Origin of the sequence: Lacinutrix sp. 5H-3-7-4, assembly GCF_000211855.2 — a bacterium.
Lineage (GTDB): Bacteria > Bacteroidota > Bacteroidia > Flavobacteriales > Flavobacteriaceae > Lacinutrix.
Window position 1 is genome coordinate 2125687 of sequence record NC_015638.1, and the last position, 56488, is coordinate 2182174.

The 56488-nt window shown below is 30.2% G+C and carries 63 protein-coding genes and 1 tRNA gene (2 of these 64 running past the window's edge); 26 read left to right on the plus strand and 38 right to left on the minus strand.

Features of this window, described 5'->3' with window-relative positions; genetic code table 11:
• The 5 genes from dapB to LACAL_RS09475 all read right to left on the minus strand — a co-directional run.
• On the minus strand, positions 1 to 299 hold the 5' end (the start) of the coding sequence (dapB, locus tag LACAL_RS09455) for a 4-hydroxy-tetrahydrodipicolinate reductase (RefSeq protein ID WP_013870501.1). It extends 406 nt beyond the left edge of the window; 299 of the gene's 705 nt are visible here — the first part of the coding sequence; the start codon lies at positions 297 to 299; the stop codon falls past the left edge of the window.
• Positions 300 to 403: 104 nt separating this feature from the next.
• Positions 404 to 1003 (minus strand): DUF5683 domain-containing protein, encoded by a 600-nt coding sequence (locus LACAL_RS09460; RefSeq protein ID WP_013870502.1) that lies wholly within the window; start codon positions 1001 to 1003, stop codon positions 404 to 406.
• Positions 993 to 1901: a ParB/RepB/Spo0J family partition protein gene (locus LACAL_RS09465; RefSeq protein WP_013870503.1), complete on the minus strand. Its 909-nt coding sequence runs from the start codon at positions 1899 to 1901 to the stop codon at positions 993 to 995. Before LACAL_RS09465 ends, LACAL_RS09460 begins: the two co-directional genes overlap by 11 nt.
• Positions 1902 to 1903: 2 nt before the next feature.
• On the minus strand, positions 1904 to 2668 hold the full coding sequence (locus LACAL_RS09470) for a ParA family protein (protein WP_013870504.1): 765 nt from the start codon (positions 2666 to 2668) through the stop codon (positions 1904 to 1906).
• Positions 2669 to 2824: 156 nt separating this feature from the next.
• The gene (locus LACAL_RS09475) at positions 2825 to 5674 is read right to left on the minus strand and encodes a pitrilysin family protein (protein ID WP_013870505.1); all 2850 of its coding nucleotides are present in this window, start codon (positions 5672 to 5674) and stop codon (positions 2825 to 2827) included.
• Between the two features lie 210 nt (positions 5675 to 5884).
• Between LACAL_RS09475 and LACAL_RS09480 the strand changes: the two genes are divergently transcribed.
• The gene (locus LACAL_RS09480; protein WP_013870506.1) at positions 5885 to 7336 is read left to right on the plus strand and encodes a CotH kinase family protein; all 1452 of its coding nucleotides are present in this window, start codon (positions 5885 to 5887) and stop codon (positions 7334 to 7336) included.
• Here LACAL_RS09480 and LACAL_RS09485 read toward each other — a convergent pair whose 3' ends face one another.
• Genes LACAL_RS09485 through LACAL_RS09525 form a run of 9 tightly spaced genes read right to left on the minus strand, consistent with a single transcriptional unit; the run spans position 7337 to position 15900 of the window.
• Positions 7337 to 8542, minus strand: a complete 1206-nt coding sequence (locus tag LACAL_RS09485; protein ID WP_013870507.1) for a metallophosphoesterase — start codon at positions 8540 to 8542, stop codon at positions 7337 to 7339.
• 48 nt (positions 8543 to 8590) lie between these two features.
• Complete coding sequence (locus LACAL_RS09490; protein ID WP_013870508.1) at positions 8591 to 9229, minus strand: hypothetical protein; 639 nt, start codon at positions 9227 to 9229, stop codon at positions 8591 to 8593.
• A gap of 12 nt (positions 9230 to 9241) precedes the next feature.
• On the minus strand, positions 9242 to 11362 hold the full coding sequence (gene scpA, locus LACAL_RS09495) for a methylmalonyl-CoA mutase (RefSeq protein WP_013870509.1): 2121 nt from the start codon (positions 11360 to 11362) through the stop codon (positions 9242 to 9244).
• Positions 11362 to 12060, minus strand: a complete 699-nt coding sequence (locus tag LACAL_RS09500) for a hypothetical protein (protein ID WP_013870510.1) — start codon at positions 12058 to 12060, stop codon at positions 11362 to 11364. The genes scpA and LACAL_RS09500 overlap by 1 nt, the downstream gene beginning before the upstream one ends.
• 11 nt (positions 12061 to 12071) lie before the next feature.
• Positions 12072 to 13415: a methylmalonyl-CoA mutase subunit beta gene (locus LACAL_RS09505; protein ID WP_013870511.1), complete on the minus strand. Its 1344-nt coding sequence runs from the start codon at positions 13413 to 13415 to the stop codon at positions 12072 to 12074.
• Between the two features lies 1 nt (position 13416).
• Positions 13417 to 13713 carry a septum formation initiator family protein gene (locus LACAL_RS09510; RefSeq protein ID WP_013870512.1) on the minus strand — a complete coding sequence of 99 codons (297 nt, stop codon included), beginning with the start codon at positions 13711 to 13713 and terminating at the stop codon, positions 13417 to 13419.
• The gene (gene udk, locus LACAL_RS09515) at positions 13713 to 14321 is read right to left on the minus strand and encodes a uridine kinase (RefSeq protein ID WP_013870513.1); all 609 of its coding nucleotides are present in this window, start codon (positions 14319 to 14321) and stop codon (positions 13713 to 13715) included. The genes LACAL_RS09510 and udk overlap by 1 nt, the downstream gene beginning before the upstream one ends.
• 53 nt (positions 14322 to 14374) lie before the next feature.
• Entirely contained in the window at positions 14375 to 14794 is a 420-nt protein-coding gene (locus LACAL_RS09520; protein WP_237700984.1) for a cytochrome c, read from the minus strand.
• A 2-nt stretch (positions 14795 to 14796) separates the two neighbouring features.
• Positions 14797 to 15900, minus strand: coding sequence for a PQQ-dependent sugar dehydrogenase (locus LACAL_RS09525; protein WP_013870515.1), 1104 nt, complete (start codon positions 15898 to 15900; stop codon positions 14797 to 14799).
• 116 nt (positions 15901 to 16016) lie between these two features.
• Between LACAL_RS09525 and LACAL_RS09530 the strand changes: the two genes are divergently transcribed.
• Positions 16017 to 16091 (plus strand) — tRNA-Pro (locus tag LACAL_RS09530).
• A 56-nt stretch (positions 16092 to 16147) separates the two neighbouring features.
• Here LACAL_RS09530 and LACAL_RS15440 read toward each other — a convergent pair.
• Positions 16148 to 16300 (minus strand): hypothetical protein, encoded by a 153-nt coding sequence (locus tag LACAL_RS15440; RefSeq protein WP_013870516.1) that lies wholly within the window; start codon positions 16298 to 16300, stop codon positions 16148 to 16150.
• 21 nt (positions 16301 to 16321) lie between these two features.
• Positions 16322 to 17686 carry an NAD-dependent succinate-semialdehyde dehydrogenase gene (locus tag LACAL_RS09535; protein ID WP_013870517.1) on the minus strand — a complete coding sequence of 455 codons (1365 nt, stop codon included), beginning with the start codon at positions 17684 to 17686 and terminating at the stop codon, positions 16322 to 16324.
• A 198-nt stretch (positions 17687 to 17884) separates the two neighbouring features.
• Between LACAL_RS09535 and LACAL_RS09540 the strand changes: the two genes are divergently transcribed.
• From LACAL_RS09540 to LACAL_RS09565, 6 genes are all read left to right on the plus strand, one after another.
• Positions 17885 to 18235 (plus strand): YtxH domain-containing protein, encoded by a 351-nt coding sequence (locus tag LACAL_RS09540; RefSeq protein WP_013870518.1) that lies wholly within the window; start codon positions 17885 to 17887, stop codon positions 18233 to 18235.
• Between the two features lie 3 nt (positions 18236 to 18238).
• The gene (locus LACAL_RS09545; protein WP_013870519.1) at positions 18239 to 18601 is read left to right on the plus strand and encodes a hypothetical protein; all 363 of its coding nucleotides are present in this window, start codon (positions 18239 to 18241) and stop codon (positions 18599 to 18601) included.
• Positions 18585 to 18791, plus strand: a complete 207-nt coding sequence (locus LACAL_RS09550) for a hypothetical protein (RefSeq protein ID WP_013870520.1) — start codon at positions 18585 to 18587, stop codon at positions 18789 to 18791. The genes LACAL_RS09545 and LACAL_RS09550 overlap by 17 nt, the downstream gene beginning before the upstream one ends.
• A gap of 141 nt (positions 18792 to 18932) precedes the next feature.
• Positions 18933 to 19367: a hemerythrin domain-containing protein gene (locus LACAL_RS09555; RefSeq protein WP_013870521.1), complete on the plus strand. Its 435-nt coding sequence runs from the start codon at positions 18933 to 18935 to the stop codon at positions 19365 to 19367.
• Between the two features lie 6 nt (positions 19368 to 19373).
• Positions 19374 to 20477 (plus strand): DNA topoisomerase IB, encoded by a 1104-nt coding sequence (locus tag LACAL_RS09560; protein ID WP_013870522.1) that lies wholly within the window; start codon positions 19374 to 19376, stop codon positions 20475 to 20477.
• A 154-nt stretch (positions 20478 to 20631) separates the two neighbouring features.
• Positions 20632 to 21084, plus strand: a complete 453-nt coding sequence (locus tag LACAL_RS09565) for a PA2169 family four-helix-bundle protein (RefSeq protein ID WP_041301450.1) — start codon at positions 20632 to 20634, stop codon at positions 21082 to 21084.
• An 82-nt stretch (positions 21085 to 21166) separates the two neighbouring features.
• On the opposite strand, the gene LACAL_RS09570 is transcribed toward LACAL_RS09565, so the two are convergent.
• The 3 genes from LACAL_RS09570 to LACAL_RS09580 all read right to left on the minus strand — a co-directional run bounded on the left by LACAL_RS09570 (position 21167) and on the right by LACAL_RS09580 (position 23943).
• Positions 21167 to 22195, minus strand: coding sequence for an AraC family transcriptional regulator (locus LACAL_RS09570; protein ID WP_013870524.1), 1029 nt, complete (start codon positions 22193 to 22195; stop codon positions 21167 to 21169).
• A 187-nt stretch (positions 22196 to 22382) separates the two neighbouring features.
• Positions 22383 to 23414 (minus strand): helix-turn-helix transcriptional regulator, encoded by a 1032-nt coding sequence (locus LACAL_RS09575; protein ID WP_013870525.1) that lies wholly within the window; start codon positions 23412 to 23414, stop codon positions 22383 to 22385.
• A 118-nt stretch (positions 23415 to 23532) separates the two neighbouring features.
• The gene (locus tag LACAL_RS09580) at positions 23533 to 23943 is read right to left on the minus strand and encodes an arsenate reductase family protein (RefSeq protein WP_013870526.1); all 411 of its coding nucleotides are present in this window, start codon (positions 23941 to 23943) and stop codon (positions 23533 to 23535) included.
• A 195-nt stretch (positions 23944 to 24138) separates the two neighbouring features.
• Between LACAL_RS09580 and trxB the strand changes: the two genes are divergently transcribed.
• On the plus strand, positions 24139 to 25122 hold the full coding sequence (trxB, locus tag LACAL_RS09585) for a thioredoxin-disulfide reductase (RefSeq protein WP_013870527.1): 984 nt from the start codon (positions 24139 to 24141) through the stop codon (positions 25120 to 25122).
• Positions 25123 to 25190: 68 nt separating this feature from the next.
• Here the strand turns inward: trxB and LACAL_RS09590 are convergent, their stop codons facing one another.
• The 4 genes from LACAL_RS09590 to LACAL_RS09605 all read right to left on the minus strand — a co-directional run bounded on the left by LACAL_RS09590 (position 25191) and on the right by LACAL_RS09605 (position 28972).
• A complete protein-coding gene (locus LACAL_RS09590) occupies positions 25191 to 26021 on the minus strand; it encodes a GIN domain-containing protein (RefSeq protein ID WP_013870528.1) in 831 nt (276 codons plus the stop codon).
• Positions 26022 to 26252: 231 nt separating this feature from the next.
• A complete protein-coding gene (locus tag LACAL_RS09595) occupies positions 26253 to 28109 on the minus strand; it encodes a PspC domain-containing protein (RefSeq protein ID WP_013870529.1) in 1857 nt (618 codons plus the stop codon).
• Positions 28102 to 28446: a PadR family transcriptional regulator gene (locus LACAL_RS09600; RefSeq protein ID WP_013870530.1), complete on the minus strand. Its 345-nt coding sequence runs from the start codon at positions 28444 to 28446 to the stop codon at positions 28102 to 28104. Before LACAL_RS09600 ends, LACAL_RS09595 begins: the two co-directional genes overlap by 8 nt.
• A 79-nt stretch (positions 28447 to 28525) precedes the next feature.
• Positions 28526 to 28972 carry a DUF4870 domain-containing protein gene (locus LACAL_RS09605; protein WP_013870531.1) on the minus strand — a complete coding sequence of 149 codons (447 nt, stop codon included), beginning with the start codon at positions 28970 to 28972 and terminating at the stop codon, positions 28526 to 28528.
• A gap of 144 nt (positions 28973 to 29116) precedes the next feature.
• Here LACAL_RS09605 and LACAL_RS09610 point away from each other — a divergent pair, with 144 nt between their 5' ends.
• The 7 genes from LACAL_RS09610 to LACAL_RS09640 all read left to right on the plus strand — a co-directional run bounded on the left by LACAL_RS09610 (position 29117) and on the right by LACAL_RS09640 (position 34192).
• A complete protein-coding gene (locus tag LACAL_RS09610) occupies positions 29117 to 29572 on the plus strand; it encodes a DUF4442 domain-containing protein (RefSeq protein WP_013870532.1) in 456 nt (151 codons plus the stop codon).
• Between the two features lie 62 nt (positions 29573 to 29634).
• On the plus strand, positions 29635 to 30432 hold the full coding sequence (locus LACAL_RS09615) for a TIGR00266 family protein (RefSeq protein ID WP_013870533.1): 798 nt from the start codon (positions 29635 to 29637) through the stop codon (positions 30430 to 30432).
• Positions 30433 to 30575: 143 nt separating this feature from the next.
• Entirely contained in the window at positions 30576 to 30773 is a 198-nt protein-coding gene (locus tag LACAL_RS09620) for a hypothetical protein (protein WP_013870534.1), read from the plus strand.
• Positions 30774 to 30856: 83 nt separating this feature from the next.
• Positions 30857 to 31243 carry a hypothetical protein gene (locus tag LACAL_RS15315; RefSeq protein ID WP_013870535.1) on the plus strand — a complete coding sequence of 129 codons (387 nt, stop codon included), beginning with the start codon at positions 30857 to 30859 and terminating at the stop codon, positions 31241 to 31243.
• A gap of 69 nt (positions 31244 to 31312) precedes the next feature.
• Positions 31313 to 32116 carry an MbnP family protein gene (locus tag LACAL_RS09630; protein ID WP_013870536.1) on the plus strand — a complete coding sequence of 268 codons (804 nt, stop codon included), beginning with the start codon at positions 31313 to 31315 and terminating at the stop codon, positions 32114 to 32116.
• Positions 32117 to 32175: 59 nt separating this feature from the next.
• Entirely contained in the window at positions 32176 to 33222 is a 1047-nt protein-coding gene (locus LACAL_RS09635) for a cytochrome-c peroxidase (RefSeq protein WP_013870537.1), read from the plus strand.
• Positions 33223 to 33238: 16 nt separating this feature from the next.
• A complete protein-coding gene (locus LACAL_RS09640; RefSeq protein ID WP_013870538.1) occupies positions 33239 to 34192 on the plus strand; it encodes a hypothetical protein in 954 nt (317 codons plus the stop codon).
• Here LACAL_RS09640 and LACAL_RS09645 read toward each other — a convergent pair whose 3' ends face one another.
• Positions 34193 to 35131, minus strand: a complete 939-nt coding sequence (locus tag LACAL_RS09645; protein WP_013870539.1) for a hydrogen peroxide-inducible genes activator — start codon at positions 35129 to 35131, stop codon at positions 34193 to 34195. It abuts the gene before it with no gap.
• A gap of 104 nt (positions 35132 to 35235) precedes the next feature.
• Here LACAL_RS09645 and LACAL_RS09650 point away from each other — a divergent pair, with 104 nt between their 5' ends.
• Positions 35236 to 35715 (plus strand): Dps family protein, encoded by a 480-nt coding sequence (locus LACAL_RS09650; RefSeq protein WP_013870540.1) that lies wholly within the window; start codon positions 35236 to 35238, stop codon positions 35713 to 35715.
• Positions 35716 to 35788: 73 nt separating this feature from the next.
• Here the strand turns inward: LACAL_RS09650 and LACAL_RS09655 are convergent, their stop codons facing one another.
• The 8 genes from LACAL_RS09655 to LACAL_RS09690 all read right to left on the minus strand — a co-directional run bounded on the left by LACAL_RS09655 (position 35789) and on the right by LACAL_RS09690 (position 43975).
• Positions 35789 to 36241, minus strand: coding sequence for a DUF2141 domain-containing protein (locus LACAL_RS09655; RefSeq protein WP_013870541.1), 453 nt, complete (start codon positions 36239 to 36241; stop codon positions 35789 to 35791).
• A 100-nt stretch (positions 36242 to 36341) separates the two neighbouring features.
• On the minus strand, positions 36342 to 37670 hold the full coding sequence (locus LACAL_RS09660; RefSeq protein ID WP_013870542.1) for an OmpA family protein: 1329 nt from the start codon (positions 37668 to 37670) through the stop codon (positions 36342 to 36344).
• Positions 37671 to 37784: 114 nt separating this feature from the next.
• Complete coding sequence (locus LACAL_RS09665) at positions 37785 to 39116, minus strand: DUF58 domain-containing protein (RefSeq protein WP_013870543.1); 1332 nt, start codon at positions 39114 to 39116, stop codon at positions 37785 to 37787.
• Between the two features lie 47 nt (positions 39117 to 39163).
• A complete protein-coding gene (locus tag LACAL_RS09670) occupies positions 39164 to 40147 on the minus strand; it encodes a MoxR family ATPase (protein ID WP_013870544.1) in 984 nt (327 codons plus the stop codon).
• Positions 40129 to 41358, minus strand: a complete 1230-nt coding sequence (locus tag LACAL_RS09675; RefSeq protein WP_013870545.1) for a DUF4350 domain-containing protein — start codon at positions 41356 to 41358, stop codon at positions 40129 to 40131. The genes LACAL_RS09670 and LACAL_RS09675 overlap by 19 nt, the downstream gene beginning before the upstream one ends.
• Positions 41359 to 41364: 6 nt before the next feature.
• Positions 41365 to 42096, minus strand: coding sequence for a hypothetical protein (locus LACAL_RS09680; RefSeq protein WP_049791494.1), 732 nt, complete (start codon positions 42094 to 42096; stop codon positions 41365 to 41367).
• A gap of 1 nt (position 42097) precedes the next feature.
• Entirely contained in the window at positions 42098 to 42976 is an 879-nt protein-coding gene (locus LACAL_RS09685) for a hypothetical protein (protein WP_013870547.1), read from the minus strand.
• Positions 42977 to 43975, minus strand: coding sequence for a stage II sporulation protein M (locus LACAL_RS09690; protein WP_013870548.1), 999 nt, complete (start codon positions 43973 to 43975; stop codon positions 42977 to 42979).
• A 34-nt stretch (positions 43976 to 44009) separates the two neighbouring features.
• Between LACAL_RS09690 and LACAL_RS09695 the strand changes: the two genes are divergently transcribed.
• From LACAL_RS09695 to LACAL_RS09705, 3 genes are read left to right on the plus strand one after another with little or no spacing between them, the layout of a single operon-like run.
• Positions 44010 to 44726 (plus strand): RDD family protein, encoded by a 717-nt coding sequence (locus LACAL_RS09695; RefSeq protein ID WP_013870549.1) that lies wholly within the window; start codon positions 44010 to 44012, stop codon positions 44724 to 44726.
• A gap of 57 nt (positions 44727 to 44783) precedes the next feature.
• Positions 44784 to 45386 carry a trimeric intracellular cation channel family protein gene (locus tag LACAL_RS09700; protein ID WP_013870550.1) on the plus strand — a complete coding sequence of 201 codons (603 nt, stop codon included), beginning with the start codon at positions 44784 to 44786 and terminating at the stop codon, positions 45384 to 45386.
• Positions 45387 to 45439: 53 nt separating this feature from the next.
• On the plus strand, positions 45440 to 45775 hold the full coding sequence (locus LACAL_RS09705; protein WP_013870551.1) for a tRNA-binding protein: 336 nt from the start codon (positions 45440 to 45442) through the stop codon (positions 45773 to 45775).
• Positions 45776 to 45851: 76 nt separating this feature from the next.
• Here LACAL_RS09705 and LACAL_RS09710 read toward each other — a convergent pair whose 3' ends face one another.
• Positions 45852 to 46262, minus strand: a complete 411-nt coding sequence (locus LACAL_RS09710) for a PUR family DNA/RNA-binding protein (protein ID WP_041301456.1) — start codon at positions 46260 to 46262, stop codon at positions 45852 to 45854.
• 98 nt (positions 46263 to 46360) lie between these two features.
• Entirely contained in the window at positions 46361 to 48118 is a 1758-nt protein-coding gene (locus LACAL_RS09715) for an ABC transporter ATP-binding protein (protein WP_013870553.1), read from the minus strand.
• Positions 48119 to 48261: 143 nt separating this feature from the next.
• On the opposite strand from LACAL_RS09715, the gene LACAL_RS09720 reads away from it, so the two are divergent.
• The 4 genes from LACAL_RS09720 (at position 48262) to yajC (ending at position 51225) form a co-directional block, all read left to right on the plus strand.
• Positions 48262 to 49368 carry a Glu/Leu/Phe/Val dehydrogenase gene (locus LACAL_RS09720; RefSeq protein ID WP_013870554.1) on the plus strand — a complete coding sequence of 369 codons (1107 nt, stop codon included), beginning with the start codon at positions 48262 to 48264 and terminating at the stop codon, positions 49366 to 49368.
• Between the two features lie 112 nt (positions 49369 to 49480).
• Positions 49481 to 50392, plus strand: coding sequence for a transcription antitermination factor NusB (nusB, locus tag LACAL_RS09725; protein ID WP_013870555.1), 912 nt, complete (start codon positions 49481 to 49483; stop codon positions 50390 to 50392).
• A 54-nt stretch (positions 50393 to 50446) separates the two neighbouring features.
• The gene (locus LACAL_RS09730) at positions 50447 to 50938 is read left to right on the plus strand and encodes a DUF1573 domain-containing protein (RefSeq protein ID WP_013870556.1); all 492 of its coding nucleotides are present in this window, start codon (positions 50447 to 50449) and stop codon (positions 50936 to 50938) included.
• A complete protein-coding gene (yajC, locus tag LACAL_RS09735) occupies positions 50938 to 51225 on the plus strand; it encodes a preprotein translocase subunit YajC (protein WP_013870557.1) in 288 nt (95 codons plus the stop codon). Before LACAL_RS09730 ends, yajC begins: the two co-directional genes overlap by 1 nt.
• A 62-nt stretch (positions 51226 to 51287) precedes the next feature.
• Here the strand turns inward: yajC and LACAL_RS09740 are convergent, their stop codons facing one another.
• The 4 genes from LACAL_RS09740 to LACAL_RS09755 all read right to left on the minus strand — a co-directional run bounded on the left by LACAL_RS09740 (position 51288) and on the right by LACAL_RS09755 (position 55212).
• Positions 51288 to 51890: a YdeI family protein gene (locus tag LACAL_RS09740; protein ID WP_013870558.1), complete on the minus strand. Its 603-nt coding sequence runs from the start codon at positions 51888 to 51890 to the stop codon at positions 51288 to 51290.
• 14 nt (positions 51891 to 51904) lie between these two features.
• Positions 51905 to 52270: a DUF2200 domain-containing protein gene (locus LACAL_RS09745; protein ID WP_013870559.1), complete on the minus strand. Its 366-nt coding sequence runs from the start codon at positions 52268 to 52270 to the stop codon at positions 51905 to 51907.
• A 15-nt stretch (positions 52271 to 52285) separates the two neighbouring features.
• On the minus strand, positions 52286 to 54430 hold the full coding sequence (locus tag LACAL_RS09750) for a M3 family metallopeptidase (RefSeq protein WP_013870560.1): 2145 nt from the start codon (positions 54428 to 54430) through the stop codon (positions 52286 to 52288).
• A gap of 68 nt (positions 54431 to 54498) precedes the next feature.
• Entirely contained in the window at positions 54499 to 55212 is a 714-nt protein-coding gene (locus LACAL_RS09755) for a peptidylprolyl isomerase (protein WP_013870561.1), read from the minus strand.
• Positions 55213 to 55214: 2 nt separating this feature from the next.
• Here LACAL_RS09755 and LACAL_RS09760 point away from each other — a divergent pair, with 2 nt between their 5' ends.
• Both LACAL_RS09760 and LACAL_RS09765 read left to right on the plus strand, forming a co-directional pair.
• On the plus strand, positions 55215 to 55856 hold the full coding sequence (locus LACAL_RS09760) for a CoA pyrophosphatase (RefSeq protein ID WP_013870562.1): 642 nt from the start codon (positions 55215 to 55217) through the stop codon (positions 55854 to 55856).
• A 44-nt stretch (positions 55857 to 55900) separates the two neighbouring features.
• Positions 55901 to 56488, plus strand: partial view of a 1-acyl-sn-glycerol-3-phosphate acyltransferase gene (locus LACAL_RS09765; RefSeq protein ID WP_013870563.1) — the 5' portion only. The gene runs 219 nt beyond the window's last position; 588 of the gene's 807 nt are visible here — the first part of the coding sequence; the start codon lies at positions 55901 to 55903; its stop codon lies beyond the right edge, outside the window.

Here is a 56488-nt window from a genome sequence, read left to right on the forward strand (position 1 = left end):
AAACTAAAATTTGAAGCGTAAATAAATGCGCCATTTTTTTCATGGCAAAGTGTTTTAATGGTATTAAAATTGTCTAACCAACCCGTAGTTCCAGAAATTACTGGAATGTTATTATTTATTGCTAGAGAAATATTATTTACTGCTGCAGATGGAATACTAAAATCTATAGCCACATCTGCTTTTTTTAATTCTTGACTAGGTGATGAGGACGTTTTTAAAACAATTTCGTGACCTCGATTTATTGCAATGGTTTCAATTGTTTTTCCCATTTTACCATAGCCAAGTAAAGCAATTTTCATGTGTAGAATTTTTTATTTCTGTATTAAATATACTATTAATGATACAGAATTTCTTATTACTTTAGTTTAATTAAAATTAAATTAAACTAAAGTTGTATTAAGTTTTAATTTATTTTAAAATTTAGCGTTAAGCCAAAGTTTCCTGTTTTGTCTATTTCGTTTATTTCATAATGCGGTTTTAATGATAAATCTTCATCTACATTAAATTGAAGCAAGTGTGCATCTACGTTCGCATCTATAATATTTAAGGCATATAAACCTACTGTAATTAATAAAGATAATTCTTTATTTCTTCTAAAAGTTTTTTGTCTTTCTAAAAGGCCATCATCTGTTAATCTACCTTGAAACTCATCATCTGTAAAACCTGCTAAACGACGTTTGTAAGCGTCTCTGGTTCTATTGTAATTTTTATTATTTGTGGTATAAAAATATATTCCTGCACCAAGAGCTCCATAAACAATTGGTATTTTCCAGTATTTTTTATTGTAAGCTTGTCCTAATCCTGGTAATACGGCAGAATAGAAGGCTGCTTTTGCAGGAGAAAGCGGGTTTATAGGCTTGCGTAACTGCGTGCTATCAATTTCGGTTTTTAAATCACCAAGCTTCTCGGTGTCTTGTTTTGTTTCAGGTTGGTTTTCTTGAGCCAAAGCAGGAAAACTTAAGGCTGAAACAAAGCAGAAAAATAATATGAATTTATTTAGCACGTTGCACTAACTTTTTTATACGGTTAAAATCTTCTTCAGAATGAAAAGGAATTGTAATTTTTCCTTTACCATTGTTAGAGATTTTAACGTCTATTTTATGTCCAAAGTATTCTGAAAAATCTTTTATACCTTTTTTAACAAACTTTGGTATATCTGCTTCAACAGGTTTTTTAGGTATTTCTACTTCACTTGTTGCATTAAAGTTTTTTACTAAAGCTTCTGTTTCTCTAACTGATAGTTTATTAGATAATATTTTTTCGTAAATATCTAATTGTATTGTTTGGTCTTCAATATTAATTATTGCTCTACCATGACCCATAGATAAAAAGCCATCTCTCATACCTGTTTGTATGATTGGGTCTAATTTTAATAGACGTAAATAGTTTGCAATTGTTGAACGTTTTTTACCAACACGCTCACTCATTTGCTCTTGAGTTAAATTAATCTCGTCTATTAAGCGTTGGTATGATAATGCAATTTCTATAGGGTCTAAATCTTGACGTTGTATATTTTCTACAAGTGCCATTTCTAGACTTTCCTGGTCGTTTGCAATACGTATGTATGCTGGAATTGTTTCTAAGCCAATAAGCGTAGAGGCGCGAAAACGACGTTCTCCAGATACTAATTGGTATTTATCATAGCCTAATTTTCTTACTGTAATTGGTTGTATAACTCCAAGCTCTTTAATAGAAGAGGCTAACTCGCGTAGAGATTCTTCGTTAAAGTTTGTTCTTGGTTGAAATGGATTCATTTCTATAGCAGATAATTCTAATTCTATAATATTACCTACTACTTTGTCTGCATTTTTATCTTCTGCAGATTGTATATCGTTACTTGGGTCTTTTAATAAAGCCGAAAGTCCTCTACCTAAAGCCTGTTTCTTTGTTGCCTTCGCCATGTTTAGGAGTTTTTATTTATTATTTCTTTTGCTAAACTTAAATAGTTTGCTGCACCTTTACTTGATGCATCATAATTTATAATGTTTTCACCGTAACTTGGTGCTTCACTTAATTTAACGTTACGTTGTATTATGGTTTCAAAAACCATATCGTTAAAATGTTTTTGAACTTCTTCAACAACTTGATTAGATAAACGCAATCTAGAATCATACATAGTTAAAAGTAAACCTTCAATATCTAATGCCGAATTGTGTATTTTTTGAACACTTTTTATAGTGTTTAATAATTTCCCTAAACCTTCAAGTGCAAAATATTCGCATTGAATAGGAATAATAACAGCATCTGCTGCTGTTAAAGCATTTAAAGTTAGCAAGCCTAAAGATGGAGCGCAATCTATTAAGATGTAATCATAGTCATCTTTTATAGCTTCTAAAGCCCTTTTCATCATGTATTCACGTTGATCCTTATCTACTAATTCTATTTCAATAGCAACTAAGTCTATGTGAGCCGGAATGATATCTAAATTAGGAGTATTAGTACTTATAATAGCATCTTTTGCGCTATTAGTATGTTCTAAAAGTTGATAGGTACCAATTTCTACAGCTTCAACATCCAGGCCTAAACCAGATGTAGAATTTGCTTGTGGATCTGCATCTATAAGTAATACTTTTTTTTCAAGAACACCTAAAGAAGCTGCTAAGTTTACAGATGTAGTTGTTTTTCCAACTCCTCCTTTTTGATTGGCAATGGCGATTATTTTACCCATTAAATGATTTGGTTTTATTAGGGAATTTAATATTTAAAGTCCAGCGTAAAAATACAATTATTTATGGGTTTTAAAAATGGAAGTTGTTAACAGTTGGTAAAATAAATAAAGCAGCTATTTCTAGCTGCTTTGTTAACGTATTAATTATAAAGCTTTTTATGCTTTTTCAGGATTATGAATACCTAAAATATAACCATTGGTTAAGTATTTTTTAGCTATAGTTTGTAAAAATTCTTTAGTTAAGTTATTTACATCATCTTCAAACGTAAAAATTCTTTTAGCATCTTTATCTTGGTAGTCTGCATTTTTAATTAAGTTAATCCAAAAACGGTTTTGTTTTAACTGTTCTTTTCTTTCTAAAAGTTGTGCTTCTTTTACCTTTGCGAGGTCTTTTTCTGTTGGGCCGTTTTTTATTAGCTTGTCTACTTCTGCTAAAGCAGCATTTTTAAGTTTTTCAACATTTTCTGGACCGCATGGAAAGCTTATGTTAAAATTAAACCAACCATAAGGCATTTTACTAATACTTCCTCTTGCTCCAGCACCATAAACGCCACCTTCTTCTTCTCTTAATTTTTCAACTAATTTTATGGTTAAAATTTCTCCTAAACTTGTAAGTGCATGAGCTTCTTTAGCATTGTAAGTTGTTGGACCGTGATAGGTTATTCTAACCGAACTTTTTTCGTCGGTTCCTTTTTCTACAATTTTTGTGTGTTGTCCTGTAAGTGGTCTAAAATCTGTAACTTTATATTTTTCGTTACTATTATTTGTTGGTAAACTGGCTAAGTATTTTTCTGAAAATGCTTTAATTTTAGCTTCGTCTATATTACCTACAAAGTAAAATTTAAAATCTCCAGCATCTGCAAAACGTTCTTTGTATTTTTTATATGCCAAGTCGTAATCTGCTGCGTCAAACGCTTCTGGTGTTGGAAACCCCATATATCTTGGACTTTTTCCATACATAAATTTACCCATTTCTATAGAGAAGAATGTTTGCGGATTTGATAACATATTACCAATAAATGCTTTTTGTTTATTGATATATGAGTTGTATGCTTTCTCGTCTTTATTTAATGCTGTAAAATATAAATGCGTTAACTGAAATAATTCTTCAAGATCTTTTGGTGTAGATGAACCTCTAAAATTCTCGCTATAAGTACCAATGCTTGGTCTAACATTTACAATTTTACCAGATAACATTTTACTTAATTGCGTTTTGTCGAAACCGTTTACTCCAGCTTCAGCTAAACCTCCATTAGCAAAATTTGTGGCTTTATAGTCTGCATCTGTGTATAATGAATTACCGCCAAAGCTAAAGGCTTCAAACATAATTTCATCATTTTTAAAATCTGTTTTCTTGTAAGTTACTGTTGCTCCATTACTAAGTGTAAGAGTAGTAGTACCTAATTTTTCATCTTTTACAGTATTTGTAATGCTACCTTTTGGAGGAAGTTTAGAAATTAAAGAAGAAGCGACAGCTTCGTCTTCGTAAGGTTTTATATCTGCATCTTTTAATCCGTTTAATAATGTTTTTACTTGTGCTTCTGTAACCTTTTCTAAATCTTCTTTTTCTGGACCTGTAATTACAATAACTCTATTATCGTCTCTTAAATAGTTTTTAATTAAACCATTAACTTCTTCTAAGGTAATGTTTGGTAGTTCGTTTTTATACATATTGTATTCCCAGGTAATACCTGGCATTACTTCTCCTTCAAGAAAATGTCTTACGTACTCTCCAATAATTCTGTTAGATTCCATTTTGTCTTTATCTTTAAAAGACTTTTCCATACTGGCTAACATTCTTTTTTTAGCTCTTTCAAATTCGCCTTGTTGAAATCCATAACGTTTAACACGTTCGTTTTCTTCTAAAAGCGCTTTCAATGCTTTTAATTGGTCTGTTTCACTCGTCATTGCAAATGATTGGTATGCATTTTTTGTTCGTGCCCAAGTACCGCCATAAAAGCTAGAGCCAAATACAAACGGAGGATTTTCGCTATTTCTTAATTCTCCTAATCTTGTATTAATCATTTGTGAAAACAAGCTTTTTGCCATAGATTTTCTATAATCTTCTACCGTTTCTTCAACTTTAGCATTGTTTGAGTCTTTAAACATGACTTGTACTTGAGAGAAAGAGGCTTCTTTGTCAGACTCTATAGCAACAAATGTTTCATCATGATTTGGTACATAAAAAACATCTCTTTTTCTTGGGCTTTTAGCAGGAGCAATACGTCCAAAATGTGTTTTTATTTTTTCTTCTAATGTGGCAACATCAACATCTCCTACAGCCATAACAGACATTAAATCTGGTCTGTACCAATCTTTATAAAAGCGTCTTAAACTTTCGTAAGTAAAATTTTCTATACTTTCTTGTGTTCCAATAGGTAATCTTTTTGCGTACTGCGACCCATACATTAGTTTAGGTAAGTAGCGTTGCATCATGCGTTCGTTTGCGCCTTTACCTAGCCTTAATTCTTCTAAAACAACACCTCGTTCGTTATCAATTTCTTCTTCGGTTAATAGTGCATTATGTGCCCAATCTTCTAAAATTTGAAATCCTTTTTCTAGTTTTTCAGGATCTTCACTAGGTATTGGTAAAATGTATACAGTTTCGTCAAAACTTGTGTAGGCATTTAAATGCGCACCAAATTTTACACCTATGCTTTGTAGATAATCTACTAATTCATTTTTTTTAAAATTCTTGGTTCCGTTAAAATTCATGTGCTCCATAAAGTGAGCTAAACCTAGTTGGTCTTCATCTTCTAAAATAGAACCGGCATTAATAACTAAGCGCAGTTCTACTTTGTTTTCTGGCTTGCCATTATTTTTTATGTAGTATGTAAGTCCATTGCTTAAAACACCTGTTTTTACTTCTGGGTTAAAAGGGACTTTTTGTGAAGTTTGTAAAGTTTTGGTTGGCTTTTCCTGAGCTTTTGATACTGTAGAAAATAGCATAATGGATGTGGTAATTAGTGTTGTAAACACTAACTTCCTGAATTTTGATACATTCATGAATTGTTTGTTTTGTTTGATTAATAGTTTATGAAGTTAATAATTTAAGCAGATTATGTTTTTGTTTTGATAAAATTTTAACATTTTATATAAAAAGTTTTAAATTTTAAGTTAATTTCTGCCTTAGGCATAACAATTGCTAAAAAATGAGTGTAGTAGAGTTAAAAATAATTTGTTACTTTAACATATATGCAAAATATAAACAGAACAATGAAGCAACTTAAGCAAGTTTTAATATTGGTTATTATTTTTTTTAGTGTAAACCTCATATTTGCTCAAGAAATTATAGCTGAAGCAGGTAGTTACGGTATCGATAATAAAAATAAAATTATTGTTTGGCATATTAAGGATTTAGATTCTATTAATGCTGAAAATAAAAGTATTAGCCAGGTTAAGTTTAATACTGTTTTAAAGTTTGAAAACGTGGTAAAAACATTGTCTTATGCTGAAGCATATAGTGTTAACAATGGGCGTGATTATACACTTTATATTACAAAACTGCCTGTAGTACAAGTTACTATAGTCGACTCTAAAATAAACCGAAACAATAAAATTCCAGGTTATTTTTGTTATTATAATGCTGGTGAACATATTAAAAGCACAATGGGTGTGAGACATCGTGGGAATTTGTCGCTAACATTTGCGAAAAAGTCTTTTGATATAGAGTTTTGGAAAGATAGTATTACTAAACAGAAAAAAGATTTAAAATTTAAAGGACTAAGATCTGATGATGACTGGATTCTTGATGGTATGTTTAATGAGCCTTTACGTTTACGATCTCATATTTCGGCTAAATTATGGACTAAAGTTCATGAGCCTTATTACTCTAAGCTAGAACCAAAAGCTAAAAGCGGAATTGATATTGCTTATGTAGAGTTATTTAAAAATGATGAGTATTATGGTTTGTATCAATTTTCAGAATCTATAGACAGAAAGCAATTACAATTAAAAGAGAACGAAGGTAAAAATATACACGGAGAATTATTTAAAGCCAACTCGTATAAAGGTGGACCAGACTTTACAAAATCTCCAAAATATAATAACCTATTTCCACATTGGAATGGTTGGAGGATTGAGTATCCTTTTATAGATTATAAAGCCGAATGGAAAGATTTAGCTAAGTTTCAAGATTTAGTGGTTAATGGTAGTGAAGATTTGTTTAAAAATACAATTGAAAATAATGTGCATATTGAAAATGTAATTGATTACTATATTTTTATAAATGTAGTTAGAGCAACAGATAACCTTGGGAAAAATTACTATTTAGCTAAATATAATAGTGGTGAGCCTTACTTTTTTGTAGCCTGGGATTTAGACGGAGTAATGGGAATTATACAAGATGGTAAGCAGGAAAAATATAGAAAAGATATTTTAGGAAATGGGCTGTTTAATAGGTTATTGGAACTAAACCCTAATGACTATAAAACCAAAGTAAAATCACGATGGAATGCTTTAAAAACAAATGAATATAGTTATAAAACTTTATTAGCAAAAGTAGATAAGCTTTATAATAAATTTACTAAAAATAAAATTTATGAGCGTGAACAATTAGTTTGGCAAAATAAGTTAAACGAAGTCTCTAATAAAGAGCATTATGAGTATTTAAAGCAATGGTTGGAGGATAGACTTAATATACTAGACGACTATTTTAATAGCCTATAATTATTGCTTTAATAATGTTTTATTTGCTTTATCGTCAATAATATATTCTATACCATTTTCAATAAGTAAGCCTTTTGTGTCTCCAGAGAATTTTTGGTAACCGTGATGCACATCGGTTCTAATAATTTTTCCACTAAAATCAGTAGAAATTTCATTTACAGGAGTATGACCAATAACTATTTTTTTAACATCGTAATATCTTAAAATAGCATCAAGCTCTTCTTTTTTAATTCTGTCGTATTGAAACCTTGTTTTTACTAAACCACGATACCAAAAAGGACCTTTTGGGCTATATAAAAAATTAAGTGTTTTGTTTTTGGGTTTTTTAATGGTATCAAACCTTAAACGAATAAGATTGTTTATATCACTTAAACTTAATTCGTAATCTAGTGTTTCTGGACTAAGTCCTGCATGAACAAATAAATAATCTCCAATTTTTTCAATAACATTTTTTGTAGCTAACCATTTACCTAATTCCGATTCTTGAGAGTAAAGGTATTTTAAAGCTTCTTTTTTATCATCTATGTGACTTATTTCTTGAGCTGCTTTTATATACTTTCCACGATTGTATCTATAATCTCCATGAAAATTAAGTATTTCGTGGTTGCCTAAAATAAAATGAACCATTCCGTTTTGCAATTTGGCTTGGTGTTCTAGCTTGTAAATTAGCCAAAGTACTTGTGTTACGTTTTTTCCTCTATCTACAAAATCGCCACCTAAAACTAAATGTCCTTTACCAAAAATCCAATTATGGTCTTTATCAATTATTTTGTTCGCGAATAAAAAACTAGAGAAAGCATCATATTTGCCCTCAATATCTGAAATTACTACTATTTTTTCTGGTAATTCGTAATTAGTTTCGGGTATTGTATAATTAGATTTTAATGAAAAATAGAACTCATTAAAATCGTTATTATCTGTTTTTACGTGTATAGAATCTTTTTGAGAAATAAGAGAAACAATAAGCTTATTGTTTTTTGTAACTCTATATAATGTATCTTTTATAATGTATGGACCATCGATGCCGTTAAAAAGTATAGGCTTATTTGTTTTTTCTTTTTTATCAGAATTATGATTTTTTACAGCATTTCTTATTGCAATAGAATCTTGTATTGTTGGTTGTTGTGCAAAACCAAAAAACGAAATTAAACATACACAAAAACAGCTTACTAAATTAAAGTTGTATTTATGCTTTCTGCTTTTCATAGATTATTAAATTGTAGTAATCTTAATGCAATTGTTGTTCCAATAATGTTATTTTTTTTTATTTAACTCTTCAAGGTATTCAATAACTTGTTGTTTCCCATATTCACCATAATTAGAAATATAGTTGCCTTGATTGTCAATGACAGAAAAACTTCCATATAAAAAATCGTAAGGAAACAATAAATCTCTAAAATAATGATCTTTATCTTCAATCCAATTAACTAAGTCATCTCTATAATACCTTAAGTTTTTTTGTAAAGGATTATTTATCCAAAAGACAGATACATTTAGTTCTTTTTTTATTTTTTTTAGGTATTTTTTATGGAATATATTCCACTTCGTTTTATTTATAGAGTCTTTTATTTTTGGGTTTTTTGAAAGGTAATTTATAATTATTGTTGAATTTAAATCTATTTTTTTATTTGATAAAACTTCTAATTTTTTCTTTAAATTATTAAACTCATCCTTAGTAAAACTAGCTTTTCTTTTTATTTTAAAAATAGCATTTATATAAGTTGAGTCATTTTCGTATTTTAAGGTGAGATTTTCATCTTTATCTAATAAAGAGTAAAAGGAATCTTTACTAATCTCTTTAAATTCATACGAATAATATTGATTTTTTTTGATTTTTTGGGCATAGCTTAAGCTTATAAAAAAAATAAAAAAAACAGTAATTATTTTATTCATATATTAAATATCTTAATCAATTAAAATTTCTAAAAGAGTAATTGCAGCTTCGCTAATTTTAGTACCAGGTCCAAATACAGCTACAGCACCAGCATCAAATAGATATTGGTAATCTTGTTTTGGTATTACACCACCAACAATTACCATAATATCTTCTCGGCCATATTGTTTTAATTCTTCTATTACTTGTGGTACTAATGTTTTGTGACCGGCAGCAAGAGAAGAAACTCCTAAAACATGCACATCGTTTTCTACGGCTTGTTTTGCAGCTTCTTTTGGTGTTTGAAATAATGGTCCAATATCTACATCAAAGCCAACATCTGCATAACCTGTTGCTACAACTTTTGCGCCACGATCATGACCGTCTTGTCCCATTTTTGCAATCATAATACGAGGCCTTCTACCATCTTGTTCTGCAAATTGGTCTGCTAGTTCTTTTGCTTTTGCAAAAGACGAATCGTCTTTAATTTCTTTACTATACACGCCAGAAAATGATTTTATTTGTGCTCTATATCTGCCAAATACAGTTTCTAAAGCATCACTAATTTCTCCTAAAGTTGCACGTTCTCGTGCAGCTTCTACGGCTAAAGCTAATAAATTTTCTTTACCAGATTGAGCAGCTTGAGTTAAATTATTTAATGCTTGTTCAACTTTTTGAGTATTTCTTTCGGCTTTAATTTTATTTAAGCTTTCAATTTGTTGACGTCTTACAGTTTGATTGTCTACTTCTAAAATATGCAAAGGATCTTCTTCTTTTAAAACATATTTATTAACACCAACAATTACGTCTTGTCCAGAATCTATTCGTGCTTGTTTTCTTGCAGCGGCTTCTTCAATTCTAAGTTTAGGAATACCAGCTTCAATTGCTTTTGTCATGCCTCCCAGTTCTTCAACTTCTTCAATTAAAGACCATGCTTTTTGTGCAATATCATGTGTTAGTTTTTCAACATAATAACTTCCAGCCCAAGGATCTACTGTTTTTGTAATATTGGTTTCTTCTTGTAGAAATATTTGAGTGTTTCTTGCAATTCTGGCAGAGAAATCTGTTGGTAAGGCAATAGCTTCGTCTAACGCATTAGTATGTAAACTTTGTGTACCGCCAAATGCAGCTGCAGCAGCTTCAATAGTTGTACGTGCTACATTATTAAAAGGATCTTGCTCTGTTAAACTCCATCCGCTTGTTTGGCAATGCGTTCTTAAAGCAAGTGATTTTGCGTTTTTTGGATTAAATTGTTTTACTAGTTTAGCCCATAACATTCTAGCAGCTCGCATTTTTGCGATTTCCATAAAATGATTCATTCCAATAGCCCAAAAGAAAGAAAGTCTAGGAGCAAAGGTATCTATATCCATTCCTGCTGCTAAGCCTTTTCTAATATATTCTAAACCATCTGCTAAGGTGTAAGCTAACTCAATATCACAAGTAGCACCAGCTTCTTGCATATGGTAACCAGAAATACTAATGCTATTAAATTTAGGCATGTTCTTGCTCGTGTATTCAAAAATATCCGAAATGATTTTCATAGAAGGTGTTGGTGGATAAATGTATGTATTACGCACCATAAATTCCTTTAAAATATCATTTTGAATGGTTCCTGCTAATGCTTCGGGTTTTACACCTTGTTCTTCGGCAGCAACAATATAAAAAGCTAATATTGGTAAAACGGCACCATTCATTGTCATGGAAACCGACATTTTATCTAACGGTATTTGGTTAAATAAAACTTTCATGTCTTCTACACTATCAATAGCCACACCTGCTTTTCCTACATCTCCAACCACGCGTTCATGATCACTATCGTAACCACGGTGTGTAGCTAAATCGAAAGCTACAGATAGTCCTTTTTGTCCTGCTTCAAGGTTTCTACGGTAAAAGGCATTGCTTTCTTCGGCAGTAGAAAATCCTGCATATTGCCTAATAGTCCATGGTCTACGAACGTACATGGTAGAATATGGACCTCGTAAATTAGGTGCAATTCCTGCTACAAAATCTAAATGTTCTAAACTATCTAAATCTTTTTTAGAGTATATAGATTTAATAGTTATATCTTCTGCAGTCTTTGTAGTTTTTACACTTGTACTGCTTTGATTATTACTAGATTTTATGCTTATATGTTGAAAGTCTTTTCTGCTCATTAATCGTGATTATGTCCTGCGTGAGAATCCTTTTTATCTGTTACTCTTGGGTTCTGTATTTTTGCAGGAGTTTTATTAAAATTAACTTTTGGTTGTTTTGGTGCTTCTAGTTTTTTTACATTCTCAGGATTTAAATTCCAAATGTTTGGGTAGTAGTACTCGAAAGCTAAAAAAGCAATTAAACTTCCATCTGTTTGGATAGATCTAGTGATGCCTTGTAATGGTGGTAAAATTAAATTTTTACGCATACTATTTGTAGTTAGTAAAGCATTAAAAGTTTCTTTAATATATTGGGTTTTTATATTGTTTGATATACAATCTACTATTGGGTGTGAGTAATTTAAAGTTGTAGTTGCGTTTTTAGTAGACCATAAGTTAGATTCTTTTTGCAATTGTTTTGCTATATCAAGACTGTGTTTACTAGCGATAACATCAAAACGTATTCTACCATTATTTAAGTTATTTATAAAACCCGAGTAAGTTTTAAACTTATTGTTTGTTGCATTTTTATCGTAAAAAGCAACTATATCATTTTCGAAAGAATGAATTGCTTCGTTATATAATTCACTATTACTCATTTCGCAAGCCAAAACTTTTGGGCTGGAAGCAAATTTGTATTCAATTTGGTTTTTAGAATTGTCACAGCTTGAAAAGTTTACTAAAATAGCTAAAATTAAAAGTTTAGAAATTGTCTTCATTTTTTAAATATTTATTCTGTTTTTAATCTGTTTTGTTCTAAGGTTTCTGCTAAACGTTTCTCTAAAATAGGTTCAATTAACGTTTTTCTGGCATTCATTTTTAAAAAAGGATAAAGCTCTAACTCTTCTTTCATTCTATCGCTTTTATTAGGGTGTTTATTTGTGCCTAACAATGTGAGTTCGCCATTATCAAAAAGGTTTTGTTCGCTTGTAGCGCTTTCTTTAATTTTTTTCTGGATAAGACCTTCTTTTAATTGATTTAAAAAACCGCCATTGGCTTCAATGTTTTTAAAAAGATCTAATGCTTTTTCTGCCAGTTGAATGGTTAGGCTTTCTATGTAGTAAGAACCATCTGAAGCATTTTCAACACTATCAAAATAGCTTTCATGCTTTAAAACCAATAATTGGTTTCTAGCAATACGTTCACCAAATTCGTTGTCTTTATGGTATAAAGCATCATATGGTAAATTGCAAATTGTATTTGCTCCACCAAGAATTGCACTCATACACTCTGTAGTAGTACGAAGCATATTTGTGTTGTAATCGTAAAGTGTTTTGTTGCGTTTTGTTGGTATTGCAATAATGTTACAATCTCCAGGTAGGTTATATTCTAATGCTAAGGTTTTATAAAGCACTCTTAGCGCTCGTAATTTTGCAATTTCGAAAAAGTAATTGGTGCCAACCGAAACATTAAATGTAATTTGAGATTTTAAACTAGTTTGAAAATGGTTTAAATACTCATTAGCATGCGCTAAACTATAAGCTAATTGTTGTACTATAGTTGCACCAGCATTTTGATATAAGCTTAAATCTACACTTAATGTATTTGTTGAATTGGATGCAATTTTATTAAGTTGTTCGTGGTCACTATTTAAATTAGAATACCAATTTCCAGATCTTGCTAAATTTCCAATAATATCGGTTTGAATATGTGCGTTTTGAAATGCTTTTGTTATTGTATTTGCATATTCTGAATCTAAAAATTGTAATTGAAAATAGAGCGGAGTAGTAGTAGGAATATTTTGTAATAAAGTTGGTATTGAAACCTCTTTATTAGGTATAATAAATTTAATGCTTTCTGCACCACGATTTAAAGCATCTATAGCTTTTGTATTAGATTTTTCTACATCAAACACGAAAATACTTTGGCAAATATGCCATGAGTTTGATGGAGTTTCTAAAATTGGTTTCTCATCAAAATCTGTTTTATGATAAAACGGTTTAACGTTAATATCTTCTGGTGTAGACCAAATTAAAGCATCATTATAATCTGCACCTTTTAAATCGGCTTGAATTTTTTGTTTCCATGCTTTAGCAGAAACACCTTCAAAATCTTTAAATAATGGTTTATTCATTTTAATTTTCTGCTTTAGTACTGTCTTGATATTCTATTATATAAATGTCTTCGTTATCGCGCTTCATGTAATATTCTTCTCTTGCAAACTTCTCGAGACCTTCTTCTTTTTTAAGTTCCTTTATAGCTTTATTGTCTTTAACTATTTCTTTTCTGTAATATTCTTTTTCGTTTTCTATAGCTTTAATTTCGTTATTAAGTTCGTTGTGTATTAATAACGAGTTACTATCAAAAAACAACATCCACACGGCAAAAGCTGTGAATATTAATAAAAAGATATTTTTGAAATATTTAAGCACTAATCTAATTTATCGTTAATAATAGTTCTAACTATATCTACTGCAACTGTATTGTATTTGTTGTTTGGTATTATTAAATCTGCATACTCTTTCATAGGTTCTATAAATTGTTGATGCATTGGTTTTAAAGTGGTTTGGTAACGTGTTAAAACCTCGTCTATATCTCTTCCGCGTTCAGCTATATCTCTTTTTAAGCGTCTAATTAAACGCTCGTCACTATCTGCATGCACAAAAATTTTAATATCAAACATATTACGAATTTTTGGTTTACTAAGTATTAAAATACCTTCTACAATCATTACGCGTTTTGGTAATGTAGTAATTGTTTCTTTTGTTCTGTTATGGTCTACAAAAGAATATACAGGTTGTTCTATACTATTTCCGGCTTTTAAGGTTGTTAAATGTTGTCTTAAAAGTTTGAAATCTATTGACTTAGGGTGGTCAAAATTAATATTTACACGCTCTTCGTAGGTTAATCCAGTTGTATCTTTATAGTAAGAGTCTTGAGATATTATACCAACTTCACCGTCTGGCAATTCATTCATTATTTGCTCTACTACTGTAGTTTTTCCGCAACCAGTACCGCCAGCAATTCCTATTATTAACATGTTTTTTATTTATTAAATTTAACCGAGCAAATTTAGGAATTTAGAACAAACTTTTAGCGTTGAATCTTTGAAACTTCTTCTTCAGTTATTAACGATGTGTTTTTGTTACCCCAACTATTTGTAATGTAGTTCATTACATCGGCAATTTCTTTGTTGCTTAAACCTTGCGGTGCCATATTACTATTATATACTTTACCATTTACAGTAATGCTTCCAGATAACCCATATTTTATAGCTTTAATGCTTGCTTCTCTTTTATTTTTAAGATAATCTGATTTTGCCAAAGGCGGAAATGCTCTTGGTACACCTTTACCGTTAGCCATGTGACATTGCATGCAAAAATCTTCATAAACTTGTTTGCCTTCAGAAAAATCCTGTTTTTCAAATTCACTTTTTTGAACCAATTTTTTATTAGATGAATTACAACTACTTAATAAAAATAGCATGCAAAAACCGAAGCTTAATAATTTCATATTTATTCTCTAATTAATTTTACAATTCCTAAATTTTCTACACCAACATAAATAAAACCATCTGGGCCTTGCTCAATAGATCTTACTCTTCCAATACCATCTAAAAGTCTTTCTTCTTTAACTACTTTTCCGTTTTTAATTTCACAGCGATCTAGGTAAGTGAATTTTAAAGAGCCAACTAGTAAGCTACCATTCCAATCACCGTATTTTTTTGAGTTTATAAAAGCCATACCGCTTGGAGCTATAGATGGCGTCCAATAATGCAATGGTTGCTCCATGCCTTTTTGCTTTGTTTTATCTGTAATACTAGTTCCAGAATAGTTTTTGCCGTAAGTAATTACAGGCCAACCATAATTTTTACCTTTTTGTATAATATTTATTTCATCACCACCTTTTGGTCCATGTTCATGTGTCCAGATTTCTTTTGTATCTGGATTTAGTTCCATGCCTTGCGGATTGCGATGCCCGTAAGACCATATTGCTTTTTTTGCGCCTTTGGTATTAATAAACGGGTTGTCTTTTGGCACACTGCCATCATCATTTAACCTATATACTTTACCACCATCTCTAGATAAGTCTTGTGGGTTAACATCGCGTGCGCCACGTTCTCCAATGGTAAAAAATAAATATCCGTTTTTATCAAAAACAATTCTAGATCCAAAATGTTGCCCTTTTGTAGTGTTGGGCTCTGCTTTATATAATAATTGTTTATTAATTAATGTGTTGTTTTTTATTTTTGCTCTCATAATTGCTGTATTTCCACCATTATTTTCTCCTTTTGGCGAAGCATAAGAGAAATATATCCAACCATTATTCTTAAAATCTGGATGTAAAGCAATATCTAATAAACCTCCTTGACCGCGAACATAAATTTCTGGTAAGCCAGTTATTTCAATTTTTTTATTATTTGTATAGTGTATTATTTTTCCTTCTTTTTCATTTATTAATATAGAGCCATCTGGAAGAAAAACAAATCCCCAAGGATTATTTAGCTCTGGTACAATGATTTGGTGGGTGTTTTTTGTGTTTATAGGGTTTTTATCTTGGGCGCAACTCAAGGTTGAAATTAATACAAAAAGGTATAGCGATAGTGTTTTTATTTTCATGAGAAAAAAAAGTTTTTACAATTTACGATAAATTATACACTGTAATTTATAAAATAAGTTATATTTGCACCTCCTAAAACTAGAATAATATCTTTTTTAAGTTAGAATTCTAAATTCGGGGTGTAGCGTAGCCCGGTTATCGCGCCACGTTTGGGACGTGGAGGCCGCAGGTTCGAATCCTGCCACCCCGACAAAAAAATCCAATCTAAATTTAGATTGGATTTTTTTTATTTATAACTATAAGTGTTTAGAACCACTTAAATATTAGTCCTGAGGCTACAACGCCTACTACCAGAACTATTAATGCTATAATTACAAAAGTTGAAACACTTTTTGTTGTTTTATCTTTTTGTAAAATATAATCGTTTCTTTTTTCGTCTTCGTCTTTAATTAAGCTCATTATTTTTGTTTTTGTTAGTTATTACTTATTTATGTATACAGTTTTTATGTTTACAAACTCATGTATACCTTCGTTTGATAATTCTCTACCATAACCAGAGGCTTTTGTGCCTCCAAACGGCAGTCTTGGATCAGATTTTACTAATTCGTTTATAAAAAAAGCGCCATCTTCAATATGTATAATTTTTTTTCTTGCGGTTTCAATGTCTTTTGTAAAGAGCATAGTACCAAGTCCAAATTTACTGTTTGATGCTTTTTCTATAGCATCATCTAAATCTTTAGCTTTAATAATTGGAGCTACTGGCCCAAATGTTTCCTCTTTAAATACTTCCATATCTTCTGTAATATCTGTTAGTATTGTTGGCGAGAAATAGGCTTTTTCTTTTTTGTTACCTAATATTACTTTAGCTCCTTTTTTTATAGAGGCTTCAATTTGTTGTTTTAAATCTTCGGCTAAATCTTCTCTTGCTTGAGTTCCTATTTTTGTGCTTTCTTTTAAAGGATCGTCAAACGTATAACTTTCAACTTTAGATTTAAATTTCTCTAAAAATTCATCATAAATGCCTTCTGTAACAATAAATCTTTTTGCTGCTATACAGCTTTGACCAGAGTTTTGAAATCTTGCATTAACCATTGTATCTAGATATTTATCTAAATCTGCATCATCTAAAACTATACAAGCGTTATTTCCGCCTAGCTCTAAAACAGATTTTTTAAGCACTTTGCTTGCTGTACTTGCAATGCTAACTCCTGCTTTTTCGCTACCTGTTAAGGATACAGCTTTAATTTTGCTATCTTGAATTAAGTTTTCTATAGTGTCATGATCTGTTACTAAGGTTTGAAAACATCCTATAGGATAGCCTGCTTGCTCAAAAATTTCTTGTATTGCTAAAGCGCAACCTGTAACATTTGATGCGTGTTTTAATAAGCCAGTATTTCCTGCAGTTAGTGTTGGTACGGCAAATCTAAATACTTGCCAAAAAGGATAATTCCATGGCATTACTGCTAGAATTACACCTAAGGGATCGTAGCTTACAAAACTCTCGTGTGCTTCGGTTTCAATTATTTGATCGGATAGAAATCTATCGGCATTTTTTTCATAAAAGTCACAAAGCAATATACATTTTTCAATTTCTGCTCGACTTTGAGAAATAGGTTTACCCATTTCTAAGGTGATGAGTTTACTATATTTTTCAATGTTTTCATTTAAAACATCTCCAAGTTTAATAAGTAAATTGGTTCGCTTTTTTATACTAGTTAATTTCCAGTCTAGAAAAGTGCTATGCGATGCGTTGAGTACAGATTGTGTTTTTTGTTTAGAAAACAGCTCGTAATCATCAAGTTTCTCACCATTATAAGGATTGTATGTTGTTAGTGTATTCTTCATATTTTTGTTGATTCATTGATAAAATTCTACAAAATTTCTTAAAAAACGTAGTTTTGGTGATGGATTAACAAACATTTAGCAGTTTCTTTAAGTTAATTTTAAGAGTAAGTTATAATGCATATTGTAACTTTGTTTAGAACGTTAGTAGCTTATTTACTAACAAGATAACAAACAATATTAACAACTAAAATTAAAAACATGAGTAATAGTAGTAATACAGCATTAGGTCTTTTATTAGGGTCTGCAATAGGAGCAACTTTAGGAATTTTATTTGCACCAGATAAAGGTGTTAATACCCGCAGAAAATTAACAGATGAAGCTATTTTGGCTAAAGATAAAGTTGCAGCTGGAGCTGTAGATTTAAAAGATCAAATACAGAGTACTGTTAGTTCTGGTAAAGCAACTTTAGAAACTCAATTAGAAAGTGTAGTATCTAACGCAAGTTATAAAGCAGATGATATTATAAACACTTTAGAGAAGAAACTAGAAGCTTTAAAAGAAAAAAATAAGCAGTTGCAAAAGGATACAGATTTAAAGAAAACAGTATAATAAATGTCTGTATTTGAATCATTAAATGACGCTTCAACAAAAGCAGTAGATAAGTCTGAGTTATATTTAAAAAAAACACACGATTTCTATAAGCTTAAAATTTTTGAACAACTAACAAAATCTGTTAGTATGTTGTTTAAAGTTTTAGCTATTGGTGGTGTTTTTTTAATAGGTATATTTTTTATGGCTATTTCACTGTCTTTATATATAGGAAAACTGTTAGATAGTTATACTGCAGGCTTTGTAATTGTAGGAATAATATTTACGTTAGTATCGTTAATATTATTTGCATCAAGAAATTTTATAAACACGTTTGTAATACAAAAAATATCTAAATCCTTTTTTAAAGATGAGAAAAGTATATAATAGTTTTGAAGATATAGAATTAGATCTTAAACGCTTAGACTTAGAACGACAAATAGCAAAAGAAGAGCTAAAAGCTGTTAAAGGAGAATTAAAAGAAAGTTTACAGCCATCTCAATGGATGCAAACTGGAATTAAGGTAGCAGGAAAATTAGGTTCTATGGTTTTACTAAAAAAGTTATTTAAGCGATAGGCATTATTTTAAAATACAATTTAAACCGGATTAATTCCGGTTTTTTTACGCAAAAACGTTTCTTTTTTGATTTATAGGATTATTAGTCAATTTTATATTTCATTAATTTTATAACAAACCAATAACCAAAAACAATACATTATGAATATTTTTGAAGCCTTAAGAAAAGACCACGAAATACAACGTGATTTACTAGATAAATTAGTAAAAACCTCTGGAGATACTAAAGAAAGAGATGCCCTTTTTAAAAAAGTAAAACAAGAATTAAAAATTCATGAAGATGGAGAAGAACGTTTTTTTTATATCCCATTAATAGATGACGATTTAACTCAAGACCAAGCCAGACATGCAATTGCAGAGCATCATGAAATTGATGAAATATTAGAAGAGCTTGAATCTATGGATTATGATTCTTCTGGTTGGTTAAAAGTAGCCAAAAAATTAAAAGAAGAAGTTGAGCACCATTTGGATGATGAGGAGCATACAATATTTCAAATGGCAGGAAAAGTACTGTCTAGTAAGCAAAAAACGTCATTATCACAAGAGTACCAAAACTATATAGATGCTCAACGATAGTTAACAATGGCAACTAAATTAAATAGCGATACTTTTTTAAAGCAATTATGGCATGAGCCAGAATTAGCTATAGAAAAATTAAACTTAGTTTATGCAAGCGAAAACGAACTTAAAATTAAAAGAAAAAGAAATAAAAAATCTTTTATTTACGAGTTTGAAGGAAAACCTATAAATGATAAAAAAGAATTAAATCGCATTAATAGCTTAGTAATACCGCCAGCTTGGGAAAAAGTTAATATATCGTATTTAGAGAATACACATTTGCAAGCAACAGGTAGAGATGCCAAGTATAGAAAACAATACCGTTATCATCCAACGTGGAATAAAATTAGAAACCAAACCAAATTTTATCGTATGCGTTTTTTTGCACAATCTCTACCCTTAATTAGAGAGCAAATAGATCTAGATTTAAACCAAAACGGTTGGCCTAAAACAAAAACTTTAGCGCTAGTTATTAGATTAATGGAAGAAACCCATATTAGAATTGGTAATTCTCAATATGCAAAAAGAAATAAAACCTATGGGTTGTCCACACTACGTACTAAGCATGTAAATGTAAATAAAGATGCAATAAGATTTGAGTTTATAGGGAAAAAAGGAAAAGAACATTCTATAAGTATTCGTAATAAAAAATTAATTTATTTAGTAAATAAATGTCAAGAATTACCGGGATGGGAACTCTTTAAGTATTTTGATGAAAATGGTGATAAGCATACTATATATAGTAGTATGGTAAACGAATATATTTATTCTTTATGTGAACAGCATTTTACAGCGAAAGACTTTAGAACTTGGGCAGCATCGGTAGTATTTTTAGATACTATATATGATTTGGGTTTAACTGAAGATGATAAAATTAAAGATAAAAACATTATTAAAGGTTTAGATGCTTCAGCAAAAGCATTAGGTAATACAAGAAATGTATGTAGAAAATACTATGTGCATCCCGTTTTAATTGAAAGCTATAAAAATAACTCTATTGCAAATGCTTTTAGTATTATAGAAACTAATACAAAGCCACAACCTAACAGAACAAAAACTGAAGAAGCTTTGCTTTTTTTACTCAAAAAATTTAAACCAGAATTTGTATATAATACTAATAGTCAATAGCTTTTTTAACGTTATATTTTGTTAAAAATATTAATAATTTTTTGAGTCATTATAACTTTTAAATACGTCAATGATTCACTTCTTTTAGTGTTAATTTTATAATATAAATAACAAACGTTATTTGAAATTAATATTAACTAAAAACAAAAATATTATGGCAACATACACAGAAGAAGTAGGAACAAAACTTAATGATTTATTAGAAAGAACGTACGATGCTGAAAAAGGATATAAAAAAGCAGCAGAAAACGTAGATCACACTGGACTTAAAAACTATTTTAGTAATAAAGCACAACAGCGTTACGAATTTGGTCACGAATTAAAAGAAGAGATTAAAGCTTTTGGTCAAGAAGTTGACAAAGGTGGAAGTGTAAAAGGATCTTTACATAGAGCTTGGATGGATACAAAGGCGCTTTTTTCTAATGAAAATGAAGAGAGTATGCTTGAAGAATCTATTAGAGGTGAAAAAGCAGCAGTAAGCGAATATAGCGATGTAATGGAAGACGTTAGTTTACCAATGTCTACCAAATCTATATTACAAGAACAAAAGTCTAAAATTGAAACTGGTTTAAATACCATTAAAGGACTTGAAGATATTGTTGACTAGTTATTTTGGTTGGTTAAATAACTAGTTAAACAAAAAGGATACCTATTTTAGGTATCCTTTTTTTTATACTATAAATATTACATTATGTAACAGGTTTACTTCGTATTATTTTTCTGTAACGTTTAGGACTACAGTTGTATTTGCTTTTAAAAATTTTACAAAAGTAACTTCTACTTGTAAGTCCTATGGAATATACAATTTCAGAAATGTTTAAATCTGTTTCGGCTAGAAGTTTTTCGGCTTTATCTATTCTTACATTTCTAACAAAATCGGCAACAGTTGTATCATGCATGCCTTTAAAACCTTCTTGTAATTTTGCTGGAGACATCGTGATTTTTGAACATAAACTACTTATAGAGTGTTGAACTTCTGGATTAGAAATAATATGTTCTGTAATTTGTCTTATTTTTTGTAATTCGAATTTAGATAATGTAGCAACACTGTGTTCATCAAACATTTCTGTATAGAACTGGTCTATGTGCAAAGCTAAAATATGTTGGTAATTACTTTCAATTTTTAAAACATTAGCAATAGAATTATCAATTTTAATAGTGTTGGCATGCCTTAAAAAATCGGCAATTTTTAAATTATAAGAACTTTTAAAAACTTTAGACTCTAGTGCTTCAAAAGCGCGAAGTAATTGATCTAGTTGTATTGTTTTTTCTATAGGATTTTTACAAAATTTATTAAAATAATTGTCTTTATCTATGGTAATCAAATTAAAAATAAATTTAATGTCCTTTTTAATGTTAATTTGATTTTTTTCATTTTTAAATGCACCAATTATACTTGGCCTAAGTTCTTCAATTTTAATATATTTTTCATTTTTTGGCGATTTAAAGTAAGTATTACCTTCGGTACAATAAGCAAAAAATAATAAGTTACTTTCGTTTTCTCCTATTTTATAAACAATATCCTCGTTTAAGGTTATATTAAAATCTAAAACTGTACTACCTTCATTTAAGCTATAATGTTTTACTATACCATTTCCTATGGTATTATTAAACTCTAATGTGTAGATACCGTAATCCTCGGTAATTATACCTCCAAATAAATCTTTTAACCTAAATATTTGTTTAGGAAAAGAATTAATACTCTTTATATTTTTCATAGCGTCGCAATCTTAATGTTAAATTAATGGTAGATTGGTTGGTGGTTTTGCTACAAAAAAACTTTTTTTTTGCTCTATCGATTAACATTATTGAAACGTAGAGTAACACTTTTGAGTGCTTTTAAATTTAAAAGGTATTTGTTTTAACTTATTTTGAAGTTTATATTATAAAAAATATAATTATTAATTATGCCGATTTGCTTTTGCGCTTACGACACTGCAATAAGTATTCTTTTGGTGTAACGCTATAGCGTTCTTTAAAAAGTTTTGAAAAATAACTTCTGGAATTTATACCAATTTTATATGTTATTTCGGTGATGTTTAAATCTGATTTTTCTAAGAGATTTTTTGCATATTCAATTTTTTGATCTCTAATATACTCGTTAACAGAGGTTGAAAATAATTGCTTAAAACCAGATTGTAATGTGTTTTGATTTAAGCCAACGCGCTTTGCTAACGCGTTAACACTAATTCGTACATCTAACTCTTTTTTTATAATTGCCACAGCTTTTTCAATTTTTATAATTGAAGATTGCCTTATTAATTTGTGGCTGTTTTTAGAGTTGTTTTTATCTACATAAAGTTGTAGATATCTCATAATAACCTCGTATGTTTTACCTTCTAAAAATACAGATTGCATAAAATCTGTAAGTTCACAAGTTTTAAACTCCTCAATTAACTCTGCTATATCAAGTGAAAAATAACCATTGTAATAAAACTTATTAATACCATTAAGGTCTCTAAGTAAGGTTTCTAAATCTTCACTCATATCACCAATAAACTGTTCTACTTTACTTTCAAACAGTTTTCTATTAATTTGAATATAGAAAAATGTAATAGGCTTGTTGCTATTAAAAACAAAGTTTTGGCACTCATTAGTGCTTGGACTAACCATAACACTCTCTAGCCTATTAAGTTTGGTGCTATGTTCTTGATCTATAAATTGAATTGGCGCATCAAGATTTAAAAATATTTTTAGAGGGTTTATTTTTTCTTTCTTAAAGGTAAGCGTCATTTTTTCGTTAATAAGAAAATCTGCCAAAATAATACCAACACCGAAATCAAACTCGATAGCTCTAAAATGACCATCACCTAATTTTTTAGGCAAATCGAAACAAAGTTCATTATTGTCTTCATCATGATCTGTACCTAAAACCTTTGAAAGTTCTAGAACAATATCTTTTATTGAGTCGTGATTTATAGTTGCCTTAATAGCCATATTTTAATAAAGTGTTTAATTATACTCACCAAACTTATTTGTAATACACAAAAAAAACACATTAGTAAATAATGATAAAGGTGTTTTAAAAAGTAGAATTTAAAATTAAAGAATGTGTTTAGTTAGGGTTTTGGGCATCAATATCTTTGCCTTTAACTTTTAAAAAAGAGAGAGCTTTAGATGGTGTTTCTATTAAGTTATACGAGTTTCCTGTAATTAAAATAGGACACTTTAAAGTTTCTGGATGTGCATTTAAAATTTTTATCCAGTCTTCTTGAGATAGGTTTGCTGGTGTTTTATAGTTTTTTACAAAATCTGGATGCTCACAATTTACTAATTCGCTTAAAGTTAAATTAAGTTTTTGAGCTAATGTAGCCCATTGTGTGCCAGTAATTTTTGTTAACGAAATATCTACCGTTCTAATTTTTCTTTCTGCAGCTTCAATATAAGGTAAGGTTTGTTTGCCTAAAGATGTTTTAGAATTGTAATATAATATAACTTCATTTTCGTTGGTTGCTATGCTGCTCATGGTAATTAGTTGTGTTATTATTTCATAAAGTTAAGTTTAACATTTAACACTATTGATACAATTAACATCTTTTTTTGACATTTTTAATAAAATTTTAAGTGATAATTTAAGCTTATAATTCAATAACATCTGTTGATAACTTAAGTGTAAGTTTTAGGTTAAAAAACCTACTTTTGTTATATAAAATTAAAGATTATGTCTAGCACAATAGAAAAAGTAAAATGTTTAATAATAGGATCTGGACCAGCAGGCTATACTGCAGCCATATATGCAGCCAGAGCAAATATGAAACCTGTTTTGTATCAAGGTACGCAACCAGGAGGACAATTAACAACTACTAATGAAGTTGAAAATTTCCCTGGTTATCCAACAGGTATTACAGGACCAGAAATGATGATGGAATTACAAAGCCAAGCAGAACGTTTTGAAACAGACGTTAGAAACGGCTGGATTACTAAAGTAGATTTTTCTGGTGACGTACATAAAGTATGGGTAAATGATGAAAAAGAAATACATTGTGACACTGTAATTATTTCTACTGGAGCCAGTGCAAAATATTTAGGTTTAGACTCTGAGCAAAAATATTTAAAACTTGGTGGTGGCGTTTCGGCATGTGCTGTATGTGATGGTTTCTTTTATAAAAACCAAGAAGTTGTTATTGTTGGAGCAGGAGATAGTGCTTGTGAAGAAGCGCATTATCTTTCTAAACTTTGTACTAAAGTAACAATGTTAGTGCGTCGTGATGAGTTTAGAGCTTCTAAAATTATGGCTGAAAGAGTACAGAAAACTGAAAATATTGAAATTTTATTTAATACAGAAACCGATGAGGTTCTTGGTGATGGACAAGTAGTTACTGGAGTTAGAGTTAAAAATAACCAAACTAACGAAACTAAAGAAATTCCAGCAACTGGATTTTTTGTAGCTATAGGACATAAACCAAATACAGATATTTTTAAAGGCTATTTAAATTTAGATGAGACAGGTTATATTATAAACGAAAAGCCAGGAACATCTAAAACTAATGTAGATGGTGTTTTTGTAAGTGGTGATGCAGCAGATCATGTTTATAGACAAGCTATTACTGCAGCAGGTACAGGTTGTATGGCAGCCTTAGATGCAGAGCGCTATTTAGCAGCAAAAGATGCAAGTTTTGAAGTGTCAACTTCTAACTATAACTAAATATAATACTTAATAAAAAAAGCCGAAAAACATTAATGTCTTTCGGCTTTTTTTATTTTTAATAGCGTCTACTTTTTTCTTAAAACAGCGCTATTTTCAAATTTATTTAATTCTATTTTAGGACTACCATAAATATAAGTTTGGGTGCTTCCAGAAGCTTCAAGAGTTAAAGCGTTGTTTACATCTATATAAACATCTGCTTTATCTTTAGTAATTAAACTACAATTTTTCGAGGTAAAGTTTTCGGCTTTTAAATTTGTACTATTATCTGTAGTAATACTCAAATCATTAGTGTCTCCTTCAATTTTAGCATAAGCATTTTTAAGCATAGATATATTTGTATTGGCAGTATTAATTAATGCTTTTAAGCTAGTACTTTCTTTAAGGTTTAAAGTTGCGGCATCTGCAGTAACATTTAATTCGGCTTTACTTTTATCATTATGAGTAAAATTAAAGTTTTTAGCTTTAAAGGTTAAATATGTTCTTGAATTAGCATGAGTTATTAAATTAAAATCTTGAAGCAGTAATGTGTTTCCAGAGGTTAACTGAGCATTTTCTTTTAGTTCTATAGCGTTTAAAGAGTCTTTTACAATTACGGTTATGTTAAACCTTTTGCTAGATGTAATACGCTGTAATTTGGTAAACTTTAAACTACCGTTTTGTACTTCGTAACTAATGGCGTTAAATAAGTTATCATCTGCTTCAATTTGTACAGATGGCGCTAAACCTTGTAAAATTTTAATTTCAAAATCATCACCAATTACCAACCTGTTAAATGGAGAAAGCTCTGTTATTTCTGTAACAACATTTCTGCTACCTTTAATTTTTTCAAGATCTTGTGCGAAGCTTAAAAAAATAGTTAGTAATGCAATAATAGTTAATTGTAGTTTTTTAATCATTTTTTATTTTAAATAGTTTGTTATCAAATACTTTAACTAAGTATGGCAAATATATAACAAAAACCATCCCAAACTCTTTTAAAGTTTGAAATGGTTTTACAATTGGTTGGTTTGTTATTAGTACTTAAACAAAAATTTCAAGTACTGTTTCGATTAAAAATTTAGCTATAGTTATCATTTTTTTGATTGGTTTTTATTTTGATTGATTGATTGATTGATAAATTGTAAGTGCTAATTATCTTTTTGTTTAGAAGAGATTTCTATTCCATCTTCATCTATAGTAACATTTACTTTTTCGCTTTTTGCCTTAACGCCATTGTCATCTATAACAACTTGAGAATTTTTGTTTTTTGCTTCAAAACCTTCATCGTTAATTTTTAACTCTGCGTTATCGTTATTTATATCTACTCTAACTTTAAAGTCATCGTCATCATTATCGTCATTATTTGGGCAGTCTAAGCATAATAAACTATTGTTTTTTACTTCAAGAAAGTTAGACTCCATACCATGATCTAAAATATCGTTATAGCGGTAAGAGTTGTTACTATGGTAATTATACGTGTTTTTATCTGCAAATAAGTGACTGCCTACTGGTAAGTATAAAGTAACTTCTACTTTTTGGTCTCTATGCCTGTTATTATTTGGGATTAAAAAATGGTTGTCTAATTTTAATTCGTTATTAACTAAAGCATAATTGTAACTAATATTTTCGGCTCTGTCTTTAGCTACATTGTAAGTTGTACCACGAGAAGAGCGTTCAATTCTAATTTTAGCAACACTATCTCTGGTAGATTTTACAATTAAGCGCACACCTTGAGAGTAAGTAACTTTCTCTCCACTCTCATTAAAACCTTCGTCAAAATTATGAAACGATCTTCTAAAGTTTTCAGCATAATAATCGTTATTCTGCATGGTGATAAATAAGGTGTCGTTTTTAGTAACATTATAAAGTTGCTCTGTTTTTATAACTTTAGCTTCCTCTTTATAAGATAGACCTTGTTTAATACCAATTATAATTAAACCTATAATGGATAGTAACCAAAGGCCAAACAGTGTAAATTTAGCAATGTTACCCATAGACTTTAAATTGTTTACAAGTATTTTTAAACCTAAATAAAACAGCATTAAAAAAGGAATACCAACTGCAAATAACACTAATAATGAAAATAGCCAAAATGGTGCGCCAGATGCAATAGATAGCTCATTAAAATCTACACCAGGAATGTGAACATTATCTACTAAATTAGAAGATAAAAAACTTATAATTAGTGAAATAACAGCAACAGCACCAGTAAATACTAAAATAACGCCTATAAATTTCGCAAAGATTTTTAAGAAGAACATAAAAATGTCTGCAATGGTATCAAAAAAGGACTTTGAACTAGATTTTATAGTATTGCTTTTTTGATTGAAATCTATATTTTTCACAGATTCTGAAATTGTTCCAGAAGCATTATCAAAGGTTTCCTTTAACTTATCACCAGTTTTTTGAAGGTTTTCTGAAGCATTATCAAAGCCGTCACGAATTTTTTTTTCAATGTTAGAAATGGTAACTTTTTCTCCAGTCATTTGTATTTTTTCTGAAGTTGTTGTGGCTTCAGGAATAAAAATCCAAAGTAAAATATAAAGTAAAACACCAGTTCCTGCACCAAATATTAGTAAGAACCATATAATTCTAATCCATAAGGCATCGATACCAAAATAGTGACCTAAACCAGCCGAAACACCTCCAACATAAGAGTTTTCTGTATCTCTAAATAATTTTTTAGAAGGTTTAGATTTTGAATATGTTTTGTGTTGTGGTTCATCTTCAAAAATTTCGTCATCAACTAAGTAGTCTTCGGGTTGTCCCATAATAGAGATTACATCGTCTACTTCTTTTACACTAATAACTTGTTTATCGTGTTTTACACGTTCTGAAAATAGTTCTGAAATTCTAGCTTCAATATCTGCTATAATTTCACTTCTTCCTTGAGAGTCTGTAAATGAACGTTTTATAGCCTCAAGATAGCGCTGCAATTTTAAGTATGCATCTTCATCTATGTGAAAAAATATACCTGCTAAATTTATGTTGACTGTTTTATTCATTTTTGTTGTTTTTTGATGGTGTAACGGTGTTAACTGCGGTTTGTAATTCGTCCCAAGTAGTGGATAATTCTTTTAAAAACAGCTTTCCTGTTTCTGTTAATCCATAATATTTCCTTGGTGGTCCAGAGGTGCTTTCTTCCCAGCGATAACTAAGAAGTCCTGCGTTTTTTAATCTTGTTAATAAAGGATAAATTGTACCTTCTACAACAAGCAACTTGGCGTCCTTAAGTGTGCCTAAAATTTCGGCTACGTATGCATCGTCGTCTTTTAAGACAGATAAGATGCAATACTCTAAAACACCTTTACGCATTTGTGCTTTTGTGTTTTCTATCTTCATATTTTCATGCGATTTAATGTTGTTAAACTGTTCATTTTTTGATTGATTATTGATGATGCTTTTTACAAAGCGATTGATTTTATTTTATAAAGTTTATTGTAAATGGGTAATTATATAATTCACCATCTCTAGCACTTAAACTGGCTTTAATTATAAATATGATTTCTAATATAAAACCTATAACGGCTAAAAAACCTAAAGATCCACCAATGTAAAATAGAGGTGAAGGCTCACTCATGTCTATATGGATACCATTAAATAAATTAAAGTCTAGAAAGTTTATATCGTGTAAAATGTTAAAAGCGAAAAACGGCACAGTTAGCACTCCTATAGTTAAAGCATATAATAAAATACTTATTTGAAAATTAATGGCTTGCTTACCATGTGTGTCTATAAATTGTGACTTTTCTTTATTCATTATCCATAATATTACAGGACCTAGAAAGTTTCCAAATGGTATTATAAACCTCGAAAAGGTAGATAAATGAATGAATGTAGCGATATTGTTGTGGTTATTTTGGTTCATTTTAAAAGCATATAATAGTTTCTTATACAAATATATGTCTAAAAAAAGGTATTATGTTACGCATAGTACTAAAAATTAACAAAAAATTAACATATTGATTTGTTAGATTTTTTCAATAGATTTGGTTGAAATAATAAATTATATATGAAGCTTACACCAAAAAAAATTAATGCATTTAATATGTTTAAGTTACCATCGGTATACTTAACAGGCGTTAGAGTAAAGTCTATAACCGAAACCTCATGTACTGTTAAAGTAAAACACCGTTGGATAAATCAAAACCCATTTAACTCAATGTTTTGGGCAGTACAAGGTATGGCAGCAGAGTTATCTACAGGAGCATTAGTTTTAGGTAAAATTAGAACATCTGGAAAAAAAGTTTCTATGTTAGTATCTAATAACAATGCAACATTTACCAAAAAAGCAACTGGTAAAATTGTATTTACATGCAACGATGGACATTTAATAGACGACGCTTTAAAAAAAACAATAGAAACTGGAGATGGTCAAACTTTTTGGATGCAAGCTATAGGTACAAATGAAGATGGAGTTGTTGTATCTACTTTTAATTTTGAGTGGTCTGTAAGAGTAAAAAATTAAATTGTTGTAACGCTAACCAATATTTTTATACCAATATATTAATCAATAAAAATTAAAAACTCATGACAGCACACGAAATAGATTATCGCATTTATGGAGAAGAAATGCAATATGTAGAAATAGAACTAGACCCTCAAGAAGCTGTAATAGCAGAATCTGGAAGCTTTATGATGATGGATGATGGTATTAAAATGGAAACTATTTTTGGCGATGGTTCTCAAAAAGACAAAGGCTTTTTAAACAAAGTACTTGGTGCAGGCCGAAGAATTTTAACAGGAGAAAGTTTATTTATTACTGCTTTTTATAACACTTTATCTGGCAAACGTAATGTCTCTTTTGCATCACCTTATCCAGGAAAAATTATACCTATAAATTTAGCCGAGTGTGGCGGTAAATTTATTTGCCAAAAAGATGCTTTTTTATGCGCAGCAAAAGGAGTGAGTATAGGTATAGAATTTAGTAAAAAACTTGGCAGAGGCTTATTTGGAGGCGAAGGTTTTATAATGGAAAAATTAGAAGGAGATGGTATGGCATTTGTTCATGCAGGAGGAACAACTGCTAAAAAGGAATTAAAAGCAGGAGAAACATTAAGAGTAGATACAGGTTGTATAATTGGTTTTACGCATAATGTAAATTACGATATAGAGTTTATAGGTGGTATTAAAAACAGCATATTTGGAGGTGAAGGCTTATTTTTTGCTAAACTAGAAGGTCCAGGTACAGTTTATATTCAATCGTTACCATTTAGTCGTTTAGCTAATAGAGTAATTGCAAGTTTACCAAAAGGCGGAAACAGTAAAGGAGAAGGTAGTATTTTAGGAGGAATAGGTAATTTAATAGATGGAGATAACAGGTTCTAAAAACAGATTTTATGATTTTTTTAACTGTTAAAATTTGATGTGACAGGTTTTTAAATTAAAATTTTCACTACTTTTAATCGAATTTATAAACCGTTTGCCTATTCAAGAAATTTACTTTTACTAAATTAAACCTAATAATAACTATGGCAAGAGCAATGTTTGAGTACACTAAAACTGTACTAAATAAAGTTAGTTTTGATGCTAACTTGTTTTGCAAGGAAGTACAAAAAGCACTTCAACGTTTGTTACCTTACGAAATTGAGGAACTTAAGATATATATACAATCTTTAGTTCATGACAATCCAGATTTAAATCAATGTCTAATCTATTTAAAAGCATAAATAAAAGCGACTTTTAGTCGCTTTTTTAATGACTTATTATTAGCAAAATTATATTTTCAGTTTTACCTTTGTAAAAAAAAAAATTGAAATCAATTTTTGCGATACTTCTTTTTATATCATTTGCAGTAAGGCCGCTTTTCTTTACTGGTTATGTCGCATATTTTCAATTAAATATTGATTACATTATTGAAACCTATTGTATTAATAAGGAAAAACCACAATTGCAATGTAATGGTAAATGCCATCTCGCAAAACAATTGGCAACTGCAACTACTCCAACTAATGATAATGATATAGATCTTGCTTTAAATACATTAGCAGAATCTTTTTTTCCAGTTTTTTTTACAAACTATAATTATAATAACTTAAAAAGTAATTCTCTTATTAATTTAATTCAAGTTGAGCCTGCGTATCAAAATTTATATGCTTACTCTTTTGAATCTTTTTCTTTTAAACCTCCTATAGTGTAAATTTTACATTCATTTGGTTATGACCTTTAACCAAAGCTTTTAAAACTATTACAATTAAAATTTATACAAATGAAAACATTAAAATTTGCATTTGCACTCTTGCTATGCACAATAATTTCTGCGTGCTCATCAGATGACGACGCAAACAATACTGAAGATTTATCAGGACAAAACGGAACATTAACCTTAAAGTTTGACAATGGAGTAGGAGATCAAGATTTCATTTTTGGTACTAATTATAACAAATCAAATAATGAGTCTTACAAAGTAGATAACTTAAAATATATTATAAGTAATATTAGAGTAAAAGATAGTAACGGTAATATATTTATGTATCCAGTAGAAAACAATGCCTTTATTGTTGATGAAGCAGATGGTAATAACGCTGGTGAAATTTATATTACACTAAATAATGTAGACGCTGCAGATTATACAGAAGTTACTTTTGGTATAGGTATAGACCAAGAGCGTTTTGCATTAGGAGCAGAAGGTCAAGGAGACTTTTTAGAATTAGCTGAAGCTAAAGGTATGTTATGGAGTTGGGCAGCAGGCTATAAGTTTATTAGAATAGATGGAACATATAGCAATAATACAGTAGCAAACGAACCTTTAAATATCCACATGGGAAGTGTTGGTTCTTCATTAGATAATTATAAAGAAGTTAGTTTAAGTTTTCCAAATACGGTTAGAGTAAGACATGATGCTTCACCAGAAATTCATATAAAATCTGATATCTCTAAAGTTTTTGATGGTACTACAACAGTAAATTTTGCAGATGGATATGACCAAGTACATGTTGATGCAGTAGAAACTCCAATTATAGCTACCAATATTAGTGGTATGTTTGAGGTTCATCATGTACATAACGATTAAATATAATTTAAACCATTGAAGCTTAAACGCTTCAATGGTTTTATTACAACTATAATATTATGAAAAAAATAATCTTTTTTCTTTTAGGTATAGTGTGTTGTGTTTCGTGCTCTAACGAGTCTCAAGTTGCGGTTTACGAACCCATACCTATGGTAATAGAAACACCTTCAAACTTTCCAGATATCATTTACAATTTAGATAATAACCCAATTACCCAAGCCGGTTTCGAGCTTGGAAAAAAGTTATTTTATGAAGGTAAGTTATCTTCAAACAATGCTATTGCTTGTGCATTTTGCCATGAGCAAGCTTTTGCTTTTACACATCACGGCCATAATTTAAGTCATGGAGTTAATGGTGGTATTGGTTTTAGAAACGCACAGCCTATTCAAAATTTAGCGTACCAAACCTCATTTATGTGGGATGGTTCTGCCTCTCATTTAGACTTACAACCCATAATTCCAATTACGAGTGAGTTAGAAATGGGAGAAAGCCTTAGTAATATCATTCAAAAACTAAGTGCAGAACCATATTATCAAGAGCAGTTTACACGTGCTTTTAATGATGGTGAAATTAATACAGAAAATATGCTAAAAGCACTATCTCAGTTTATGGTTGCTATGGTTTCTTCTAATTCAAAATATGATAAGTTTATTAGAAATGAAGACAATGTAACATTCACAGCTTTAGAGGCAAATGGCTTAAGTACTTTTGAGACTAAATGTGCTGGTTGTCATGCTTCAAGTTTGTTTACAGATCAAACTTTTAGAAATAATGGGTTATCTATAAATCCACAATTAAACGATTTAGGTCGCTATAATATAGGTAATAATCTCAACGATTTATACAAGTTTAAAGTGCCTAGCTTACGCAATGTAGAAGTAAGTTATCCTTACATGCACGATGGGCGTTTTACTACATTAGAAGCTGTTTTAGAGTTTTATAATTCTGGTATTACAGATAATGGTAATGTAGACGAGTCATTGCTTAAAGATGATGGAACATATGGTATAGACCTTTCAGATTATGAAAAGGAAAGTTTAATAGCTTTTCTAAAAACACTTACAGATTACGAATTTTTAAACGATGAACGCTTTGCAGAATTTTAATAAACTAATACTAGTATTGAGTATACTACTCTTTCAATTTCAAAATTTAAATGCACATAACAATTTAGAGCCATGTAAAAACCATAATAACCATCAGTTTTTTTGCGATTTGTGTGGTTGTGCAACAAGTAGTGGTAGCTTTGGTTATGGCACTTTAAGTAATGCTAATTTTATAGGTATAAGGTACATCTATCAAAATTTTGAATCTAAAAACGGAATTTTTGAAAACTCTCCAAAAAGTAAAGAGACTTTTAATACCTATCAACTATGGGCACAAATTCCCATTACTAAAACAATTTATATTAGTGCTAATTTGCCGTATCAAGACTTAAACCGAACATTTAACGGTGCTACAGAAAATATTTCTGGCTTAGGAGATAGTAGTTTAATTGGTTGGTATAAACTTAATTTTTATAAAAAGCAAGATGAAAATGTTGTGAATTTTAATGGAGAAAAGGAAGCTTCAGGACATTCATTACAATTTGGTTTAGGAGTTAAATTACCAACAGGTGAATTTGAAGAACGTCTAGCAGATAATGTTAATCCTGGTTTTCAAGTTGGAACAGGAAGTTTTGATGGTATCTTATCGGTAGGTTATAACTACGGCGGAAATAAAATAGGTGTAAATACACTTTTAAGTTATTATTTAAAAGGAGAGAATAAAAATAAATACCAATTTGGTAACCAATTTAGTTATGCTTTAAATGCATATACAGCTTTCTCTACAGAAAAAGTGAATATAATGCCTTTTGTAGGTGTGTCTGGAGATGTATATAATGCTATAGAGCAGTATGGAGAAACATTGAATGGTACAGATGGTAACATTTTAAATGGTTCTCTTGGGTCTGAGGTAGCAATTAAAAATTTTATTTTTGGTGCAAGTTATACCTTACCAATAAGTCAAAAACTATTTGGTGGTAATGTAGAATCTAAACAAAGATTTTCTGTATACGTGAATTTTGCTTTGTAATTATTTAGATAACGGACTAATAATTTGAACATTTTGAAATGCAATAGCACCACGTATAACGCCAGAAATTACTTCTTGTAGCGCTTCAATAATTTGCATTTTTAATTCACTCTTATTATAAATAATACTTACTTCTCGTGCTGGAGATGGCTCTGTGAAATAGTGTAGATTTTTCTTCGCTTTTTCTCCCATTTCCAGTGTGTGTAAGTATGGTAATAATGTCATCCCTAAACCTTCGTTAGAGAGTCTTATTAATGTTTCTATACTTCCGCTTTCAAGTTGGAAACTATCCTCTGTATGGTCTTTAAAAACTTTACATAAATTAATAACGCCATCTCTAAAACAGTGGCCGTCTTCTAAAAGTAGCATGTCTTCAATTTCAAGATCTGCAACTTCTAATTTTTTCTTTTCTGCTAGTCTATGATTTTTAGGAACATAAGCTGTGAAAGGTTCAAAATAAAGTACACGTTCTTTTATATTTTCATTTTCTAACGGTGTAGCAGCAATAGCAGCATCTAAATGGCCATCGTTTATACGAGTGATTATTTCCTCGGTTGTAAGTTCTTCAATTTTAAGTTTTACTTTAGGGTACTTTTTTATAAAACTTTTTAAAAACATGGGCAACAACGTGGGCATTACAGTTGGTATAATTCCTAATTTAAATTCACCTCCTATAAATCCTTTTTGTTGATCTACAATATCTTTTATACGGTAAGACTCGTTTACAATATTTCGAGCTTGGTTTACAATTTTTGCTCCAACATCTGTTAATTCAATTGGCTTTTTACTTCTATCAAAAATTAAAACATCTAATTGGTCTTCTAATTTTTGAATTTGCATACTTAAGGTAGGTTGCGTTACAAAACAGTTTTCTGCAGCTTTAGTAAAATTTTGGTGCTCTGCAACAGCTAATACGTACGTTAATTGAGTTATGGTCATCCTGTATAATCTTAGGCTATAAAAATATAAAATCTATCAATAAAGCTTATTGTAAATACTATTTATTTTAGAGTAATTTTGAATTAAATAAAAATTAGATAGATATGACACTAAATAGAATAGGATTAGATACAGATAAAACAAAAGACATTGCTAAAGATTTAAATGGTTTATTAGCAAATTTTCAAACGTACTACCAAAATTTAAGAGGAATTCACTGGAATATAAGAGGGAAGAATTTTTTTGATTTACATGTTAAATTTGAAGAACTTTATACAGATGCCAATGCAAAAGTAGATGCTTTAGCAGAGCGTATTCTAACTTTAGGTGAAACGCCTTTGCATACTTTTGAAGCTTACTTACAAAGTGCAAAAGTGCCTGTAGGAAAAAATATTTCGAAAGATGAAGAAGCAGTACAGTTAATAGTAGATTCTATTTCAGAATTGTTAAAAATTGAACGTCAAATACTTGATAAAGCTGGTGATGCTAATGATGAAGGTACAAGTGCAATGATGAGTGATTTAATTACAGAACAAGAAAAAACAGTTTGGATGATGAATGCTTGGTTAGGAAAAAGTATTTAAAGTATAAATTTTATTTTGGAATGTAAAAAAAGGAGACCAATTGGTCTCCTTTTTTTTGTTAAACAATGGTTGGTTAAAATCTTATGTTTAACTTTAAATCTTTATCTGTAACCGTAAATTTAGCATCACCATATTGTGGAGGACCATAACTCATTGGGTTGTTAGACATACCATAGCTTTCTTTTGGCATTCCACTAGAATCAAAATCCATACGATTATTTTCATTTTCATCATGTACAGCCATTATCGCATAATCACCGGGTTTAACATCTTTAAAAGTGATATGTATTTTATTATCTTCTATTTTACTTTTAACATTTTTTAATGCTTTTGTTTTCATGAAAGTTGTATTGTTATGTAAGCCTAAAAGTACCACGCCATTACTGTTTTTTACGTTATTAATGGTAACTGTTACATTGTAAGTGTTGCTTTCTTGTGCATAACTAAAAAATGAGAAAAATAATATGACAAAGCTTAAAAGTAAAGTTTTGCTATTCTTGTTGTAAGTTGTTTTAATAGAAGTCATAATAATAAGTTTTATTTGTTATTTATATTCCAAATATCTTACAAGTTGTATGCTTTTAATATTTTATATGTCTCAATTGTAGTTTTTTATAAACCAATTGTTAATTGGTTATGTAAATTTCAATTCTTCTGTTTTTAATACGTCCTTCATTAGTACTATTATCTGCTATTGGATTTTCTTCACCGTAACCTTGAGAAGTTACTCTACTATTGCTAATGCCTTTTGTAATTAAATAGTTTTTTACAGAGGCTGCACGTTTTTCAGACAAAGCTAAATTTGTTGCTTTAGACCCAACATTATCTGTATGACCTGTAACATGAAATTTCATGTTTTTTTGAAGATTCATAATTTTATAAATTTCATCTAAAGCTTTTTTTCCTTCTGGACTTAGTGAGGTTTTTCCGTAGTTAAAAACTATAGCTTTACAATAATTATTAATATCGTTAGTAACTTGTTGTTTAATTTTAGCATTTCTATCTAAATTTTTTTGGCGTTCTAAATTTGCAAGTTGTTGTTTTTCTTGCGGTGTTAAAACTTTAGGGCAACCTTGGTTTTCTTTAACACCAGGTTGTTTTGGGCATTTATCAAATCTATCATCAATGCCATCACCATCTGTGTCAATTCTTGGGCAGCCATCATCGTTAATAGCACCTTTAACAGTAGGACATTTATCGTACTTATCTGGTGTGCCATCACCATCGTTATCTGGACATCCACGCATAGTTGTTGGTCCAAAATCATTAGGGCATAAATCTTCACTATCAATTACCGAGTCGCCATCTGCATCTGGGCAACCGTTTGCTTCTATAATACCAAATAAATCTGGGCAAGCATCTACATCATCATTAATACCATCGCCATCTGTATCTTTTCCTCCAAATCTAAATACAATACCTGCAGAGTGTTGGTAATGTTGTAAGCCATATTCTTTAAAAGCATGTTTGTAAACAGATTGTATATTAAAACCAAAACGGTCTCCAACCCAAATATTTACGCCAACACCGCCAGCTACTGTTCCTGCTCCAATTGTATCAAGCCATGTATAACCACCACCAAGAGTTGCGTATGGATCTAATAAACCTAAACCTTTTGTAAATTGATATTTAAACATACCGTCTAAAGAAATGTATGGATATTCTACTCCTTGAAGTTCTTCACTAATTGGTGTGTTTTCTTCAATTGAGTTTAGAGAAAAAACACTTTCGAATGTTACTTTATTGGTAATTAAACGGCCAACAGATAATCTAAATCCTGCTGCGTTTAAATTCCAGGTTTTAAAGCGCCCATCTAAATCTTGATCGCGAACAGGATTATTAATAGCATTGGCACCAAAGTTTACTAACCAAGGATTGTTTTTTGTTTGAGAAAAAGAGGCATGCGATAAAATTATGCACAATAAAATAAGGATAGAACGACCTAATGGTTTCATTGGGTTTGTTTGAATTTAATTAATAGCAATAGCAATATATATTAAAAATTACAATATCTAAAATGAAAAAGCATTTTAACGGACTAACAGCTAGAAAACAAGGTTAAATAAAACTTATAATAAACCTCTAGATTTTATTTCTAGATATTTATTAATGGTATTTACAGTAAGTTTTTCAGGAGCTGTTAAAATACTTTGTATTCCATATTTTTGAAGCTCTTTTACCATTAAGCGTTTCTCGTAAGTAAATTTTTCGGCTATAGTTTTGTGATAAATAGCTTGAAGGTTTTCGGCATCTTGAGAGATAAGTTCATCTAACTCTGTGTTTTCAAAAATTACAACCACTAATAAGTGCTTTTTAGAAATAGCTTGTAAGTATGGTAATTGCCTTTTTAAAGCACTAATGTGTTCAAAATTAGTGTATAAAAGTAGTAAGCTTCTGTTAGTGACTTTTCTTTTTATTTGGGCATATAGCATACCATAATCACTATCTGAAAACTGTGTGTCTATATTATATAAACGTTCTAAAATAGTATTTAAGTAAGTTAATTTTTGTGTAGCAGGTAAAAAAGAATCTACTGTTTTAGAAAACGTGAGCATACCTACCTTATCATGCTTTTTTAAAGCAACATTACTAAAAGCTAATGTAGAATTTATAGCATAATCTAATAGCTTTAAACCATTAAAAGGCATTTTCATTACACGACCTGTGTCTATTATAGAATATATAGGTTGTGATTTTTCATCTTGAAATTGATTAACCATTAATTGGCCACGTTTAGCTGTTGCTTTCCAATTTACAGTTCTAAAATCGTCTCCTTGAATGTAATCTTTTATTTGTTCAAACTCTGATGTGTTACCAATACGTCTAATTTTTTTTAATCCAACAGCAGTTAAATTATTGCTCATGGCTAAAAAATCGTACTTCTGCATTTGAATAAACGATGGGTATACAGCAACCATTTGCTCGTTTTGAAATTGAAATTTTCGTTTTACAATACGTAATGTAGATGATGCGTATATATTTAAATTTCCAAAAAAATATTCACCACGCTCTACTGGTCTAACATTGTATGTAAAATCGTGAACTTCGTTAGACTGTAATTGAGTTAAGTACTCGAAATCTCTTTTTTGAAATTGTACCGGTAACTCATCTATAACAGAAATTTCAGTTTTAAATGGATAGTTATTTGTTATTGTAATTGGTACAGGATTTTCGTCGCTGTTAGAAAACTTATCTGGTAATAAACGTCTTCCTGTTATTGGTTTTTTAAAACGATAAAGTAAAAGTAGGTCTGTAAAAAATAAAACAGAAATCACAATAGTAATTATCCATGCAATTGAAAACAAAATAGGAATCCAATACGATAATAAAAAACACACTGATGCACTTGCCAAATAGACAAAGAAACCGTTGTGTAAGTAAAGTGATTTTATAAATTTCATGTTTTATTCCAGGTTAAGCTTAACGTGTTTTAAGTGTTAGCTTGTGGTTATCTAGGTACTTCTACAGACTGCACAATCATATCTACAACATTTTCTGTAGTCATGCCTTCCATTTCGCGTTCTGGTGTTAAAATAATTCTATGGTTTAGTATAGGTTTTAATGTCTTTTTTACATCTTCAGGTGTAACAAAATCTCTTCCGTTTATTGCAGCAAAAGTTTTTGCAGTATTTAATATTGCAATTGAGGCTCTTGGAGAACCACCAAGGTATAAGTGTGGATGATTTCTTGTTTTAGAAACCAATTGGGCAATGTATTTTATTATTTTTTCTTCAACTACAATAGATTGTATTTGCTTTTTATAAGTTGCAATATCATTAGCATTTAAAATAGGCTCAATAAGTGTTTGCGGCTTTTCTCCTTTACGCTCATGATGCGTTTGGATTATTTTAATTTCGTCTTCTAGATTTGGGTAATCTACTTTTATTTTAAATATAAACCTATCTAATTGTGCTTCTGGTAGAGCATAGGTTCCTTCTTGTTCAATTGGGTTTTGCGTGGCTAAAACCATAAAAGGAGATTTAAATGGATAGGTTGTACCATCTATAGTTGCTTGGCGTTCTTCCATAGTTTCAAAAAGGGCAGCTTGTGTTTTTGCTGGTGCACGATTAATTTCGTCTATTAAAACAATGTTAGAAAAAATAGGACCTTGATGAAATTCAAACTCTGATGTTTTCATGTTTAAAACCGATGTTCCTAAAACGTCACTTGGCATTAAATCTGGTGTAAATTGAATACGACTAAAATCGGTTTTTAAAACCTTTGCAAATAGTTTTGCTGTAACTGTTTTTGCAATTCCTGGAACACCTTCAATTAAAACGTGACCATCTGCAAATAGAGAAACTATTAATAATTCTATAAATTCTTGTTGGCCAACAATTACTTTGCCTAACTCGGCTTTAATATCATTTGCTGCATTTTTTAAATCCTCTAACGGGATTCTATTATTAAATTCTAACTCTTGGTTTTCCATGTGTTATGCGATTTAAATTTTTCTATTAAAGTGTTTAGTTTTTCTAATGCTTCTTTAGAAATATTTTTTTGATTTGAAATGTTTTCTATAGTTTTAAAAAGCGTTTTTGTAGCTTCAAAATCGTTATTGCTTCTTGCTGCTAAGTTTTTTAAAAATGCCTCATCTATACTATTTGTATTTAAATGTAATTGCGTTCTAATATAATCCATAAAATGTTGGATTTTATGTTGAGCGATATCTTGATGTTTACTGTTTTCATAGTACATATTTGCAATTGTACGTGTAAAATCTAGTGTTTGGTTACGCAAAGGTTTTACTACAGGTATTGCACGTTGTTTTCGTTTTCCTTCAAAAAGAATATAAAATAAAACACCAATTAGCATGATGTAATAGGCCCATTTTAACTCTTTGGCTTTTAAAAATACATAGAGTGGAGACGTGGCTATTTTTTTGCCAGATTTATAATGGTTATCAAAATAAATGGTTTCGTTTGGGTTTATGTACGATAAAAGTCCAGCTGTATAATTGTAATTTGGTTCTTCTAGCATAAAGTAATTTGTGTATGCCTGCGGAAATAAATTAATTATAATTTCGCCATCGCCAAAAGGTTGTTTAATAACGTTTGTATAACGTTTATTTACTACAGAGTCTGTTTCTGAAACATTTGAAACTTGCCCAATAACGGTTGTGTTTAAACTATCTATTTTATTAAAATAGTAAACAAAATTAGCTTTGTCGAACCTGTATTTTTCGTTGGTTTTTAGAGTCCTTTCTTCAAGGTGAAATTGATATTGGTTTTTAATATTATCAAAATTACTTACAAAGGAGCGTTCTAAATTTAAGGTGTCTAAAATTTTTGAAGAAATAGTTTCAGATGCTATGGCTAGTGTGTTGCCTTTTGCTGTCCAGCTTAAAAGTTTATCTAACTCGGCTTTGTCAAAAGTAACATCGGCATTCATAAAAAAATACGTGCCGTTTATGGTATTTTTATTTAAATACTCAAAAGGTGGTCGCTCTACATCAATTATATTTTCTTTAGTAAAAATACGCTCTAATTGTTCATGCAAAACATAAGAACCAAAAGGAATTTTGTGATGCTTAGCATAGCTAGGAAACCAGTTTAATTCTTGTGGTTTATTGTATTCTAAAATTACAATTAGCACCACCACTAAAATAGTTAACCCAATGTATATTTTTCCTTTTTTATCCAATATTAATTATTTTACTTGGTTGTTAAGGTTTATAAAAGCAAGTTTTAAACTTTCAAATTTTAAAGCATCTACTTTAAATTCTCCATACCAGACATAATCGTAAATTTTAGTAATTTTTTCAAATTGAGCTTGTATGGTATTGGTTTTAATTTCGTTTATATAATCTGCATTTGTTTTTTGTAATTGCCAATCAATTATATTGGTTTCAGATAAATTTTTAAGCGTTAGTAAGTAATAATATCTAATTGCTAAACGGTAGTCGTTTTGCTTTATAGCTTCGGTTATTAAAGCATTTATATCTTCGTTTTTTATAATTTGTTCTTCGTCTGTAAAATTAATTGTAGCTTTATTTTGTTCACCATAAATTAGATTTCGGTTATTAACTTTTAGAAAAAACCTAATAAGTAAAAATATAAGTATTCCTAATAAAATATATGGTAATACTCTAAAAATAAACCATACAATGCCTTCGGCTTTAGAGCCACCAAAAAGCCACTCGAAAAACTTCATTAATCCATTACGAACCCAGCGCTTAAATCGTGTCCACCAATTATCTGGGTCTTCTATAGTTTCTTTATAATTAAAGGCTTTGTCTTGCGTGTATTTTTCAAGGTCTTCTTTTTTAATATCCTGTTTTTTGTAATAGGAATCATTGTCTTGCAATGCCATTGCGTCTTGTTGGCCAAGACTTAAAAAGCAGATAAATAAAAATAAAAAGAAGCAACTTAGGTTTGGCATATTATTCTTCGGTTTTACCTAAAGAATCTATACGCTCAAAAGTACCTGTAAAGTTCTTTTTTTCATTTAAACTAAAATAAATAAATACCGAAGCAACAATAAATACGAGGTTAAGTAGAAATTGAAAGAATGAGCTTAGCACATTTAAAGCGATATAAACAGGATCTACAAATGAATCCATATTTGCAGGATCAAACTCTCCAGAAAAAACACCCATTTTCATGTAAGAGTACATCATGATTGGAATCATGAAACAGTATGCAATTACAATTAAAACCAGCCAAATTAAAAATACAGTGACTCCTGTCATGACCAACTCGTTTCTTACCAAACTATAACTTTCTCCATAAGCATCTGTTGCATTTTTTTTAGCAAAAACATATATAGGAAACACCACTGCCATAGGAATCATGAAATAGAGGATAGGTAAACAGCATAACATAATGGCAACAACTAGCGTTAAACCTTTTAAAATAGAAAGACCTAAAAATCCCCAAAAAGACTGGTGTACACTGGCTTTAATCTCTTGTAGGTTTGTTGTACCATTATTATCTACATAAGATTTTATATAATGTAATGCAGTGGATACTGTAAAGGTATAAGCTAAAATTGCAGTAACTAAATATGCAGCGTAAGCAGCAAAAATCATAGCAAAATTCTCTGTAGGAAATGCGTCTGGATCTTGAAAGTTAAAAGAAAAACTATTACCAACTACATACATGTAAAATACTAAGCCAAATAGAAATAAGGCTAAATAGGGTCCAGCAACATTTATTATAGTTTTAAAAAAAGGTTTGTATTCGTTTCTAATAAAAGCAAAAGTATCTGAAAATATTTCTCCTAATTCACGTTTCTTTTTAAATTCTATATATTGTTTCATTTATTGTTGGTTTTTGTTCGTTTGGTTATTTGCAAGTTTTTCCTGTTGTTTTTGCTTATTTAATTTTATTGGGTAATACACATAATAAAAAAGTATTAAGGCTAATGAACTTGAAATAATAAAAATAGCTAGCCAGTCTGGCATTTCGGTATGTCTTGTAACAAAGCCTTCTAAAAATCCTGCAAGTATAAAAAATGGAATAGTACTCATTAAAATTTTTAGTCCGTTTACAGCGCCACGTTTAAAAGATTCTAATCGTGTATAAGTACCAGGAAAGAGCATGCTGTTTCCTAAAACTAAACCAGCACAGCCAGCAATTATAATTACCGAAATTTCTATAGTTCCATGAATCCAAATGGTTCTTGCCGATTCCCAAAGTAATCCTTCTTGATAAAAAAAGTATTGAAAACTTCCAAGCATAATACCGTTTTGCATCATAATAAATAAAGAGCCAATACCTAATAAAATACCATAGCCAAAAGCCATTAAAGCTACCTTTATATTATTTAATGTTATGCCAAGAAACATGTTAAATTCGCCTTGCTCTTTATAAACGCCCATTGGGTCGCCTTTTTCAATATTATCTAAGGTCATGTTTACATAACCGTCGCCCAAAAAACCACGAACAAAATCACCTTCGTTAGCAGCAGAGAATGCGCCAATAGCAACAAAAAGAGCAAATACTAAAAAGGCTACAAGTAATTCTCTATGATGTTGTGTAAACATTAAAGGAAACTCTTGAGTGAAAAAAGTAATAATCCTGTTTTTAGATTCTTTTTTTGTTTTATAAATTTTTTGATGTGCAGAAGAAGCTAGCCCATTTAAGTAGACTTCTGTATTACTATTAGGGTAAAAAGTTTTAGCGTAGCTTAAGTGATCTGTAATTTCAATATAAAGGCTTGATAAGGCTTCTGGAGTTATAGAAGTTTTATTTGATAGAACATTTTCAAATGTTAACCATTTATCCTTATTTTGCTTTACGAAAGCAGCTTCACGCATTTAATATATCTTTTGCTTTCAAAGAAAAGAAAATATGAAGGAATTTCAAATAGAAACGGCTCAAAATATAGCGATTGAGCAAAATGCCGCAAGTATTGTAGATAGGATGCTTGGTTACATTATAGACTCTGCAATTATATATATTTATATAATACTTGTATACTTACTATTAATAAAATTAGATTTAGATCCGCGCGATTCTTGGGCTATATATTTATTATGTTCACTTCCTGCTTTTCTATATTATGTACTATTAGAAACATTTTGGGACGGACAAACCGTTGGTAAAAGTTTAGTGAAAACACGCGTTGTAAAATTAGATGGTTCTAAAGCTGGATTTGGTAATTATTTTGTACGCTGGATTTTACGTTTGGTAGATGTTGTATTCACCAGTGGCGGATTAGCAACCTTAACTATTTTATTAAAAGGAAATGGGCAGCGTGTTGGAGATATTGCAGCAGGAACTACCGTAATTACTGAAAAACGAAAGGTAAAATTAAGCGATACAATTATTAAAGAAATAGATCCATCTTATATACCAAAATACAGTCAAGTTACTTTATTTAAAGATGCAGAAATACAAACCATAAAAACTGTTTTTGAAGATGCAAAACGACACGGAAACCATAATGTTATTTTAAAACTTAATAATCGTGTTAAAGAGGTAATGCAAGTAGAACCAATAGAAACACCTGTTGAGTTTTTAAACACAGTACTTAAAGATTATAATTATTACACTCAAAATATGTAAGGTATAGTCTTTATTTTTTTAAATAGAGCTTTGACTTATTATAAAAGTATTTAAAACATGTTTTACATCATTGACATTTTAGGAACTATTGCTTTTTCAATTTCGGGAGTGTTAGTGGCGCTAAATAAAAAAATGGATGCTTTTGGTATTCTAATTATTGCCTTTGTTACAGCAGTTGGTGGCGGTACATTGCGAGATGTGCTTATTGGTGAAACACCAGTAAGCTGGATGAAAGATATGACCTTTGTTTATGTAATATTCACTTCTACAATATTAGCAGTTGTATTTAAAACCAAAATAGATTATTTACGAAAATCATTATTTCTTTTCGATACTATTGGTATAGGTTTGTATACTGTTGTAGGCATAGAACGTGGTATTTCGGCAGGATTGCATCCTATTATTTGTATTGCTTTAGGTACAATGTCTGCTTGTTTTGGTGGTGTAATACGCGATATTTTGTGTAACGAAATACCTATAATCTTTAGAAAAGAAATTTATGCAACGGCATGTATTTTAGGCGGTATAGCATATTTTATAATTAAACGTTTACCTATAGAAGGTAACTTTGTGTTTATTATAGCTGGTTTAGTTGTAATTATAACACGTATTTTAGCAGTAAGGTTTAAACTACAGTTACCTAACTTATATAAAGATTAACGCAATTATTTAAAAGTCTTGTACAGTAAAAACAACTTTTGTAAATTCACAGCATGAGCAATACAATTCAATTTGAAGATTTTACAAAAGTCGATATTCGCGTTGGTACAATAATAGAGGTTAACGATTTTCCAGAAGCGAGAAATCCAGCTTTTAAACTGGTTATAGACTTTGGTGATTTGGGCGTTAAAAAATCTTCGGCACAAATTACAACGCTTTACAAAAAAGAAGAATTACTAAATAGGCAAATTTTGGCTGTCGTTAATTTTCCTAAAAAACAAATAGGTAAGTTTATGAGTGAATGTTTAGTTATAGGCGCTGTTGATGGTAAAGATGTAATGTTACTAAACCCTGAAGAGCAAGTGAAAAATGGAACGCCAGTGTCTTAAATAAAAAAAAGTATATAAATAAAAAAACACCATTTCGTTAGAAATGGTGTTTTTTTTTTATTTAAGTATTTTAATTTTAAATATCATCAAAATCAATATCTGTAAATCTGCTTTCTGCAGTTTGAGTAGATGTTGTTTCTTCTACTGTAGCAGTTGCTTCTGTGCTTGGAGTAGGAGTGTTGTATTCTTTTTTGAAATCTTTTTGGTGACGATCACTTATAACTTCGTCTCCTTTTTCTGCTATAACATAATCTGTCATTTCTTGTAAAATAGAATTGAACTCAGAAAAATCTTCTTTATACAAGTAAATTTTATGTTTCTTATAATGAAACGATCCATCGTCGTTTGTAAATTTTTTACTCTCAGTGATTGTTAAATAATAATCTCCTGCTTTAGTAGCGCGAACATCAAAAAAATAAGTACGTCTTCCGGCTCTTAAAACTTTCGAGTAAATTTCCTCTTTCTCCATCATCTCGTTATTATGCATAGTTTTTTAGTTGTTGTGTTATTTTGTGTTTCAAAAATATAAAAAAATTAAAACCACACAACATTTTAGGGTTTTTCTTTTAAAGCTTCTATTTGTTGTTAATTGGATGTGTTTTCGGTTAATTGGTTTAAATAAAGCTCTTTATAATAACCATCTATATCAATTAAGCCGCTATGTGTTCCTTTTTGTACAATTTTACCATCGTCTAAAACAATAATGTGATCTGCATTTTTAGCTGATGATATTCTGTGACTCACAATTATGGTCGTTTTTCCAGCAGAAACCTTTTTTAGGTTGTTAAGTATTTTTTCTTCAGTTTCTGTATCTACGGCAGATAGGCAATCGTCAAATAATAATATTTCTGGATCTTTAATTATTGCTCTAGCAATAGATACACGTTGCTTTTGTCCTCCAGATAAAGTAATACCTCTTTCTCCTAAAACAGTTTCATATTGCTTAGCAAATTTGCTAATATTTTTATGTACTTGTGCATTTTTTGCAGCAGCAATTACTTCATTATCTGTTGCATTTTCTTTACCAAATTTAATATTGTTATTTATAGTGTCGCTAAATAAAAAGGCGTCTTGAGGTACATAACCAATGGCATCGCGTAGGTTATATAGATTTAACTGGTCTATTGGTGTGTTGTCTATTAATAGTGTTCCAGAGTCTATATCGTACAAACGGCCTATTAAGTCTAAAATTGTAGATTTACCAGAACCAGTTTTTCCTATAATAGCTAATGTTTCTCCCGCTTTTATATTAAAACTTACACCTTTTAAAGCTTGAATATTAGTGTCGTCATATGTAAAGTGTACATCTTTGAAACTAATATTACCTGTTATTTTAGATAGTGACGTATTTTTGTTTTTAATCTCTGGTTCTACTTTTAAAAACTCATTTATTCTTTTTTGCGAAGCTTCTGCTTCTTGTACAATAGAGGTTACCCAACCAACGGTTGCTACTGGCCAAGTTAACATATTTACATACATTATAAACTCTATAATATTTCCTAAAGAAATTTCTCCAGCCATATATTGTTTGCCACCAAAATAGATAACAATAATGTTGCTAATACCTATTAATAAAAGCATCATAGGAAAAAAGAAAGCTTGAATTTGTACTAAATGTAGGTGTTTTTGTTTGCTGCCTTCAGCTAAATTATTAAAGTTAGTAGCAGTTTGTGGCTCTATTCCATAGGCTTTTATAACCGAAATACCACTAAAAGATTCTTGAGTAAATGTAGAAAGTTTAGATAAATATTGTTGTACTACAGTACTTCGCTTATGTATTTGTTTACTAATTTTATATATTAAAACCGATAATATTGGTAATGGAATTATAGTATATAATGTAAGTTGTGGTGCTTGTTTAAACATAAACACCAATACAACTATAAATAAAGTAATGGTATTAATACTATACATTATAGCAGGACCAACATACATTCTTACTTTACCAACATCTTCACTAATGCGGTTCATTAAATCTCCAGTTCTATTTTTTTTATAAAAATTTAAAGAGAGCTTTTGGTATTGTTGGTAGACTTCGTTTTTTAAATCAAACTCTATATAACGCGATACATTAATAATAAGTTGACGCATAAAAAAAGTTAAAATCCCAGTAGCAATAGCAGTACCTATAATAAGGAGTATGCTTTCTAATAAAACCGATTTAAAAACCTCTAAGTTTTCAGTCGCGTTTTGCATCTCGGCACTAATACTATCTATAATTTTAGATATTAGCTTGGGAATGAACACAGTAAATAACTTAGATGCAATTGTAATAACAATACCTAGTATAAGCTGTTTTTTATATTTAAGGAAATATTTGTTAAGGTGCTGTAATTCTTTCATTTACAGAAATTGTAGTTTTAAAGTTTTTAACAATTATTCAAATTTACATCCCGATTTTTGCAAAAAAATTAATAATAGGTTATTTTTGCGCGTTCTTTTTACATAATGTGTAAAACTAAATTCCATTAATTAAACTAATATATATGGTATCAGAAGTTATTAATACAAACGAATTACATAAAATAGATCCAGTATTTGGGCAATTATCATTCGATAATCATGAGCAAATTGTTTTTTGCAACGACAAAGATACAGGATTAAAAGCAATTATAGGCATACATAATACAGTATTAGGTCCTGCTTTAGGAGGTACTAGAATGTGGCAATATAAGAACGAGTGGGAAGCATTAAATGATGTGCTACGCTTATCTCGTGGTATGACTTTTAAAAGTGCCATAACAGGTTTAAATTTAGGTGGTGGTAAAGCCGTAATTATAGGTGATGCTAAAACACAAAAAACGCCTGAATTAATGAAACGTTTTGGAGAGTTTGTACACTCTTTAAGCGGTAAATATATAACAGCAGAAGATGTTGGTATGGAAACCAGCGATATGGATTTGGTACGTGAAGTAACACCATATGTAACAGGAATTTCAGAAAGTAAAGGTGGAGCAGGAAATCCATCTCCAATTACAGCTTATGGCGTTTTTATGGGAATGAAAGCTGCTGCAAAATATAAGTTTGGTACAGATGTTCTTGAAGACAAATCTGTAATTGTACAAGGTATTGGTCACGTTGGTGAATCTCTTGTAGAACATTTAACTAACGAAGGTGCAAAAGTTATAATCTCAGATATTAACGAAGGTCGCTTAAACGAAGTAAGTATTAAGTATGGCGCAGAAATTTATAAAGGAAACGATATTTATTCTGAAAAAGTAGACATCTATGCACCATGTGCATTAGGTGCAACTATTAACGACGATACAATAAATAAACTTCAAGCAAAAATTATTGCTGGAGCAGCAAATAACCAATTGGCAAATGAAAATATTCATGGTCAAATGTTACAAGATAAAGGTATTGTATATGCACCAGACTTTTTAATAAATGCAGGTGGGATTATTAATGTTTATGCAGAATTAGAGAACTACGGTAAAACCGAAATTATGCGTAAAACTGAAAATATTTACAATACAACACTAGAAATTTTATCTAATGCTGAAGCTAATGCAGTTACAACACATCAAGCTGCTTTAAACATTGCACAAGAAAGAATAAATGCTAGAAAAAAAGAAAATTCTAATAGCTAAGTATTCATAAAATATACTATTTTTGCAGAGCGAAAGTGACTACCACTTTCGCTCTAATTTTTTTAAGTTCTTTGTAAAGATGTTAAGTAGAAGACACATTAGGGTTAAAGTTATGCAGGTATTGTACGCCTTTAAAGGTACAGAAAGCGATGATTTTTCTAAAGATCAAAAATTTTTAATTTACAGTATAGATAATATGTACAATTTGTACTTGTTAATTATCTCGCTTTTAATTGCTGTGCAAGAACGTGCTGAGAGTCATTTAGAGAAAACCAGTAAAAAACACTTGGCAACAGACGAAGAAAAAAATCCTAACCGAAAATTTATTAGTAACGAAGTTTTAGCAATGCTTAAAAATAATGAGCAGCTAAAATCTAGAATTAATGAAATTAAAACTATAAACTGGGATTTAGATAGTGAATATGTAGAAATTATTTTTAGAGCAATACTTAAAAGTGACCTATATAAAGACTATTTAAAAACAAAAACATCTACATTTTATGAAGATAGAGATTTTATTGTAGATGTATTTAAAGAAATTATAGCTCCTAACGATAAGCTTTACGATTATATTGAAGATAAACACTTAACCTGGTTAGACGATTTACCAACAGTCAATACATCAATATTAAAACTTTTACGTAAAGTAAAACCAGAGTCAGACGCATTTCATTTTATGCCTAAGTTGTATAAAAACATAGAAGATAAAGAATTTGCAATTAAATTGTTTAAAAAAACACTTTTAAACCAAAGTATTTTATCTAAAGAAATCGCATCTAAAACTACCAATTGGGATGCAGATCGTATTGCAAATATTGATTACCTATTACTAAAAATGGGTATATGTGAGATTAAAGATTTCCCATCTATACCTACTAAAGTGACCATAAATGAATATTTAGAAATATCTAAAGAATATTCAACACCAAAAAGTAAAGTCTTTATAAATGGTATTTTAGATAAGCTGGTAAAAGAATATGAAAACGAAGGAAAACTAAATAAAGTTGGCCGTGGGTTGATGTAGTGAAAAAATATTATTATTTTTACGCTCATTACCCAAAATAAATAAAATTTAATTATGAAAAAAGTATTAGTAGTATTTAGTGCATTATGCATGATGGCATTTACTTCTTGTAAAGAAGATGCAACAAAAAAAATTGATGAAAGCAACGTAACAGCAGCAGCGGTTAGAGATGCAGCATCTTCAAAATATCCAGTTATTGAGTTTAATAAAACTGAACATGATTTTGGTGAAATTATTAATGGAACACCAGTAGAAACAGTATTTACATATAAAAATACAGGTGAAGCTCCTTTAGTAATTACAGATGTAAAAAGTTCATGTGGATGTACAATTCCTAAAGATTGGTCTAGAGAGCCTTTAGCTCCAGGAGACGAAGGGAAATTTACAGTTAAATTTAACGGTAAAGGAAACGGGAAAACTTCTAAAGCTATTACTGTAACAGCAAATACAGAAAAAGGAAGAGAAGTAGTTAAAATAACTTCTTTTGTAAAGCCAGATCCTAACGCACCAGGAAAAGCACAACCTTTATCTCCAGCAATTAAGTAATGGGAGAAATTTCAAGCTTTTTACCAATTTTAGCAATGTTTGCTGTAGTGTACTTTTTTATGATTGCACCACAAATGAAACGTGCTAAAAACGAAAAAAAATTCGCTGCTGAATTAAAGCGTGGCGATAAAGTAATTACCAAAAGTGGTATGCATGGTAAAATTGTAGAACTAAATGAAAAAGATAATAGTTGCATAATAGAAACTATGTCTGGAAAATTAAAGTTCGATCGAGCTGCAATTTCTATGGAAAGCAGTAAGGCACTAAATGCACCAGTAAAAAAGTAATTATTATAACCAATAATAAAAAAAACCTCAAGTGTAAACTTGAGGTTTTTTTTATTTATCTCTTAACAGTTTTTATACTTATCATGTAAACCAATACCATTTAAAATCATAGGTTTAATTTTGTCTAACCTTTTGATTTTTGTGGGTTCTCTTTTTGCATCTATAATATAGTTACAGTATTCACGCTGTTTAGAAAGCGTTAAATCTTTAAAAGCATTACTAAAATCTATATTTGTATTTATTTCATTTTTTAATAAATCTGGAATAGTAATATCTTTTTTAGTAGTACGAACAGGCTTGATTTCTTTGCCTAGTTTTTGGTTTTCTATAGCTTCTTTAATGTAGGCTAATACTATTGGCTTATCTATATCATCTAAAGTGTCAAAACGCATTTGCCTTAAGGCCTTTGTTTTTCCTTCTTGAGCATTAACCAATAGGTTGTTTTTATCTTTTAAAAAGACACCATTAAAAAACCAAAGGCAAAAATGTTTTTTAAATGCAGCTAAACCAATAACATTTTTACCGTTATACGAATATACCGGTGCGCTCCATTTAATGGCTTCATCTAAATTAGTAGATAATATAAGTTCTCTTAGCGTATTTAATACATCACTAAAATGGGCATTATTTTCTATATACTCTTCAACCGATGTCGCTTTTTTCATAATAAAAATATTTCTTAGCTTCTTAGTATTTTCTCCATTTTTCTGCCTCTAGCAAGTTCATCTATTAACTTATCTAGATAACGCGCTTGTTTTGTTAGAGGAGTAGTAATGTCTTCAATCCTATAGCCACAAATAACACCTTTTATTAAATGTGCGTTGGCGTTTAGTTTGGCGCGTTCAAAAAAAGTTTTAAAGGTTACTTTTTCTTCAATTAAAGTATTTAATGTGGTTTCATTAAAACCAGTGAGCCATTCTATAACAGTATGAAGCTCTTCTACGGTTCTTCCTTTTTTTTCAACTTTAGTTACATAATGTGGATATACAGATGAAAATGTTAAGTCAGCCACGCGTTTATCATGTTCTGGAGTAGTAGTAGCCATATATATTATTTTAAATTATTTGGTAATAGGAAAACCACGATCTTTCATTAATGCTTCAATTTTAGCATCACGTCCTCTAAATAATCTATAAGCTTCAGCAGGATCCATGCTATTTCTTGGAGCAAAAAGGTATTTTACTAATTTTTCTGCAACTTCTGCATCATAAAATCCTCCTGGAGCTTCTTTAAAAGCTTCAGATGCATCACTAGTTAAAACATCTGCCCACATGTAACCATAATATGCTGTAGCATAACCTTCACCAGAAAAAACGTGACCAAAATGTGGTGTTCTGTGACGCATTGGTAATTCTTTTGGCATATTTAATTCGGCTAAAGTTTCGCGTTCAAATTTATCTATATCTATATTTTCAGGATCTGCTAAGTGTAGTTTCATATCCATTAAAGCAGATGCTAAATACTCTGTTGTACCAAAGCCTTGATTAAATGTAGAAGCTTTTTTTATTTTAGATACCAGTTCTTCTGGCATTGGTTCACCTGTTTTGTTATGCACTAAAAATTGGTTTATAACTTGATCTGTAGATAACCAGCGTTCTAATAATTGAGATTGAAACTCTGTATAGTCTCTCACGCCACCATTTAGTGTTGGGTATTTTACATTAGAAGAGAAAAAGTGTAATGCGTGGCCAAACTCATGGAAAAATGTTTCGGCATCATCCCAAGATACTAAAACAGCTTCACCAGGTGCAGCTTTTACAAAGTTTGAGTTATTAGATGCTAATACATTGGTTTTTCCATCAAAGGTTGTAAAACTTCTGTAAGTTGTTGCCCAAGCTCCAGAGCGTTTACCTTGTCTTGCAAATGGGTCTAAATACCATAAACCAATATGCTCTCCAGAGTCTTTATCTGTAACTTCCCAAACTTTTACATCTTCATGAAATACAGGTACGCTACCATCTGTAATAGGCTTGAAGTTATAATTAAATAATCGTCCAGCAGTATAAAATAAAGCTTGTGTAAGTTTATCTAATTGTAAGTATTGTTTTACTTCGTCGCTATCTAAATCGTATTTTGCTTTACGTACTTTTTCTGCATAAAAACGGTAATCCCAAGGTTCTATAGTTATGTTATCTCCATTTTTATTTGCAACAGCTTGCATATCTGCAACTTCTTCTTTTACTCGTGCAATGGCAGCTGGCCAAACAGCCATCATTAAGTTCATGGCATTTTCTGGTGTTTTAGCCATACGGTCTTGTAAGCGCCAATCGGCATAATTATCGTATCCTAATAATTCTACACGTTCACGACGTAATTTTAAAATTTTTGCGATTATAGCATTATTATCATATTCATCACCATTATCGCCACGAGAGTAATAATTTGTCCAAACTTGTTTACGTAATTCTCGGTTTGTAGCATAGGTTAAAAAGGGATCCATTGAGGATCTTGTATTTGTTATGGCATATTTTCCGTCTTCGCCATTTGCGGTTGCAATTGCTGCTGCCGATTTTATAAAACCATCACTCAACCCATCTAATTGGTCTTTTGTTAAGTAGGTAATATAATTTTCTTCATCATGTAATACGTTATTTGAAAAATCGCTGTATAAAGAAGACAATTCTTTATTTATTTCAGCATAACGTTTTTTCTTTTCGGTATCGAGTTCTGCGCCATTCATTTCAAAACCTTTGTAAACCAGCTCCACAACACGTTGTTGATCTGCGTCTAAAGGTGTTTTTTGAGACGCATCATATACTGTTTTTATTCGTTTAAATAATTTTTCGTTTTGGTTTATTTTAGAACGATATTCTGAAAGTTTAGGAGCTAAAGCAGAAGAGACTTCTCTAAACTCTGGTGAACTCATATTACTACTAAAAATACCATAGTATGTAAATGCGCGGTTTAAAGGTTTACCAGCACGCTCCATGGCTTCAATAGTATTTTTAAAAGTTGGTTCGTCTGGATTATTTGCTATTGCCTCAATATCTTCAAGACCTAATGCCATACCTTTTTCAATAGCGTCTTTTACATCTTCAACCTTCATTTTATCGAATGCAGGAACACCTTGGTAAGGTCCAGTCCATTCTTCAAGTAATAAATTGTCTGCCATTACAGTTTCTTTTTTTTGTTCTTCTTTTTTACAAGCAGTAATTGTAATAAGTACTGTAAGTAGAATAAGTTTTATACTTTTTTTAGTTTGCATGGTATTGGTTTTGTTTGAAGGATTTAAGATATAAAATTTTTAGCATTTTAAATATTAATTTAAGCGCTTTAATTTAAAATTTCTACTGTTTGTATGTAGACGTTATGCACTGGCCAATCGCCACCATCGACCTCTACATTAGCAATTTTGTCTACCACATCCATACCGTTAATTACACGCCCAAAAGCAGTGTATTTACCATCTAGATGGTATTGGTTTGTTTGGGTGATAAAAAACTCGAAAGGTGATGCTAATTTATAAGCATTTTCAATATCACTACTTGGTACAGAAATAATACCGCGATGGTGTTTAAAACCACGTTTAGTATCTGGCGGAAGTAAATATCGTCCTATTTTTCGTCTCTTTTTAAGTACTTTTCGGTTGTCTGAATTTCCTCCTTGTATCACAAAATTTTTAACAACACGATGAAACTGTGTACCATCAAACACTTTATTTTTTACTAAAAAAATAAAATTTGCACGGTGGAATTTTACAGTGTCAAATAATAAAATATCAATATTACCTTTGTCTGTTACTAATCTCACTTTGTTTTCTTGGTTTTCCTTTTCATATTCCAAAAAGAAATCCATAGCATTATCGTCGTTTAAAGGTAAAAAGCGTTCTTCAAGAGATAATTTACTACTATCTATAGCTATTTCTTTAGCTTCAGGTTTTTCTTCTTTTTGTTTGGTTTGTTTTGGTAGTGTTGTTTTTTGTTTAGTTTGTTTATCTTCACAATTGAAAAATATTAGAGAAATAAACAATACAATAAGTAAGCGCATAAATGAATTTTAATAAGTTTAAAGAATCCATTGTAAAAATAGAAAATTTACCGCTTCCAGGTCAAGATTCTCAATTTAAAATGTCTCCTCCATTTCGTGAAGCATTAATAAAACTACAAGCCGAAAAAATAAAACGCGCGCGAAAAAGTGCAGTTATGGCTTTATTTTATCCAAATCTTGATAACGAAACAGAGTTAATGCTAATACTTAGAAAAACGTATAAAGGTGTACATTCTGCACAGGTAGGTTTTCCAGGTGGTAAATTAGAAGCAAATGAAACTACAAAAGAAGCTGCTTTAAGAGAAACCGAAGAAGAAATAGGAGTAGATGCTAGTAGTATTACTGTTTTAAAAAAACTAACAGAGGTGTATATACCACCAAGTAATTTTCATGTGCAACCTTATATAGGTATAGTTAAAAACACACCTATTTTTACAAAACAGGATACAGAGGTAGAAGATTTATTAGAGGTAAAACTCACTCATTTTTTAGACGAAAATAATATTACCGAAAAAGAAGTAACTACTTATAATGGTCTAAAAGTCAATGTTCCAGCTTATAATTTAAATTCGCATCTTGTTTGGGGAGCAACAGCAATGATGCTTAGTGAAGTGAAAGACTTGTTAAAGTGCACTATAAAATAGTTATGATTCTGTACCTTTGCTAATCGTAAAACAGTGAAATTATTATGGGATTATTCAAAAAAAATCCTTTCGGACATATATTGTGGGTTAAGAAATGGCTAATTAGAATTCTTGGTGTGTTATCACACAGACGTTTTAGAGGCTTTAACGAACTACAAATTGAAGGCTCTGAAATTATAAAAGACTTACCAGATACAAACGTATTATTTATATCCAATCACCAAACTTATTTTGCCGATGTAATATCTATGTTTCATGTATTTAATGCTAGTTTAAGTAACAGAGAAGACTCCATAAAAAACGTAGGTTATTTATGGAACCCTAAATTAAACATGTATTACGTTGCAGCAAAAGAAACAATGAAATCTGGTTTACTGCCTAAAATATTTGCATATACAGGATCTATAAGTATAGAACGTACATGGAGAAGCGAAGGTAAAGATGTAAACAGGCAAGTTAAAATGAGTGATATATCGGCAATTAACACTGCCTTACAAGACGGTTGGGTAATTACCTTTCCTCAAGGAACAACAACACCGTTTAAGCCAATTAGAAAAGGAACAGCACACATTATAAAACGTTACAAACCAGTAGTTGTACCAATAGTAATAGATGGTTTTAGACGTAGTTTT

What these genes read in the sequence shown, in the direction of transcription:
- LACAL_RS09465 (WP_013870503.1), bottom strand. Translation starts at nt 1,901, where the DNA reads ATGGCGAAGGCAACAAAGAAACAGGCTTTAGGTAGAGGACTTTCGGCT.
- LACAL_RS09470 (WP_013870504.1), bottom strand. Translation starts at nt 2,668, where the DNA reads ATGGGTAAAATAATCGCCATTGCCAATCAAAAAGGAGGAGTTGGAAAA.
- LACAL_RS09475 (WP_013870505.1), bottom strand. Translation starts at nt 5,674, where the DNA reads ATGAATGTATCAAAATTCAGGAAGTTAGTGTTTACAACACTAATTACC.
- LACAL_RS09480 (WP_013870506.1), top strand. Translation starts at nt 5,885, where the DNA reads ATGAAGCAACTTAAGCAAGTTTTAATATTGGTTATTATTTTTTTTAGT.
- LACAL_RS09485 (WP_013870507.1), bottom strand. Translation starts at nt 8,542, where the DNA reads ATGAAAAGCAGAAAGCATAAATACAACTTTAATTTAGTAAGCTGTTTT.
- LACAL_RS09490 (WP_013870508.1), bottom strand. Translation starts at nt 9,229, where the DNA reads ATGAATAAAATAATTACTGTTTTTTTTATTTTTTTTATAAGCTTAAGC.
- scpA (WP_013870509.1), bottom strand. Translation starts at nt 11,362, where the DNA reads ATGAGCAGAAAAGACTTTCAACATATAAGCATAAAATCTAGTAATAAT.
- LACAL_RS09500 (WP_013870510.1), bottom strand. Translation starts at nt 12,060, where the DNA reads ATGAAGACAATTTCTAAACTTTTAATTTTAGCTATTTTAGTAAACTTT.
- LACAL_RS09505 (WP_013870511.1), bottom strand. Translation starts at nt 13,415, where the DNA reads ATGAATAAACCATTATTTAAAGATTTTGAAGGTGTTTCTGCTAAAGCA.
- udk (WP_013870513.1), bottom strand. Translation starts at nt 14,321, where the DNA reads ATGTTAATAATAGGAATTGCTGGCGGTACTGGTTGCGGAAAAACTACA.
- LACAL_RS09520 (WP_237700984.1), bottom strand. Translation starts at nt 14,794, where the DNA reads ATGAAATTATTAAGCTTCGGTTTTTGCATGCTATTTTTATTAAGTAGT.
- LACAL_RS09525 (WP_013870515.1), bottom strand. Translation starts at nt 15,900, where the DNA reads ATGAAAATAAAAACACTATCGCTATACCTTTTTGTATTAATTTCAACC.
- LACAL_RS15440 (WP_013870516.1), bottom strand. Translation starts at nt 16,300, where the DNA reads ATGAGCTTAATTAAAGACGAAGACGAAAAAAGAAACGATTATATTTTA.
- LACAL_RS09535 (WP_013870517.1), bottom strand. Translation starts at nt 17,686, where the DNA reads ATGAAGAATACACTAACAACATACAATCCTTATAATGGTGAGAAACTT.
- LACAL_RS09540 (WP_013870518.1), top strand. Translation starts at nt 17,885, where the DNA reads ATGAGTAATAGTAGTAATACAGCATTAGGTCTTTTATTAGGGTCTGCA.
- LACAL_RS09545 (WP_013870519.1), top strand. Translation starts at nt 18,239, where the DNA reads ATGTCTGTATTTGAATCATTAAATGACGCTTCAACAAAAGCAGTAGAT.
- LACAL_RS09550 (WP_013870520.1), top strand. Translation starts at nt 18,585, where the DNA reads ATGAGAAAAGTATATAATAGTTTTGAAGATATAGAATTAGATCTTAAA.
- LACAL_RS09555 (WP_013870521.1), top strand. Translation starts at nt 18,933, where the DNA reads ATGAATATTTTTGAAGCCTTAAGAAAAGACCACGAAATACAACGTGAT.
- LACAL_RS09560 (WP_013870522.1), top strand. Translation starts at nt 19,374, where the DNA reads ATGGCAACTAAATTAAATAGCGATACTTTTTTAAAGCAATTATGGCAT.
- LACAL_RS09565 (WP_041301450.1), top strand. Translation starts at nt 20,632, where the DNA reads ATGGCAACATACACAGAAGAAGTAGGAACAAAACTTAATGATTTATTA.
- LACAL_RS09570 (WP_013870524.1), bottom strand. Translation starts at nt 22,195, where the DNA reads ATGAAAAATATAAAGAGTATTAATTCTTTTCCTAAACAAATATTTAGG.
- LACAL_RS09575 (WP_013870525.1), bottom strand. Translation starts at nt 23,414, where the DNA reads ATGGCTATTAAGGCAACTATAAATCACGACTCAATAAAAGATATTGTT.
- LACAL_RS09580 (WP_013870526.1), bottom strand. Translation starts at nt 23,943, where the DNA reads ATGAGCAGCATAGCAACCAACGAAAATGAAGTTATATTATATTACAAT.
- trxB (WP_013870527.1), top strand. Translation starts at nt 24,139, where the DNA reads ATGTCTAGCACAATAGAAAAAGTAAAATGTTTAATAATAGGATCTGGA.
- LACAL_RS09590 (WP_013870528.1), bottom strand. Translation starts at nt 26,021, where the DNA reads ATGATTAAAAAACTACAATTAACTATTATTGCATTACTAACTATTTTT.
- LACAL_RS09595 (WP_013870529.1), bottom strand. Translation starts at nt 28,109, where the DNA reads ATGAATAAAACAGTCAACATAAATTTAGCAGGTATATTTTTTCACATA.
- LACAL_RS09600 (WP_013870530.1), bottom strand. Translation starts at nt 28,446, where the DNA reads ATGAAGATAGAAAACACAAAAGCACAAATGCGTAAAGGTGTTTTAGAG.
- LACAL_RS09605 (WP_013870531.1), bottom strand. Translation starts at nt 28,972, where the DNA reads ATGAACCAAAATAACCACAACAATATCGCTACATTCATTCATTTATCT.
- LACAL_RS09610 (WP_013870532.1), top strand. Translation starts at nt 29,117, where the DNA reads ATGAAGCTTACACCAAAAAAAATTAATGCATTTAATATGTTTAAGTTA.
- LACAL_RS09615 (WP_013870533.1), top strand. Translation starts at nt 29,635, where the DNA reads ATGACAGCACACGAAATAGATTATCGCATTTATGGAGAAGAAATGCAA.
- LACAL_RS09620 (WP_013870534.1), top strand. Translation starts at nt 30,576, where the DNA reads ATGGCAAGAGCAATGTTTGAGTACACTAAAACTGTACTAAATAAAGTT.
- LACAL_RS09630 (WP_013870536.1), top strand. Translation starts at nt 31,313, where the DNA reads ATGAAAACATTAAAATTTGCATTTGCACTCTTGCTATGCACAATAATT.
- LACAL_RS09635 (WP_013870537.1), top strand. Translation starts at nt 32,176, where the DNA reads ATGAAAAAAATAATCTTTTTTCTTTTAGGTATAGTGTGTTGTGTTTCG.
- LACAL_RS09645 (WP_013870539.1), bottom strand. Translation starts at nt 35,131, where the DNA reads ATGACCATAACTCAATTAACGTACGTATTAGCTGTTGCAGAGCACCAA.
- LACAL_RS09650 (WP_013870540.1), top strand. Translation starts at nt 35,236, where the DNA reads ATGACACTAAATAGAATAGGATTAGATACAGATAAAACAAAAGACATT.
- LACAL_RS09655 (WP_013870541.1), bottom strand. Translation starts at nt 36,241, where the DNA reads ATGACTTCTATTAAAACAACTTACAACAAGAATAGCAAAACTTTACTT.
- LACAL_RS09660 (WP_013870542.1), bottom strand. Translation starts at nt 37,670, where the DNA reads ATGAAACCATTAGGTCGTTCTATCCTTATTTTATTGTGCATAATTTTA.
- LACAL_RS09665 (WP_013870543.1), bottom strand. Translation starts at nt 39,116, where the DNA reads ATGAAATTTATAAAATCACTTTACTTACACAACGGTTTCTTTGTCTAT.
- LACAL_RS09670 (WP_013870544.1), bottom strand. Translation starts at nt 40,147, where the DNA reads ATGGAAAACCAAGAGTTAGAATTTAATAATAGAATCCCGTTAGAGGAT.
- LACAL_RS09680 (WP_049791494.1), bottom strand. Translation starts at nt 42,096, where the DNA reads ATGCCAAACCTAAGTTGCTTCTTTTTATTTTTATTTATCTGCTTTTTA.
- LACAL_RS09685 (WP_013870547.1), bottom strand. Translation starts at nt 42,976, where the DNA reads ATGAAACAATATATAGAATTTAAAAAGAAACGTGAATTAGGAGAAATA.
- LACAL_RS09690 (WP_013870548.1), bottom strand. Translation starts at nt 43,975, where the DNA reads ATGCGTGAAGCTGCTTTCGTAAAGCAAAATAAGGATAAATGGTTAACA.
- LACAL_RS09695 (WP_013870549.1), top strand. Translation starts at nt 44,010, where the DNA reads ATGAAGGAATTTCAAATAGAAACGGCTCAAAATATAGCGATTGAGCAA.
- LACAL_RS09700 (WP_013870550.1), top strand. Translation starts at nt 44,784, where the DNA reads ATGTTTTACATCATTGACATTTTAGGAACTATTGCTTTTTCAATTTCG.
- LACAL_RS09705 (WP_013870551.1), top strand. Translation starts at nt 45,440, where the DNA reads ATGAGCAATACAATTCAATTTGAAGATTTTACAAAAGTCGATATTCGC.
- LACAL_RS09710 (WP_041301456.1), bottom strand. Translation starts at nt 46,262, where the DNA reads ATGCATAATAACGAGATGATGGAGAAAGAGGAAATTTACTCGAAAGTT.
- LACAL_RS09715 (WP_013870553.1), bottom strand. Translation starts at nt 48,118, where the DNA reads ATGAAAGAATTACAGCACCTTAACAAATATTTCCTTAAATATAAAAAA.
- LACAL_RS09720 (WP_013870554.1), top strand. Translation starts at nt 48,262, where the DNA reads ATGGTATCAGAAGTTATTAATACAAACGAATTACATAAAATAGATCCA.
- nusB (WP_013870555.1), top strand. Translation starts at nt 49,481, where the DNA reads ATGCAGGTATTGTACGCCTTTAAAGGTACAGAAAGCGATGATTTTTCT.
- LACAL_RS09730 (WP_013870556.1), top strand. Translation starts at nt 50,447, where the DNA reads ATGAAAAAAGTATTAGTAGTATTTAGTGCATTATGCATGATGGCATTT.
- yajC (WP_013870557.1), top strand. Translation starts at nt 50,938, where the DNA reads ATGGGAGAAATTTCAAGCTTTTTACCAATTTTAGCAATGTTTGCTGTA.
- LACAL_RS09740 (WP_013870558.1), bottom strand. Translation starts at nt 51,890, where the DNA reads ATGAAAAAAGCGACATCGGTTGAAGAGTATATAGAAAATAATGCCCAT.
- LACAL_RS09745 (WP_013870559.1), bottom strand. Translation starts at nt 52,270, where the DNA reads ATGGCTACTACTACTCCAGAACATGATAAACGCGTGGCTGACTTAACA.
- LACAL_RS09750 (WP_013870560.1), bottom strand. Translation starts at nt 54,430, where the DNA reads ATGCAAACTAAAAAAAGTATAAAACTTATTCTACTTACAGTACTTATT.
- LACAL_RS09755 (WP_013870561.1), bottom strand. Translation starts at nt 55,212, where the DNA reads ATGCGCTTACTTATTGTATTGTTTATTTCTCTAATATTTTTCAATTGT.
- LACAL_RS09760 (WP_013870562.1), top strand. Translation starts at nt 55,215, where the DNA reads ATGAATTTTAATAAGTTTAAAGAATCCATTGTAAAAATAGAAAATTTA.